This is a genomic window from Streptomyces sp. NPDC057939 (genome assembly GCF_042887545.1).
Lineage (GTDB): Bacteria > Actinomycetota > Actinomycetes > Streptomycetales > Streptomycetaceae > Streptomyces.
This window is the reverse complement of the sequence record NZ_JBHVPG010000033.1, coordinates 1-56,270: the sequence shown is the minus strand read 5'-3', so window position 1 is coordinate 56,270 and position 56,270 is coordinate 1. Positions and strand designations below refer to the sequence as shown.

Genomic DNA, 56,270 nt, shown 5'->3' with positions numbered 1-56,270 from the left:
CGCCCTCGGGGGCGAGGAACGCGGCGAGGACGCGGCGGGCGGCGAGCAGGGCGGCCTCGCCCTCCTGGTCGGCGAGCAGCCGGCGGAAGAGGTCGGCGGGCGGGGCCGCGGCGATGAGGACGGCCTCGGCGGCGCCGGCCGGGGAGGCCTCGAAGGGGCCGGCGGGCAGGGATGTGGTGAGGTCGGGCAGGGGGAAGGCGGGGGCGAAGGAGCTGCGGGCCAGGTCGAGGTCGGGGAAGCCGTCGCCCTCGGGGCCGGCGCCGGATTCCGTACGGGCGGCCCCTGCCCCGATCCCGGTTGCGTCGGTGGCCCCGGTCGCGGTCGTGTCGGTGGTCATGTCGGCGGCGGTCATGTCAGCGGCCCTCCCGTCGGGCGGTGGTGGTGTCGGGGGTGGGGGCGGAGGGCGCGGTGTCGGCGGCCGGGAGCCGGCGCAGCAGGACGCCGATGCGTACGCCGGGGACGCTCGACGCCAGCAGGTAGTGCCCGTGGGGCTTGAGGGCGCCGGCCTCGGCGCGGTCGACGAGGTTGATCAGCGGGTCGGCGGCGAAGCAGTGGCCCACGCGCGGGATGTTGTCGAGGAAGAGCTGTTCGCGGCCGAAGCCGGCCTGGCGCTCCTTGAGGACGACGAGCGGCTTGTAGAGGTTGGGGTGCAGGACCCCGTGGATGTCGCCGATCTTCATTCCGGCGTCGTCCAGGATCCGGTCGTTGACCTCGCGGGCGAGGTCGGAGCTGATCTCGTTGGACCAGTCGAGGCCGGCCGGGTCCTGCGCGCCGGCCCCGGCGACGATCTCGTAGGCGTCCGGGCCGATCGGGGCGGCCGCGACGAGGCAGGAGGCGGCTCCGTCGCTGAACAGGGCGAAGTTGTCCATGCGGACGGATTCGTCGGTGACCCGGTCGGCGGTGACGACGACGACCCGGCGGTACATGCCGGCGGCGACGTACGCCTGGGCGGTGCGGATGCCCGCCAGGAGGTTGGCGCAGCGGCCGAGGGTGAGGCCGATGAAGGCCGCGGCGCCCAGGCCGGTGGCGGCCAGCACGTTCTCCACGAACGCGCCGTGGGTGCGGGGGCCGCCGGGGAAGCGGGTGGAGCACAGGATGAGGCAGTCGACGTCCGACGGGGCGACGCCGGCAGCGTCGAGGGTGGCCCGGACGGTCTCCGCGGCCAGGGTCTCCAGGGACTTGGCGGTGCGGTGGACGCTCCCCCAGCCCCACAGTTCGGCGCGGGGCGGCATGCCGAACCGGCGGGCGCGCTCGGCGAGCCCCTCGATGGAGGTGTGGTCGTCGTGGCGTTCGCCGAGGACGTAGCGGGGCGCGGACAGGTGGACGGCGGGAACGCCGGCGGTCGGGGCCGCGGGCGGCGCGTCGGTGGTGGCGGGTAACGGGTGCGGAAGGCTCACGGTGCCGGTTCGCTCTCTCGGTCGGCGGACGGGGCGGGGTCGGCCAGGAGTTCGTTGGCCTCGGCGTACGGAAGGGCCTGTGCTCCGAAGCCGAAGGTGCCGAGCTCGCTCATCTCGCGGGCGGCCCGGGTGAGGGCGCCGAGGGCGGCCCGCGACAGTGCGGAGCCGGTGCTGACACGGCGTACGCCGAGGGCGCCGAGGTCGGCGACGGACAGCGGCAGGGCGCCGCCCATCAGGACGTTGACGGGCCGGTCGACGGCCGAGCACACGGCGCGGATGGCGTCCGCGTCGGGCAGGGCCGGGGCGTAGAGGACGTCGGCGCCGGCGGCCTCGTAGGCGCGCAGCCGGCGGATGGTGTCGTCGAGGTCGGGGCGGCCCTGGAAGAAGTTCTCGGCGCGGGCGGTGACGGTGAAGGGGAAGTCGAGTCCCTTCGCCGCCTCCACGGCGGCGGCGACGCGTTCGACGGCTTCGTCCAGGGGGCGTACGGGGTCCTCGTCGCGGCCGGTGGAGTCCTCGACGGAGCCGCCGACGAGGCCCGCGGCGGCGGCGAGGCGGATGGTCTCGGCGACGTCCTCGGGGCGTTCGCCGAAGCCGCTCTCCAGGTCGGCGGTGACGGGCAGGTCGGTGGCCTCGATGATCGCGGCGGCGTTGGCGAGGAGTTCGGCGCGGTCGACGCGGTTCGCCCCGTCGGGGCGGCCGAGGCTGTGGGCGAGGCCGGCTCCGGTGGTGGCGAGGGCGGCGAAGCCGAAGGAGGCCAGGATGCGGGCGGATCCCGCGTCCCAGGGGTTGGGGACGACGAAGGGGTGCGGGCCCTCGTGCAGGTCCCGGAAGGCGATGGCGCGCCGCAGTCGGTCGGCGACCGCCGATTCGGAAAGGGGCGCGTCGAAGGAGGCTGAGTGGTTCATGAGGGTCCTCGCTGGTGAGCTGCTGGGGTGCGTCGGCCGGTGTCAGATCAGCTCAACGTACTCATCCCCGGCAGGTGTCGTGGCTGGGGCCGCCGCGCGGGCCAGGGGGCGCAGCACCCGGGTGACGGCGTCCGGACGGCCCTCGAAGTAGAAGTGGCCGCCGTCGGCCCAGTGCCGCTCGGGCGGCGTGGCGCACTCGCGGGCCCAGGCGTCCAGCGCGGCCGCGTCGACGTGCGGGTCGTCGGTTCCGTTGAGCAGGGTGACCGGGACGTCCAGCGGGGCGGCGGGCCGGTAGTGGTAGCCGGCGACGAGCCTGAAGTCGGCCTTCAGGTGCGGGAGGAGCAGTTCCTGGACGGCCTCGTCCTCGACGACCTCGGGCGGCAGTCCGCCGAAGAAGCCGACGGCCTCGGTGAAGGCCCGGCCCTCCAGTCGGGCGGTTTCGACCACGCGGCGGGTCGGCAGCAGGGAGGGGGCGCTGCATCCGGAGACGACGAGGCCGGCGAAGCCGCGTACGCCGTCCAGCCGGCGGGCGACCTCGAAGGCGAGGGCCGCGCCGAAGCTGTGGCCGAAGAGCAGGAAGGGCCGGTCGGCGGTGGCGGCGGCGAGGGCGATTGCGGCGGCCGCTCCGTCGGCGAGGGCGGCGACGGAGGTGAGGGCCGGCTCACGGAAGCGGTGGCCCCGACCGGGCGGGCAGACGGCGAGGATCCGCGCGTCCTCTCCCAGGCCGGCCTGCCAGTCGAGGAAGGTCCGGGGGTTGCCGCCGGCGTGCGGGAAGCAGTAGACGCGGGTGGCGGCCGTGGCCTCGTCGGCGGCAGCGGCGGCGGTCTCGGGGGTCAGGAACCAGGGGGAGGGGGCAACCACGAGGATCAGCCATTCTCTTGCCGGTCGGTCAGTGGCGGGAGGTGACGCAGTGCAGGACGGGGCGGCGGTGGACGGTCAGTTCCAGCCAACGTCGTTGGTGGGGCCGGGAGCCGGGGTCGTGGTGGCCGGCGCCGGGGTGGTTCCGGTGGGCTGCGGGTTGTTCCAGCCGACGTCACCGGCGACCACGTGCGGGTTCGTGTTGTTCCAGCCGACGTCGCCGAGGCGCAGGTGGCTGCCGGAGTCGGTGGTGAGGGCGCCCTGGGCGATCCCGGTGACGACCGTGCCGACTCCGAGGGCGACGCCCGCGGCGGCGAGTCCGACGCGACCGCGGATTCCCGAAACGCGGCCGGTCCGACGAGTCACCATGTGGTTCTTCCCCATTTTGCCCAGTCCCCTCAAGTCGTTTCGTCTTCGGCCATTCCAGGAACGCCAAACCGAGGCGGTTTCCGGCGGTGGTGATCGCCGGGCGCCTTCTGCGTGTTCGTTCCTGCGGTGAGACCAAATCTCCCCTGCCGGGTCACGACGAGGTAGACCTACGATGGCTCCGGTTTACGCATTGCGGGAACCCACGGGGTCCAGACCGCTACAGACAGCTGCATACCGGACAGACAGGGGTGGCACGTGGACGTAGTCAAATACGTCGAAACCGCACAGAGCGGTGCACCTGAAGCGCTGTGTGCGGCGGCGGCGGGGGAACCGCAGGCGTTCTTGCGGGAACTCGCAACGCACCTCGGGCTATTGGCCCAGGAAGCCGCTCAACAGGCCGCGCGACCGGCCGCCGCACCGGCGGTGGAGGCCCACGCGGACGAGGTGGTGGTGGGGCCGGGGGTCCGTTACTTGCATGGTCTGGGCAGTATCTCCACCGCGATCAACGACGCCCTCGGCGCGGTCCGGCGGGACATCCTGACCGCGCAGCCCGACGGGGCGCGGCCGAGCGCGGTGCTGAAGGAGGCGTTGGAATCCGTGCGCCGGCACATCTCGGCGGGGATCGCGATGCGAACGCTCTATCAGCACACCACGCGATTCGACGAGGCGACGAAGGAATATGTCCGCGCGGTTACCGAATACGGAGCGCAGGTTCGCACATTGGAGGAATTCTTCGACCGGTTGATCATTGTCGACGACATCGCCTTCATTTCGGCGAACGAGGACCGTACCACGGCGATCTCCATTACCGAACCGACGATCGTACGATTTCTCCGCGACACGTTCGACAAGGCCTGGGACCGGGCGAAGCCCTTTCCCTTCGTGCCGCTGCACGCCGCGAAGGCGGCGGACGAAGTCGTTCCGGCGATCCGGGAGTCGATCAGCAGGCTGCTCGTGGAGGGCTACGCGGACAAGGCCATCGCCCGCCGCATCGGGATCAGCGAGCGCTCCCTCCAGGCCCACATCGCGGCCATCAAGCAGGAGATGGGCGCACTCAACCGGTTGCAGCTCGGGTACCTGCTGGGGCGCAACGAGGCCACCTACGTCCTGTGACCCGCCCCCGGGGAGGGGCGGGTCACACGGTGGGGGCCGGGCCGGGGCCCGGCCCCGGGGGCCTCAGACCAGGGCGGTGATGACGATCGCCGCGATGGAGGCGCCGAACACGACCACGTGGCGGGCGTTCTGGAGGACCCAGACCCACGCGGGGAAGCCGTCCTCGGCGGCCTTGAGCAGGGCGGCCACATCGACGCGGGCCAGTTCCTCGTCGCCCTTGCGGGCGAAGGCGGCCGTCACGGAGGGCACCGCGGTCAGGTTGCTGTACAGGATCACGCAGTTGACCAGCAGGATCAGCGACTGGAGGACGTAGGTCAGGACCGGGGACCAGGAGACGTCCAGGAGGTTGGCGCCGGCCGCGGCCACCATCATCGCGGCGAACGACACGGGGGCCCAGGTCTCGTGGCCGCCGGCGTCGAAGCGCATCCCGTTCTCGGTGAGGACGCTCGGCCGTACGCCCTGGCGGCGCAGTTCCGCCTCCGCGGCCCCCATGGCGGTCGCCCCGTAGCGGGCCCGGACGACCGGGATGCTCAGGAAGGCGGCGGCGACGAGCAGCTGGAGCGTGGCGACGAGCGCGTTCATGGTGAGTCCCCCTCATGCGGCTCCGGTTGGCGCCGCGTTCGACTTTCACTAAGTTCAAGGAGACTGTAGACCGAGACTTGAACTAAGTGCAAGAGCGGGACTGAACTTTGTGCAAGTGGGGGTCCGCGGCCTATCGTGAGCGCCATGGCACGCGACACGCTCACCCAGGAACACATCGTCCGGACCGCGATCGAACTCCTCGACGAGGAGGGACTGGACGGCCTGAACATGCGCAGCCTGGGCAAGCGCCTGGGCACCGCGGCCACGGCCGTCTACTGGCACGTCAAGAACAAGGACAACCTCGTCCTGCTCGCCGGCGACCACGTGTGGCACGAGATCGAACTGCCGGACCCGGAGGCGATCGGCTGGCACGCCGCGGCCACCTCGATGGCGCTGAGCCTGCACGCGATGCTGAGCCGACACTCGTGGCTGGTCCCGGCCTTCGGCTCGTACCTCTTCTACGGACCCGGCAAGGCCCGGTTCGACGACCTCAGCCTGGCCGTCTACGAATCGGCCGGATTCACCGGCCCGGAGGCGGACCGGGCGGCGGGCACCGTCTTCACGTACGTGCTCGGCAGCGTCCTCGGCACCTCCGCGGAAGCCTCGCTGATCCGGCGGTTGGGACGCGACGGGGGCGACCCCGAGGAGTTGATCCGGGAGACCGTCACCAAGGCGACCGAGGTCGCCCGGCAGTTCCCGCGGCTGCGCACGCGCGTCGACGGCCCGGCGGCGACCGAGTACGCCGCGGCGCCCGAGCGGACCTTCGAGTTCGGCCTGCGGATCCTGCTGGGCGGGCTGGAGGCCGAACTCACCGCCCGCGGCTGAATCCGACCGCCCGACCGCACCCGGCGGGCGCCGGGGCGGGCGCCGGGGCGGGCGGGATCACTTGCCGGCGGTGGCCTCCGCCGCCGCGGGCCGGGGCCGCCGGCGGGAGACCGCGACACCGCCGAGGCAGATCGCCCCGCCGAGCAGGGTCAGCCAACCGGGGACCTCGTCCAGGGCGAACCAGGCGATGACCACCACCACGGCGGGCACCGCGTACGTGGTGGCGCCCATCTTCCCGGCGGTGGTGCGCGAGAGCGCGTACGTCCAGGTGGTGAAGGCGAGGGCGGTCGGGAACAGGCCCAGGTAGACCATGTTGAGGGTGGCCGAGAGCGGGGCCTCGGGGAGCTGGGAGATCAGCTGCCAGGCGAACGGCAGGGTGCACGCCGTCCCGACGAAACAGCCGTACGTCGTCACCTGGAGCGGAGTGGCGTGCCGCAGCGCGGGCTTCTGCGAGACGACCCCGGCCCCGTAGGCGAGGGCGGCGACCAGGCACAGCAGCACGCCGAGGACCGAGGAGGAACCGCCGTTGGAGGTCGACACGCCCACGACGGCCGCGCCGACGAAGGAGACGCCCATGCCCGCCAGCAGCATCGGCGGGAAACCCTCCTTCAGCAGCCAGCCGCTGAGCAGGGCGATGACGATCGGGCCGATGTTGACGACCATCGCCGCGGTCCCGGCGTCGACCTCCTGCTCGCCCCAGTTCAGCGTCACCATGTACAGCCCGAACCAGAGCACGCCGGAAACGAGGATCCCGGGCCAGGCCTGGCGCGGCGGCAGCGGCACCCGCTTGACCAGGAGCACGACGCCCAGCGCGACCGAGGCCGTCAGCAGCCGGCCCAGCGCGAGCGCCCCGGGCCCGAAGTGCTCGGCCGCCGCGCGGATGGATACGAACGCGGAGGCCCACATCACGACCGTGATGGAGGCCGCTACGAGGGCGCGTTGATCGGTTCTGGGATCGCCAGCCGTTTGGTCCATGCGAGCAACGTACCGACGCCCCCCGGCCCTGCCTAGATGATCTCCGACGGGATCCGGCCGGCGCGGCCGGTACCGGTCGCGGCCCCCGCCCGTCAGGCCCCGGCGAAGGCGACGAGGTCCTCGGTGAGCGCCCGGACCACGGCGTCGTGCTGCTCCGCCAGGTAGAAGTGCCCGCCGGGGAACGACCGGAAGGTGAAGGCGGCGCCGGTCAACTGCCGCCAGTCCATGGACCCGGCCACGCTCGCCCGCGGGTCGGACTGCCCGCACAGCACGCTGACGGGGGTGCTCAGCAGCGGTCCCGGCTCGTAGCGGTACGTCTCGATCGCCTTGTAGTCGCTGCGCAGCGACGGCAGGATCAGCTGCCGGAAGTCCGGATCGGCGAGCAACTGCGGGTCCGTTCCGGAGAGTTCGCCGAGCCGGGCGATGAGCGCGTCGTCGCCGTCGATGTGCGTGGTCCCCTCCTCGGGCAGCAGCGGGGAGCGGCGGCCGGAGAGGACGAGGCCCCGCGGGGCCGTGCCCGCGCGCTCCAGGCGGCGGGTCAGTTCGAAGGCGAGGACGGCGCCCATGCTGTGTCCGAAGAGCACCAGGGGCTTGCCCAGCCAGGGCCGCAGCGCCCGCTCGACCTCGTCGACGAGGCCCGTCACCGTCTCGGGGCTCGGCTCGCCGAAGCGGTCCTGCCGGCCGGGGTACTGGATGGTGAGCACTTCGGCGTGCGGGGCGAGGTCGCGGGAGATCGGGAAGTAGAAGGAGGCGTTGCCCCCCGCATGCGGGAGCACGACGAGGACGGGTGCGTCCTGCGGTCGCACCGCGGTGTGGAAGCGGCGGATCCACGGGCTTCCGGTGGTGCGGACGTCCCTGGTGGTCTTGGCGATGGTCATGCGTGGTCCCCGGTGTCGTCCGTCAGCAGGAGCTTCTTCTGCGGTTTGCCCATGGCGTTGCGCGGTACGGCCGCGATGAAGCGGACCTCGCGCGGTCGTTTGTGGACCGACAGGTGCGCGGCGACGAAGTCGGTCAGTTCGCGGCCCGTGACCCCTTCGGCGACGACGAAGGCGACGATCCGCTGCCCGAGGTCGGCGTCGGGAACTCCGACCACGGCCGCCTCGCTCACCCGGGGGTGGTCCAGCAGCGCGTTCTCGATCTCGCCCGCGCCGATCCGGTACCCACCGGACTTGATCATGTCGATGGAGGCCCGGCCGACGATCCGGTGGACCCCGTCCGCCGCGTCGACGGCGGCGATGTCGCCCGTGCGGAACCAACCGTCCTCGGTGTACGCGGAGGCGGTGGCCTCCGGGCGGCCCAGGTAGCCGGAGAACAAGGTCGGTCCGGTCAGCTGGAGTTCGCCGATCTCCGCGCCGGGTTCGGCCGCGATGCGGGTCCGGATGCCGGGCAGCGGGGTGCCGACCGTGCCCGGGCGGACCTCGCCGCCGGCCCGGCCGCTGATGGTGATCAGCGTTTCCGTCATCCCGTACCGCTCCACCGGCCGGTGCCCCGTCAGGCGCTCCAGGTCCCGGAAGACCGGGGCGGGCAGGGCGGCGCTGCCCGAGACGAGGAGCCGGGCCCCGGACAGGGCCGCGGCGGCCTCCGGGTCGGCGGCGATGCGGGACCACACGGTCGGGACCCCGAAGCAGAGGCTGCCGCCCGCCTGCGCGTAGGCCCGCGGGGTCGGCCGGCCGGTGTGCACGAGGCGGCTGCCGGTGCGCAGCGCGCCGAGCACGCCGAGGACCAGGCCGTGCACGTGGAACAGCGGGAGCCCGTGGACGAGGGTGTCCTCGGCGTTCCACTGCCAGGCGTCGGCGAGGGCGTCCAGGTCGGCGGTGATCGCGGCGCCGCTCAGCACGACGCCCTTGGGCGGTCCGGTGGTGCCGGAGGTGTACAGGATGAGCGCCGGGTCGGCGGTGGGCACGGCCGGGAGGGACCGGGCGGGAGCCCGGCGGGCGAAGTCGACGTCGAGTTCGACGGCGCCGGAGTCCCGCAGGATGTGCTCGCGCTCGGCCGGTCCCGCGTCGGGCGGCAGCGGTACGAACGGCACCCCGGCCAACAGCGCGCCGACGGCCGCCGCGACGGTCTCCAACGAGGGCGTCGCCGTCACCGCGAAGGCCGTCGTACCCGCCACGTCGGCGGCGACGGCGCTCGCGGCGCCCAGCAACTCCTCGTACGAGGCGGTCCGTCCGGCGACGCTCAGCGCGTCCTTCCGATCGCCGTACGTCCCGTCAAGCGCGCTCAGCACGGATGGCTCCCTGTCGGTGGTGGAACACCAGGCTACGGCCCCGGCCCGGTACCCGGGCCGGGTGCCCCGGCTTCCGTCGTCAGATCACGCCCTGGGCGAGCATCGCGTCGGCGACGCGCTCGAAGCCGGCGATGTTGGCGCCGGTGACGTAGTCGCCGGGAGCCCCGTACCGCTCGGCCGTCTCGTACGCCACCGCGTGGATGTCGCGCATGATGCCCGCGAGTTCCTCCTCGACGCGGCCGGCGCCCCACGCCGTGCGGCCGGCGTTCTGGGCCATCTCCAGGGCGCTGACCGCGACCCCGCCCGCGTTGGCGGCCTTGCCGGGGCCGAAGGCGACTCCGGCTTCCTGGAACAGGTGGACGGCCTCGGGGGTGGTGGGCATGTTGGCGCCCTCCGAGACCGCCTTGACGCCGGCGGCGATGAGCGCGCGGGCGTCGTCGGCGCCGAGTTCGTTCTGGGTGGCCGACGGGAAGGCCACGTCCGCCGGGACCTCCCAGACCCGGCCGCCGGGCACGTACCGGGCGGAGGAGCCGCGCCGCTGCGCGTACTCGCTGACGCGCCCGCGCTCGACCTCCTTGATCTGCCGCAGCAGCGCCAGGTCGATGCCCTTGTCGTCGATGACGTAGCCCTGGGAGTCCGAGCAGGTCAGCGGGTTGGCGCCGAGCTGCTGGAGCTTCTCGATCGTGTACAGGGCGACGTTGCCGGAGCCGGAGACGACGGCGGTGAGGCCGTCGAGGGACTCGCCGCGGACGGCGAGCATCTCGGCGGCGAACAGGACGCTGCCGTAGCCGGTGGCCTGCGGACGGATCTCGGAGCCGCCCCATCCGGTGCCCTTGCCGGTCAGGACTCCGGCCTCCCAGCGGTTGGTGATCCGCCGGTACTGGCCGAACAGGTAGCCGATCTCGCGGCCGCCGACGCCGATGTCACCGGCCGGGACGTCCGTGTGCTCGCCGATGTGGCGGTACAGCTCGGTCATGAAGGACTGACAGAAGCGCATGACCTCCGCGTCCGACCTGCCGTGCGGGTCGAAGTCGCTGCCGCCCTTGCCGCCGCCGATGCCCAGGCCGGTCAGGGCGTTCTTGAAGATCTGCTCGAAGCCCAGGAACTTCACCACGCCGATGTCCACCGACGGGTGGAAGCGCAGGCCGCCCTTGTACGGGCCGAGCGCGCTGTTGAACTCCACCCGGTAGCCGCGGTTGACGTGGACCCGGCCGCGGTCGTCCGTCCACGGCACCCGGAAGATGATCTGCCGCTCGGGTTCGACCAGCCGCTCCACCAGGCCGGCCTCCGCGTACTCGGGGCGTGCGGCGAACACCGGGGCGAGGGTGTCCAGGACCTCGCGCACGGCTTGGTGGAACTCGGGCTGGGCGGGGTTGCGGCGTTCGATTTCGGCCCGCAATGCGTCCAGCCGGTGCTTCGGTTCGGTCACGGTCTGTTTCCTCTCCAGGCGTCGATGCCGGGCGTGCGGGCCCGCGGAAGCGGAGGGTACCCCGTGCGCCTGTGCGCGCCGAAAGGTGTCCATCGGTTGAAACCGGGTGCTATCAGCTCATCGGATTTGCCGGGACGTCGTGGATTTCCGCCCGTAGGATCGGCCGCGTTCGCAGGCTCGTTGACCGGATTTCGACTACGCACGGGGGAGCTCAACATGGAAACGGCACGGTTCGCGTCACTGATCGCGGCGACGATCACCACGGGCCTGGTCAGCGGTCTCTTCTACGGGTTCTCCGTGGCGGTGATGCCCGGTCTGAGGGCCACCGGGGACCGGACCGTCGTCGAGGTGATGCAGCGCATCAACGTGGCGATCCTCAACGGCTGGTTCATGCTGGGCTACCTCGGGGCGCTCCTGTTCACCGGGCTCGCCGTGGGCCTGCACGTACCGGCCGACGGGCGGGCGGCGCTGGGCCCGCTGATCGGGGCGTTCGTCTGCTACGTGCTGGCGATGGTGGTGACCGGCGTGGTGAACATCCCGCTCAACAACGCCTTGGCGCAGGCCGGTCCGGCCGACGGGCTCGCGGACCCGGCGGCCGTCCGGCGGGCCTTCGAGGGCCCGTGGGTGCGCGCGAACGTGTGGCGCACCCTGCTGTGCACGGCCGCGACCGGCCTGCTGGCCTGGGCGCTGGTCCTGCACGGCGGCGCCTGATCCTCGATCCCCGGGACGGCCCCCGCCGTGCGGTGGCCGTCCCGGCCCGGTCAGCGCGCCGTGGCGCGGCCGTGCAGCAGCAGGGCCCGGACGAGGGCGACGAGCGCCAGCGTGGAGAGCAGGGTGCGCAGGATGTTCGTGGTCACCCAGGTCCCCTTGAACCTGTCCACCACCGGGCCGGCGGACTGGGCCACGCCGACCGCGTCCGCGAGCTCGTCGTTCAGCGGGATGTTCACCGCGAAGGTGATCACGAGGACGGCGAGGTAGGCGACGGCGGCTACGCCCGCCGGAAGCGCGACCGCACGGTGACCCGCGCGCAGGGAGAGCAGCGCCGCGGCGGCGGTGGTGAGCAGGGCCAGGACGAAGACGCTCCCGAAGAGGCCGTTGCCGTCGATGGCCGCGTTGAAGCGGTCCATGGCGGTGACGTACGCGGCGTCGTCGAGCCGGGCGAGCCCCGGCATCACGGAGACGTCGAAGGCGAAGAACAGGCCGGCCATGAGCCCGACGAGCACCGTCGAGAGTCCGAGCAGCACCCCGGCGGCCCGTGCACCGCCCCCGGCGGCCGGGGCCGGTTCCCCCGTCGCCCGGTCGTGTGGATCCTGCCCCGGTACCGCTCCGTCCGGATTCATGACGCGTCCTCACCTGCCGTCGGCGGGCCCCGTACCCGCGCGCGGAGCCGATCGTGACATCCTCGCGGCCCGCCTGTCAGGGCATCGGAGCGTCCCGCCGGACACGACCGGCCCCGTGGCACCGGAAGGGCACGTACCGGCCCCGCGGGTTCCGGCTCGCGGTGGGCACATGGGTGTCGGCCGGCCCGTGTCGAGCGGACCACCAGCGGTGCTGGATCCGGCGGGGGGAGGGTTGGCCGCCATGCCACATGCCTGGCGCGACACCCGGAGAAGCAAGGAAGTGGCACTGATGCCGAGCCGGACATCGGACGCAGACCTGTACACGAGGGCGCAGCGGTTGGCCTCCGTGGCGGTCCGGTACGCGGACCGGGCCGATGCCGAGCGCGTGCTGTCGCCCGCGGTGACCGAGGGCATCGTCGACGCCGGGTTCGCCCGCCTGTTCGTCCCGACCCGCTGGGGCGGTGACGCCGGTTCCGCCGCCGACCTGCTGGGCGCGCTCGACGTGCTGTCCCAGGGGTGTACCTCGACCGCCTGGTGCGCGTCGGTCATCGCGGGCGCCGGTCGGATGGGTGCCTTCCTCCCCGAAGAGGGACAGCGGGAGCTGTGGGCCGCGGGCGCGGACACCCCCGTGGTGGGCGCGCTGATGCCGCGGGGCAGCGCGACCGCCGTCACGGGTGGCTGGCGGGTGACCGGTGAGTGGGACTTCACCAGCGCGGTCGGGTTCTCCGCATGGGCCCTGGTGTGCGCCCGGCTGCCGCAGGCCGGCGGCGGCCAGGTCCCGTGGTTCTTCGCCCTGCCCCGCCGGGACTACCAGGTGGCCGACACCTGGTCCTCGTTCGGGATGCGCGGCACGGCCAGCGACACGTTGCTCGCCGACAACGTCTTCGTGCCCGCGCACCGCGGCTTCGCCCGGCAGGACATGATCGAGGGACGCTGCGTCGGTTCCGACGCCCGCTGCCACACGGCCCCGCTGCGGCTCCTGAGCGGGCTGCTCTTCGGCGCCCCCGCGCTCGGCGCGGCCCGGGCCGCGCTGCGCGTACGGACCGCGGACACGGGGGGCCCGCAGGACGGTGCCGACCGCCGGCTGTGCCTGTCCCTCGCCCGTGCCGTGATCGCCGTCGACGCGGCCGGGCTGCTCTTGGCGCGGGCGGCCCGGGTCGCGGACGCCCCGCGGGCCACGGAGCTGGAGCTGGCGCGCACCCCGGCCGATTGCGCGTACGCGGTGGAGCAGTTGGTCGACGTCGTGGAGGACCTGATGCGCTCCGTCGGCAGCGCGACGCAGCTCGCCGGGCATCCGTTGCAACGCATCTGGCGCGACGTGCACAGCCTGTCCGGGCACGTCGCGCTGGATTTCGATCCGGTCGGCGACGCCTACGGGGCGCTCCTCGCGGACCCCGTCGACGGGCTCTGCTCTCCCTGACCCGTCCCCCGACCGGCCCGCCCCGCGCGGTCGCGGGAAGGAGAAAGCCGGTTACGGGAAGGCGAAAGCGGTCGCGGAAAGACGAAAGCGGTCGCCCCGCCGGACGGATCCGGCGGGGCGACCGCTCCTTCGTACCGCCCCGTTCCTACTCCCCGAGCAGGTAGCGGATGTGCTTCACCAGCTCGCCGATGTCGGGCGTGCGCAACAGGCTGTAGTGGTCGGCGTCGAGGTCGATGACCGTCGGCGGCGTGGCCGAGTACCCGCTGCTGTTCTCGATGAACGAGTAGTCGTCACCCCGGGCCTTGAAGATGGTCACCGGCGCGGTCAGGGTGCGCTCGGCCAGCTCGTGGAACGAGTACTCGAACTCGTACGTCTGGCCCACGACGTCGATGATGCGCTTCGCGAGGTCGACGTCGATGCCCTTGAGCTCGCCGATGAACTCGGCGAAGGACTGCTCGTCCTTGCCGACCTCCAGGCACTTCTCCAGGTCCGGGCCGCTGATGCTGCCGGTGAACACGGAGAACAGGATGGTCGTGTACGCCTTGTTCGCGTACGAGGCTTCACGGCCGTACACGGCGCCGTTCTCGGCGCGCACCGCCGGCGATCCCGGGGCGATCAGGAAGAGGTTCTCGACCGTCTCGCCCGCCTGCTCCAGCTGATAGGCGGTCTCGAAGGCCACCCGGGCGCCGAAGGAGTAGCCCCACAGGGTGTAGGGGCCGCTCGGCTGGAGCTCCTTGATGGCCGCGATGTCGGCCGCGGCCATCTCGCCGATGCTCGCGTAGGGGCTCTCGCCCTCGTTGATGCCGTGCGCCTGGATGCCGTAGAACGAGCGGCCCAGGCCGATCTCGCCCGCCAGGGTGCGCAGGTTCATCGGGTAGCCGCCCAGGCCCGGCCAGCACAGCACCGGCCGGCCCGTGCCCTCCTGGTGCAGCCGCACCAGGCGGGAGGACTCCTGCGCGACCTCGCGCTCCAGGCGCCGGGCGAGCTTCTCGACCGTCGGGGACTCCAGGACGCTCTGGAGCGGCAGGGAGACGCCGAGGCGCGAGTTGAGCTCGCGGATCAGGCCCACGGCGATCAGCGAGTTGCCGCCCGACTCGAAGAAGTCGTCCTGGACCGAGACGCTCTCGCGGCGCAGCGACTTCGCCCAGACCTCCGCGATCTCCTTCTCGGTCTCGGTGCGCGGGGCGACGAACGGCCGCTCCACGAGCTCGGCGTTGACCTGGTCGGACGCGGCCAGCGCCTTCCCGTCGATCTTGCCGTTGGCCGACAGCGGAAGCCGGTCGAAGACCACGACCCGGTTCGGGATCATGTAGTCCGGCAGGAAGCTGACGAGGTCGTCGCGGATCATCTCCGCCGGGCCGCGCATGTGGACGGTGTCCTCGCGCATGCCCTCGTGGCCGAGCTGCTCGTCGCTGACGCGGCCGCCGACGAAGAAGTACGACGGGCCGCTCGGCACGCCGCGCTCCGTCAGGACGGTGTCCATCCGGCGCGCCGCGGGCAGCGGGTTGCCGGTCTTGGAGCTGTAGCCGGAGGACATGAAGCCCAGGCCGAGCCCGTTCATCATCAGGTGCTGGAGCTTCTTGCCGAGGGTGACGTAGTGCATCCACGCCTCGGGCGCCCGGCTGACGACCGTGATGCCGAAGCTCGCGGCCTCGTAGACCGACTGGTTGATCGCGATGACGTGCTTCTTCAGGACGACGTCGTCGGAGAAGCGGGTGAGCGTGCCGTCGGCGTAGCGGTACTGGCCGGCGGGCAGGCCCGCGACCTTGCCGCCGTGCGTCTGGAGGTAGACCTCGGCGTGGTCCTCGCGCTGCCCGGTGTGCGGGACCAGCTCGAAGGTGCCCAGGTAGAAGTCCTCCTCCGGCACGTCGAGGCGCTCGCGGACGGCGGGCTCGTAGCCCAGGTCCCGGATGTCGAGGCCGTACGCGGGCAGCACCTGCTCGAACAGGCCGACGATGTGCCCGGTCTCGATCTCCAGGACTTCCTGGATGTTGTTCTTGTAGACCGGCTCGATGCCGCCCTTCTTGCCCATGAAGTGGACGTGGGCGGTGGGCCGGCCGGTCGGGGTCTTCTCGCTGATGAGCACCAGCTGGTGACGCACCGGCTGGTAGTAGTAGTAACCGGGCTTCAGCCCGGCGACGCCCTCCAGCTCGAAGTACATCTGCGTCGCGTACAGCGCGCCCGGGGAGGCGTAGCCGTACTTGGGGAGCAGCCGCTCCTCGCTGACGTACTGGCCGAACCAGCGCAGGATCTGGCCCAGTTCGGCGGGCGCCAGGTCGGCGGCCTTGCGCGAGTAGGCCGAGGCGACCTTCGCGCCGAGCAGGTCCAGCAGGGACGCCTCGGTGACGGCGCCGCCCTCGAAGAAGCGGTACGTCTTGCGGGCGAACACCCGGCCGCGCTGCTCCGGGGTCGCCTGGGCGCCGGGCAGGTCGTACGTGGCGCGTCCCGCCAGCTCCGAGTCGTCGCGCAGGCCCGGGTTGGACAGCTGCGCCTTGACCTGGAGCTTGCTCTTCTTCGAGGCGTGGTGGGAGCCGTGGTTGCCCTGGTCCATCAGGGCGGCTTCCTTCTCGCTCAGCTCGACGCAGGCGATCAGGTTCTGGAAGCCGGTGCGGCCGTCGTTCTTGACGATGACGGCGGCGTTGCGGACCCAGTCGTGGTTCTCGATCGCCAGGGAGATCTCGTCCAGCTCGACGCGGTAGCCGCGCAGCTTGACCTGGTTGTCGGCGCGGCCGGCGAACTGCACGGTGCCGTCCGGGTTCCACTGGCCCAGGTCGCCCGTCTTGTACAGGCGGACGGGCGGGGCGCCCTCGGTGAGTTCGACCTCCAGGAAGCGCTCGGCGGTCAGGTCGGGGCGGTGCAGGTAGCCGCGCGCCAGCTGGACGCCGGATATGTACAGCTCGCCGATCTCGCCGACGCCGATGGGCGACAGGTCCTTGTCGAGGATGTGGTACTCGGTGCCGTTGACGGGGCTGCCGATGGAGATGGACTGCGGTCCCTCGTCCAGGGCGGCCGGGTCGACGGTGTACGAGGACGAGTTGATGGTGCACTCGGTCGGCCCGTACAGGTTGATCAGGGCGCGGCCCGGCATCTCCTGCGTGGCCTGGGTCGCCAGGATGCGCGAGAGGGCTTCGCCGCCGCTGAAGATCTGCTGCAGCGAGGTGCAGGTGGGGAACTTCTCGGTGTCGATGAGGCCCTGGAGCAGCGTCGGGACGCACTGGAGGGAGGTCACGCCGTGCTTGACGATGGTCTCGATGAGGCCCTCGGGGTCGGCGTAGACGCCGGGGGCGCCCATGACGACGGTGGTGCCGTTGGCCGGGGAGAGGATCTCCCACTGCGCGGCGTCGAAGCTCATCGGGGTCTTCTGCAGGACGACCTTGGAGCGGTCGATGCCGTGTGCCTCGCGGAGCCAGCCGAGCTGGCTGACGATCGAGTCGTGCTCGATCATCACACCCTTGGGCTTGCCGGTGCTGCCGGAGGTGTAGATGACGTAGGCCAGGCTGTCCGGGCGCGCGCCCGTCGCCTCGGCCGTCGGGAGCCCGTCGGGGACGACGAACGCCTCGGACTCGCGCAGCGTGATGACGGTGACGTCCTTCGGGGCCAGCTCGCGCAGCCGGGACACCAGGCGCTGCTGGACCAGGATGATCTTCGCCTGGCTGTTCTCGATCATGTAGCGCAGCCGGTCCTCCGGGTACTCCGGGGACAGCGGCAGGTAGGCGCCGCCGGCGGACAGGATGCCCCAGGCGCCGATCATCAGGTCGAGCGAGGGCTCGACGAAGAGACCGACGCAGTCGTCCGCCGAGACGCCGAGGTGTCTGAGGTAGTCGGCCAGTCCTGAGCTCCTGGCGGCCAGTTCCCGGTAGGTGAGCTTGTCGTCACGGTAGATGACGGCGGTCGCGTCCGGGTGCTCGGCGACCCGCTCTGCGAGCAGGCCCGGCAACGTCTTGGTCCCGCGAAGGGTGGGCTCGAGCACGCTGGTCTCCTGAAGAGTCATTTCCCGCTTCCTTACTTTCCGTTGTGGAACAGCGGGCGTGCTCGGACGCCCGCGCCCACCGGGCTCCGGCGTTGCGGCGGGCCCGGTGGTGCGACGGCTCACCGTTCGTGGGGGGACCTCCGCGCGAGGCGGACGCCGCGGTGCGGTGGGCCGTCAGAAGCCGAGGTGGCGACTCGGCGAGAAGAACCGAAGAGCGCGGGCGCCGGGCCGTGGCCGCGGCGCCCGGTGGGAGCGGATCGACAGGCCGGGTGAGCCTGTTTTCCCCGTACGGACGGACGGGCCCCCGTCGGCCCGTCCGTCCGGGCGGTCACCGGCCTTGCAGCAGCCGGGTCACCGATCCGTTCTCGAACACCTCACGGGACGCGCTCGCGATGAGCGGGGCGATCGACAGGACGGTGACCTTGTCCAGTCCGAGGGCCCCGGGCACCGGGAGGGTGTCCGTGAAGACGAACTCGCTGACGCGCGAGTTCTTCAGGCGGTCCGCGGCGGGCCCGGAGAGCACGCCGTGGGTGGCCGCCACGATGACGTCCCGCGCGCCCTGGGCGAACAGGGCGTCGGCCGCGGCACAGATCGTGCCACCGGTGTCGATCATGTCGTCGACCAGGACGCAGACCCGGTCGCGGACGTCACCGACGACCTCGTGGGCCGTGACCTGGTGGGCCACGTCCTTGTCGCGCCGCTTGTGGACGATGGCCAGCGGCGCCCCCAGCCGGTCGCACCAGCCGTCCGCCACGCGTACGCGGCCGGCGTCGGGCGAGACCACCGTGAGGGACTCGCGGTCCACCTTGGCGCCTATGTAGTCCGCGAGGACCGGCATGGCGAAGAGGTGGTCGACGGGGCCGTCGAAGAAGCCCTGGATCTGGTCCGCGTGCAGGTCGACCGTGAGGATCCGGTCCGCGCCGGCGGTCTTGAGCAGGTCCGCCACCAGGCGGGCCGAGATGGGTTCCCGGCCGCTGTGCTTGCGGTCCTGTCGGGCATATCCGTAGAACGGCAGGATCACCGTGATGCTCCGCGCCGAGGCCCGCTTCAGCGCGTCGATCATGATGAGCTGTTCCATGATCGACTTGTTGATCGGGGCCGTGTGGCTCTGGACCACGAAGCAGTCGGCGCCGCGCACGGAGGCGTGGTAGCGGATGTAGATCTCGCCGTTGGCGAAGTCGATCGCCTTCGTCGGGACGAGCGTCGTGCCGAGCTCGGCCGAGATGGCCTCGGCGAGCCCGGGGTGCGCCCGCCCCGAGAAGAGCAGCATCTGCCCGGAGTCGCTCACGCCGCGCCGGCCGCGGCGTGCGTCGGGTAGTCGGTGTAGCCGGTGTGGTCGCCGCCGTACCACTTGGTCGTGTCGTCCTGGGCCAGCGGGGCGTCGGTGCGCAGGCGCTCGACGAGGTCCGGGTTGGCGATGAAGGCCGAGCCGAAGGCGATGGCGCAGCCGACGCCGGTCTCCAGCGCCTCGGTGGCGATGGCCTTGGAGACCGCGACGCCGTTCTCCGGGTGCGGGCACAGGATGATCGTGCCGGTCCACTGGGCGCGCAGGGCCGCGGTGTGGTCGCGGTCGCCGCCCTCCAGGAGGTGGATGAAGGCGATGGGCGGCAGGGCCGCGACGAGCGCCTCGTAGATGGCGCGGGTGTCGCCCTCGACGATGTCGTTGTACGGGTTGGCCGGCGAGATGCGCACGCCGACGCGGTCGGCGCCGATGCGCTCGGAGACCGCCTCGATCACCTCGATCGCGAAGCGGATGCGGTTCTCGATCGGGCCGCCGTACTGGTCGGTGCGCCGGTTCGAGTTCTCCGCCAGGAACTGGTGGAGCAGGAAGCCGTTGCCCGCGTGGACCTCGACCCCGTCGAAGCCGGCCTCGATCGCGTTCTGCGCGGCGTCGGCGAACTCCTTGACGACCTCGGCGATCTCCTCGACCGTCAGCTCCCGCGGCTGCGGGTAGTCCAGCGGGCCCGCGGGACCGTAGGCCTGGCCGGCCGCGGTGACGGCGGAGGGGGCGACGGACTGGTGGCCGCTCGGGTAGAGGTCGGGGTGGCCGATGCGGCCCGCGTGCATGAGCTGCGCGACGATCTTGCCGCCGGCCGCGTGCACCGCCTCGGTGACGGGCTTCCAGGACTCGACCTGGGCCTCGGAGTGCAGGCCCGGGCTGTTGCCGAAGCCCTGGCCGACGACGCTGGGCTGGACGCCCTCACTGATGATGAGGCCGGCGCCGGCCCGCTGGCCGTAGTAGGTGGCCATCAGATCGGTGGCCAGGCCTTCGGCGGTGGCGCGGTTGCGGGACATGGGTGCCATGACCACTCGGTTGCTCAGGGCCAGCTTCCCCAGAGTGACCGGCTCGAACAGCTTCTCGGACATGTGACTCTCCAGATTCGGGTCAACGCGTGGTACGGAGTGGAGCGGGAACGCCGGAAGGGCGCGGCGGATCAGCCGCCCGCGCGCTCGGCGAGGTGGCGGGAGTGCGCGACGGCGAGGCGGCCCGCCGCTTCGGCACAGGTGGCGAGGACGGCCATGTTGGCGCGGGCGGAACGGCCGTCGGTGGCGGCGTCGACGGCGCGCATCAGGTACTTGGTGATGCCCTGGCCGGAGACCCCGTCGCGGGTGGCCTCGGCGACGGCGGCCCGGATGGCCGTGTCGACCTCGACCGAGTCGATGGCGTCCTCCTCACGGACCGGGGTCGTGATGAGGAAGGAGCTGTTGTTGCCGAGCGCCCAGTGGGCCTCGATGGCGCGGGCGATCTGGTCCTCGTCGTCCAGGCGGTGGGGCGCCCGGTGGCCGCTCGTACGGCAGTAGAAGGCGGGGAAGTCGTCCGAGCGGTAGGCGACGACGGGGACGCACTGCGTCTCCAGGTACTCCAGCGTCAGGCCGAGGTCGAGAATCATCTTCGCGCCCGCGCAGACGACGGCGACCTTGGAGCGGGTGAACTGGATGAGGTCCGATGAGACGTCCCAGGTCTCCTGGGCGCCCCGGTGCACACCGCCGATGCCGGCGGACGAGAAGAAGGGGATCCCCGCGAGCTCGGCCGCCACGACGGAGGTCGCCACCGTGGTGGCGCCCAGGCCGCCCTGCGCGAGGACGACGGGCATGTCCCGGCTGGACACCTTGGGGATGCCCGGCAGGGAGGCGAACCGCTCGACGTCGGACTCCGACATGCCGACCCGGATCTCGCCGGCCTCGATGCAGATCGTCGCCGGCACGGCGCCACCGGCCCGTACGGCGTCCTCCACCTTGCGGGCGGTGGCCGCGTTGTCCGGGTAGGGCAGGCCGTGCGTGATGACGTTGCTCTCCAGGGCGACGACGGCCCGGCCTTCGTGGAGGGCCTCGCGGACCTCCTCGGTGTAGACGACGGGGATGCCGCTGCTTGCGCTCATCGGGGCTCTCTCAACTCTCGTTCCAGTAGCCGGGCGCCTTGAGGAGCAGATCCCGGCGGGCCGCTATCTCGTCGAGGACCTGGATGTCCCAGTCCTCCGGTGTGACCGGCTCCAGGGAGATCGAGACGGTGTCCTCGCCGGTGGCGAAGGTGCGCGTCACGGCGGCGGTGACCGCCTCGTCGATCTCCCTGAGCTGCTCGGCCGTGAAGTTCCTCGGGTAGTGCCTGACGTGGATGTGGGGCACGGACTCGGTCCTCTCACGGGTCGTCGTGGGGTGGGAGGCACACCGCGGACGGGGGAGGCCGCGGTGTGCCGACCACCACTCCGCGTCCGACCCGGGGGGCAGGCCGGCGTGGAGCTCGGGGGCGGGAAAGCAGGCCGGTCAGGCCTGTACGGATTCCCGCGGGTTGGTCGGGGTGGGCTCGGTGTCCGGCTCGGACTTCGGCTCCGGCTTCTTCCCGCCGCCCCGGGGTTGGGCCAGGATGACGGCCGCGACCACGGTCAGGGCGCCGGCGATCTGGAGCGGCGACAGCGCCTGGTCGAGGACGAAGTAGCCGAGCAGGGTGGCCGCCAGGGGCGAGGCGAAGCTCAGGAACGAGACGGCCAGCGCCGGGAGGCGCTGCACGCCGCGGAACCAGATCGCGTAGGCGAACAGGGCCCCGATGATGCCGAGGTAGGCGAAGCCCCAGAGGTTCTCGGCGGTGATCTCGTCGGGCAGTCCCTCACCGATCAGGGCGATCGGGAGCAGGACCAGACCGCCGACGGTCAGCTGCCAGCCCGTGAAGGGGAGCAGGCCGACGCCCTCGGGGCGACCCCAGCGCTTGGTGAGCACGATGCCGGAGGCCATGCTGACGGCGCCCAGCAGGCCCGCCACGACACCCGTCGTGTTGAGTCCGGCGTTCGGCTGGAGGACGAGCAGGGCCACGCCGGCCGCGCCGAGCGCACAGGCGGCCACGTGGACCGGCTTGATCTTGTCCTTCAGCAGGAGCGCGCCCAGCAGCAGCACCAGCATCGGCTGGATGGACATCACCAGGGCCGCGACGCCGCCGGGCAGGTTGTAGGCCGCCAGGAACAGGAGGTAGAAGAAGGCGCCGATGTTCAGGACGCCCAGGACCAGGGCGCGCCACCACCAGATGCCGCGCGGCAGGGTCCGTCCGATCAGCACCAGGATCAGGCCCGCGGGCAGGGCCCGCAGCAGCGACGCCAGCAGCGGCCGGTCGGGCGGCAGGAACTCGGTGGTGACCAGGTAGGTCGAACCCCAGATTGCCGGCGCCAGCGCGGTGAGCGCGGAGTCCGTCAGCGTGCGGCTGCTCCTCATCGGACCACGGCCGAGTCGGTCGTGCCGAAGTAGCGGTCGCCGAAGTCGCCGATGCCCGGGATCATGAACGCGTTCTCGTTCAGGCGCTGTTCGACCGAGGAGGTGACGATCTTGACGGCCGGGTGCACGCGGTGCACGGCCTCGATCCCCTCGGGCGCGGCGATGAAGTTGACGAAGACGATGTTCTCCTCGCGCACGCCCGCCTCCAGCAGCACCTCGATGGCCGCGTTGGCGCTGCCGCCGGTGGCGAGCATCGGCTCCAGGAGCAGGATGTGCCGGTCGGCGATGTCGTCCGGGAGGTTCTTGTAGAAGAGGTGCGGGAGCTTGGTGGTCTTGTCCCGCTGGATGAGGATCTTGCCGACGCGGACGTCGGGCACGACGGTGCGCAGTTCGTCCAGCATGGAGTCGCCGGCCCGGATCACGGGCACCGCGCACAGCTTCGCGGCGAACTTCAGTCCGTCGTAGGTCTCGCCGACCGGCGTGGTGGCCTCGTGCTTGTCGAACGGCAGCTGGTCGAGCGCCGATTCCAGGAGGAGGCGGATGATGCGCCGGGAGTAGAACACGAAGTCCGCGCGGGACGCACCGCGGTCGCGGATGATCGTGTGCATGGCCCGCAGCTGGTTGGTCTGCGGCAGCGGGTGGACGTTGTGGTGGCCGGTCGCCATGAGAACCTGCTTCTCGTCGGTCGGTGGAGACGGGCTGCGGCCCGGCCCGGGGGCCCCGCGAAGGGCCCCCCGGGCCGCCACAGCCACGTGGTGGGGAGGTGCCGCCGGGATCAGGAAGCGATCTCGGCGAAGGCGCGGCGCGACTCGGCCACGAACTTCGCGACCTTCGCCCGGTCCTTGCGGCCGTCGGGGCCCTCCAGGAGGCTGTGGGCGTCGACCGCGGCGGGCTTGACGAAGCGGATCGCGTCGGCGACGTTCTCCGGGCTCAGACCGCCGGCCATCATCAGCGGCTTGGGCGAGCGGCGGACGAGCTCCGCGCTGACGTTCCAGTCGTGGGTGAGGCCGGTGGCGCCCTTGGCACCCGTGGCCGGGTTGAAGGTGTCGGTGATGAACATGTCCACCCACTCGGCGACGTCGTCGACGAGCTGGAGCAGCTCCTCGGCGTTGTCCTCCTTCACGACCAGGCTCTTGAGCACGTACAGGTCGGGGCGGTTGGCCTTGAGCTTGCGCAGCTGCTCCGGCTCCACGTCACCGTGGAGCTGGACGGCCTTGACACCGAGCTGGGTGGTGAACGCGCTGATCTCGTCCGCGTCCGTCAGGTAGCTGATGAGGACGCCCTCCTGAGGGGCGACCAGACCGGCGATGATCTCCGTGGCCGCGGCCTCGGATATGTCGTCCTTGCCCGACGGGAGGCGGAGCGGGAAACCGAACCAGTCGACGCCCTCCTCGGCCAGCAGCTTGGCCTCTTCGGCGTCGATGATTCCGGCGACCTGCACCAGGTCCTTCACGTCACTCATGTGTGTTCCTTTTCGGGATGAATCATTCTGAATCAAGCGGGTACCGGCAGAACGAGTGGACGTGTCCCTGTGATGACGGATTTCGTTACACGTCACGGGATGCTCACGAAAAGCCTCTTAGGTACTGATCCACGGGTCAACGGGCTTTATGTCAGATCCACGTCAACCTTTTTCAGGTCCGGGTCAGGGCCCGTCAGAACCGGGGCGCGGACGACGTTCCGGGCCAACAGGCGCTCTTCCAGGAAGGACAGGACACGCAGGTGGTAGGCGCGGGCCGCCCAGCCCAGGCTGATGTTGTGGCCGGCGTCGGGCTGACGGACCACCTCAGTGGACGCCATCGACAGCGGAGCGAGTAATTCCTCCACCGCGTCCGGATCGTGTCTCCACCATTGCTCCTGCTCGGCGAAGGTGAAGCGGACGGGAACCCGGATCCGGGCCGCGACGGCGGGGTACGCGGCGGGCCACTCCAGGATCTCCCGGGCCTCCACCGCCGGTACGGGCCGCAGCAGTTCCTGCCCGAGCCGGAACGCGTCGGGCGGGTAGAACCGCAGCGCCCCCCAGTGCCGGCGCCACTGGACCCGACCGGCGGAGCCGGGCAGTGCCCCGGGTTCCACGGCCAGGCGCCGGGCGATCCCGGAGACGTCCACGCCGAGCAGCGGGCCGACAGCCGCGCCCGGTCCGCCCGCGCCGAGCGCGGCGGCGGTGGACAGGGCGAGGCGGCCGCCATTGGAGTGGGCGACGAGGAGCAGACCCGCGCCGGTGTCGTGCGCGCGGGCGAAGCCCTCCAGTGCGGCGAGCAGGGTCGTGGTCTGCCCCGCCAGGTCCTGCCCCTCGGGCAGGACCGCGGCCGAGGCCCCGTACCCGGGCCGGTCCACGGCCAGGACGGCGTACCCGAGCGAGGCGCCGAGTTCCAGCAGGGAGAGCCCGGGCCGGGCCCGGCTGTCGAAGTACCCCGCGCTCATCCCGGCGCCGTGCAGGGCGACCACCAGGGCCCGGGGCGCGCCGCCCGGGGGCAGCGCGAGCAGCCCGGACAGCGGGATGCCGCCCCCGTCGAGGGTGACGGCCCGGACGGCGGGCGCACCGGAATGCGGTGAGGGGGGCATGGCGAAGACCTCCTGGCGGGGCGAACGGGCGGAACGGGAGCGGGTCAGGGGCCGCGGCGCACGGACCGTCCGCGGGCCACGGCGAGTCCCCAGGCGGCCCGGCGGCGCAGGAGCGTGGTCATGGGCGGGGCGCACGGCCGCGCCGCCGGATTGGTTTCGCGTACGGGCTCCCGGGCGGGAACCCAGTAGCCGGCGATCTGCACGGCGTTCACCGGGTTCTCACAGCCGGGCTCCGGCGAACTCGGGCAGGCGGTCGCCGGAGTCCCACACGACGTGGTAGGCGATGCGGTTGAGCCGCCAGCCGGAGTCGGTCCGTACGGCGGCGGCCACGCAGTGGCCCCCGACGTCGAACCGCCGCGCGGAGCGGTCCCCGTCGTGGTGGACGTGGAAGGTGAGCTGTTGCGCGCGCAGGGTGGCCCGGTCACCGTCGAGGCCGATGGAGTGGTTGGAGGCGAGGTGGTGCGAGCGCGCCCAGCGCGCCCCCGCCTCCCGTTGGAAGGCGGTGAAGCCCTCGATCCCCTCGGACGTGCCGATCGGGAAGGCGAAGGTGACGTCCTCGGTGAACAGTTCGGCGAACCGGTCCCCGGCCGGCTCGGCCTCCCCGTACGTGTCGAGGGAGCTGACGTAGCGGTCGAACAGTGCGCGCAGGTCGGCGCGGTCGCGCAGGATCCGCACCTGCTCGCGCAGGTCCGCGATCTCGTCGTGGGTCGAAGGCATGGCCTCTCCGGTTGGGTTGGAGATCATGGGTCGGGGGCGCGGCGGACCGTGATCCGCCGCACCCCCGCTGGATGCGCGCCTCATACGACGCGCGCGCTCCGTTTGATGGCGTCGAGCAGTTCCGCCTGGCGCAGGAGGACCGGTTCCGGGCGGGCCCCGACGCGGATGTCCGTGACGAAGGCGGCGACGGAACGGAGCACCTGGTCGTCCGGGGCGAGGCCGATCTCCTCGACGCCGGTGGGGCGTTCGAGGCGGATCGTGGGCGGGTGCGCGGCGGGCGGGGTGAAGGCCCGCTCGACGGTCAGACGTCCCCGGCTGCCGGTGATCTCGTAGGCACTGCGGTAGCCGTGGTCGAGTCCGAACGACAGCTGCGCGGTGACCCCTTCGGGGGTACGGAGCAGGGCCGTGCCGGCCGTGTCGACGGACCGGCTGGGCACGCCGGCGACCAGGACGGCGCCCTCCGCCTCCAGCCGGTCCCCGAGGAAGTGCAGGGCCGCCCGGACCGGGTAGACCCCGGTGTCCCACAGGGCGCCGCCGCCGAGGGCGGCGTCGTAGCGGATGTCGGTGTCCGGGAGCCGGGGGATCGTGAACTCCGCCCGGAACGCGCGCAGTTCACCGATGGCTCCGCCGTGGACGAGGGACCGGACAGCAGCGTGCTGGGAGTGGTGGACGAACATCACGTTCTCCCGCAGCACCAGCGCGGCGGACCCGGCCAGGTCCAGCAGCCGGCGGGTCTCCGCGAGGTCGGTGGTGAGCGGCTTCTCCGCGAGGACGTGCTTGCCCGCGCGCAGCGCCGCCTCCACCCACTCGGCGTGCAGGGCCGCCGGAAGGGGGACGTACACGGCGTCGATGTCCGGGCGCGCCAGCAGCGCCCCGTACCCGGTGACGGCCTCGCAGCCCGCCTCATCGGCCGTCTCGCGGGCCCTGGCCGCGTCGCGGGCCGCGACCGCGACGAGTTCGATGCCGGACGCCGCCCGCAGGGCGGGCAGCATCCGGCGGCGTGCGATGTCGGCGCAGCCGATCACGCCGATGCGGACGGGGTCCATCAGAGCGTTACCGCCCCCGAGGTCAGGCAGGAGAGCAGGGTGCGCGCCTGCACGTTGACGTAGTGGTTGTGCCGCAGCAGCCCGGCGAGCTGCCCCGGGGTGACCCACAGGTAGCCCGGCGGGGCCTGGAGCGGGGCCTGGTCCTCGTCGGTGTCGAGGAAGAGGTAGCGGCTCTCCGCGTTCAGGAACCGGCCGCCCTCCTCGGAGTGCAGGGCCTCGTAGCGGATCCGCGCGGGGTCGGCGCCGAGGACCAGGTCGAGGAACGGCGGGCGCTCCTCCTTCGGCAGGTGCGCGTGGTTCGGCGGGGTGTACTGCACCGTCGGGCCGAGTTCCACCGTGTCGGCGAACCCGCCCTCGACGCGGGCGTGGACCAGTACGTGGGGCACGCCGTCGATCCGCCGGGTCAGGAAGGCGGTGACGCCCACCCCCGTCGGTTCGAACAGGGGCTGCGTCCAGCCCGAGACCTCGCGGCTGCCGGCCTGGACGCCGACCGCGACGACGCTGAAATAGCGCCCCTCCTCGTGGTCGATGGAGTCCTCGCCGCGCTTCCAACCGGGGATGTCCGCGAGCGGTACCGGCCGGGCGCTCACGTCGTGGCGGGAGCGTTCGGTGGTGAACCAGGACAGCAGCTCGGTGTCCGAGTGCAGGGCGAGGGCTTCGGTGTCCGGGAGCGGCGCGCAGGCCAGCACGGTGCGCGCGTCCATGTTGACCACGTTGTCCTGGCGCAGCAGCTCGCCGATCTCGCCGAGGGTCAGCCAGCGGAAGTCGTCGTGCTCGGGGACGTCGCCGACCGCCTCGACCAGCATGTTGCGGTTGCTCTTGCGGTAGAACCAGGAGCCGTGTTCGGACTGGAGGACGTCGGCGAGGACCCGGCCGCGGCCGGGTTGGGTGAAGTACTCGATGTAGCGGACGTCGGCGCCCTTGTGGGCCTTGGTGTAGTTGCTGCGGGTGGCCTGCACGGTGGGCGACAGCTGGAGCAGGTTGCGGTTGCCGGGCTCCATCTTGGCCTGCATCAGGAAGTGCGGGACGCCGTCGAACTCCTTGACCAGGATGCCGAGGATGCCGACCTCGGGCTGGCGGATGATCGGCTGGTGCCACGTGCGCTCGCGGCCGTCGGAGCCCGCGGTGACCCGCAGGCCCTCGACGGTGAAGAACTTCCCGCTGCGGTGGCCGAGGTTGCCGGTGTCCGGGTCGAAGGACCAGCCGTCCAGGTCGGCGAAGGCGATCCGGTCCACCCGGAAGCGGTGCGCCCGACGGCGCTCCTCGAGCCAGGCGTGGACGTCCGCGGCGTGCCGGACGGCGCCCCGCGCGGCGCCCGCCGAGCGGGCCAGCCGCAGCGGCAGCTCCTCGTCCACGCGGGCGACCAGCGCCGGGGCGGCGGTGGCCGCGGTGGTGGTGGGGCCGCTCACGCGTGGCCTCCCACGAACTCCTTGACGGAGGCGATGACGTAGTCGAGCATCTCGTCCGTCAGCGCCGGGTACACGCCGATCCAGAACGTCTGGTCGGTGATGATGTCGCTGTTGGTGAGGTCGCCGACGATGCGGTGCGGCTGGCCGATGTAGGCGGGGTGGCGGGTCAGGTTGCCCGCGAACAGGCGCCGCGTGCCGATCTTGCGGTCCTCCAGGAAGTCGACCAGGGCGGCCCGGCTGTAGGGCGCCTCGGGGTCAACCGTGATCGCGAACCCGAACCAGCTCGGGTCGCTGCGCGGGGTGGCCTCGGGGAGGATCAGGTGCGGTACGCCGTCGAGGCCGTCCCGCAGCCGGCGCCAGTTGCGGCGGCGGGCGTCGCAGAAGTCGTCGAGCTTGTCGAGCTGGGTCAGGCCGAGGGCCGCCTGGATGTCGGTGGCCTTCAGGTTGTAGCCGACGTGGGAGAAGATGTACTTGTGGTCGTAGCCCTCGGGGAGGGTGCCCATCTGGTACTTGAAGCGCTTGAGGCACTTGTTGGTCTCGCCCGGCTCGCACCAGCAGTCCCGGCCCCAGTCGCGCAGCGATTCGACGATCCGCGCGAGCGCCAGGTTCGAGGTCAGGACGCAGCCGCCCTCGCCCATCGTCAGGTGGTGGGCCGGGTAGAAGCTCACCGTCGTCATGTCGCCGAAGGTGCCGGTCAGCTTGCCGTCGTAGGTGGATCCGACGGCGTCGCAGTTGTCCTCGATCAGGAACAGGTCGTGGTCCTGGGCCAGCTGCGCGATCTCCGCGACCTCGAAGGGGTTGCCGAGCGCGTGCGCGATCATGATGGCGCGGGTCTTGGGGCCGATGGCCTGCGCGACCCGCTCGGCGGTCGTGTTGTAGGTGCCGAGCTCGACGTCGATGAAGACGGGGACGAGCCCGTTCTGGATGATCGGGTTCACGGTGGTCGGGAAGCCGGCGGCGACCGTGATGACCTCGTCGCCCCGCTTGAGGGCGCGGTCCTCCAGCAGGTGCGAGGTGAAGGCCGTCATGGCCAGCAGGTTCGCGGAGGAGCCGGAGTTGGCCAGGTGCGCCTTGCGGTGCCCCATCTTCCGGGCGAAGCGCGACTCGAACCGGCGGGAGCTGGGTCCGGCGGCGATCCGCATCTCCAGGGCCGCCTCGACCAGGGCCGCGCGGTCGCGCTCGTCCAGGACCGCGCCGGCGGGCCAGATCTCGGTGGTGCCGGGGACGAAGGGCCCCTGGTCCTGCGCGTCCTGATGGAACTTCGCGGTCTCGTCGAGGATGAGTCCCTTGTGGACGTTCATGACGTGGTTCCTTCCCGGCTCTGTCGGCCGAAGTCGTCGCTCTGGTGTTTCACGGCCTTCCACCAGCCGGGGTTGTCGCGGTACCACGCGACGGTGTCGGCCAGTCCCTGCTCGAACGAGACGCGCGGCGCGTACCCGAGCTCCTCGCGGATCTTCGTCTCGTCGAGGGCGTAGCGCAGGTCGTGCCCCTTGCGGTCGGCCACCCGGCGGACCGCGGAGGCGTCCGCGCCGCACAGGGCGAGGAGGCGTTCGGTGATGTGCAGGTTGGTCTGCTCGTTGCCCCCGCCGATGTTGTAGACCTCGCCGGCGCGACCCTTGTCGAGGACGAGGGCGATGGCCCGGCAGTGGTCGTCGACGTGCAGCCACTCGCGGATGTTGCGGCCGTCGCCGTACAGCGGGACCTGGAGGCCTTCGAGCAGGTTGGTGACGAACAGCGGGATCAGCTTCTCGGGATGCTGGTGGGGCCCGTAGTTGTTCGAGCACCGGGTGATCGACACGTCGAGGCCGTGCGTCTTCCAGTACGAGCGCGCGATCAGGTCGGAGGAGGCCTTCGACGCGGCGTACGGGGAGTTGGGCAGCAGCGGCCACTCCTCCGTCCAGGCTCCCTCGGCTATCGAGCCGTAGACCTCGTCGGTGGAAACGTGCACGACGCGCCGCACGCCGGTGGCCAGCGCCGCGTCGAGCAGGGTCTGCGTACCGCCGACGTTGGTGCGGACGAACTCGGCCGCGGAGTGCACCGACCGGTCGACGTGCGACTCGGCCGCGAAGTGGACGATCGCGTCGTGGCCGGGCAGCAGTTCGCGCAGCAGCGCCTCGTCGCAGATGTCGCCGCGGACGAAGTCCAGCCGGGGGTGCGCGGCCGGCAGGTTGTCCCGGTTGCCGGCGTAGGTGAGCTTGTCGAGGACGGTGATCCGGGTGTCGCCGTGGCCCTCGTATCCGCCGTCGAGCAGGGTCCGGACGAAGTGCGAGCCGATGAACCCGGCTCCGCCGGTGACCAGGAGCCTCATTCCGCCACCTCGATACGCGTCCGTCCGAGGGCCTCGAGGACGAGGTGTGCCATGTTCTTGTCTCCTTGCGGGGGAAGAAGGGGGGAAGGGCCGTGCCGTCAGGCGGAACGCGCCTCGCTCGAGTTGTCGCGCCAGGTGCGCGGGCCGAGGAAACCGCGCACCCGGTCGGGCCGGCGCCAGACGGCCAGGGCCGGGCCACTGCCGGCCGTTCCACCGTGTTGGCCCTCGGAGGCGGCCGCCCGGGCGAGGACGACCGCGGTCAGCGCCGCCAGTTCCTCGGCGTCGGGGTGCCCCTTCACCACGCGGATCAGGTGTCCCGGCTGCTGCGTGTCCATGGGGTTCTCCTCGTCCTGTGCCGGACCGCCGGCACTCACTGGGGCGGGTTCCCGTGCTTGCGCGCGGGCAGGTCGGCGTGCTTGGCGCGCAGCATGGCCAGCGAACGGATCAGCACCGACCGGGTGTCGCGCGGGTCGATGACGTCGTCGATGAGGCCGCGCTCCGCCGCGTAGTACGGGTGCATCAGCTGGTCCTTGTACTCCGCGATGCGCTGCGCGCGGGCGGCGTCGGGGTCGTCCGCCGCGGCGATCTCACGGCGGAAGACCACGTTCGCGGCGCCCTCGGCGCCCATCACGGCGATCTCGTTGGTCGGCCAGGCCAGCGCCAGGTCGGCGCCGATGGAGCGGGAGTCCATGACGATGTACGCGCCGCCGTACGCCTTGCGCAGGACCAGGGAGATCCGCGGGACGGTGGCGTTGCAGTACGCGTACAGCAGCTTGGCGCCGCGTCGGATGATGCCGTTGTGCTCCTGGTCGACGCCCGGCAGGAAGCCGGGCACGTCCACGAGGGTGACGAGCGGGATGTTGAAGGCGTCGCAGAACTGGACGAACCGCGCGCCCTTCTCGGAGGCCTCGATGTCGAGGACGCCGGCCATCGCGGCGGGGTTGTTGGCGACGATGCCGACGACGTGTCCGTCGAGCCGGGCCAGCGAGCAGACGAGGTTCGGTGCCCAGGCCGGATGGACCTCGAAGTGGTCGCCGTCGTCGACGACCTCCTCGATGACCTTGCGAATGTCGTAGGCCTGCCCGGACTGCGTGGGAACCAGGTCCAACAGGGCCTCGTTGAGCCGGTCGGCCGGGTCGCCGGAGTGCTCGACGGGGGCCAGCTCACGGTTGTTGGAGGGCAGCAGCGCCAGGAGGTAGCGGACCTCGGCGATGCAGGTCTCCTCGTCGTCGTACGCGAAGTGCGCGACGCCCGAGGTGCCGGCGTGGACGTCGGCGCCGCCCAGCCCGTTCTGGGTGATCTCCTCACCGGTGACGGCCTTGACGACGTCCGGGCCGGTGATGAACATCTGCGAGGTCTCGCGGACCATGAACACGAAGTCCGTGAGCGCCGGCGAGTAGGCGGCGCCGCCGGCGCAGGGACCGAGCATCACGCTGATCTGCGGGATGACGCCCGAGGCCCGGGTGTTGCGCTTGAAGATGCCGCCGTACCCGGCCAGCGCCGAGACGCCCTCCTGGATGCGGGCGCCGGCGCCGTCGTTCAGCGAGACCAGCGGGGCACCGGCCTTCTCGGCCATGTCCATGATCTTGTGGATCTTCTCGGCGTGGGCCTCGCCCAGCGCCCCGCCGAAGATCCGGAAGTCGTGGGCGTAGACGAAGACCGTACGGCCGTCGACCGTGCCCCAGCCGGTGACGACGCCGTCGCTGTACGGCTTCTTCGCCTCCAGCCCGAAACCGGTCGCCCGGTGCCGGCGCAGCGGCTCCACCGCGGTGAACGAGCCCTTGTCCAGGAGGAGTGCTATGCGCTCGTGGGCCGTCAGCTTGCCCTTGGCGTGCTGGTGCTCGGTCGCGCTCTCATCGCCGCTCCGCGCGGACTCCTTGATCCCGTTGAGCTCGTCGATCCGGGACCGGATCGTGTCGTCCGTTCTGGACATGGTTCTCCCACCCTCTCTGCGGGTCGTTGGTCGGACTGTGCCGGTGCTGAGCACGTCCACGGTCCGGGAGTCGGGCGGACACGTGGGCCGGGTACCCACCGGACGTCCGGCCACCGGTGGGCCGGTCCTGCCGCCGCGGCGGCGTGGAGGCCTCGGCGGGTAGTCGACTCAACCCTGTCCCATGCCGCTTGAGGTCCGCTGCCTTGCGCGTCCAGGTCCGCCGGAGGGACGGGGTGTGCGACGGACCCGCGAACCCTCGACGGCGCACACGAGGAAGCCCCGGCACCGTACGGCCACGGCCGGGGGCCGGGTCCGTGCGTTGCCGGGGCGGGTACCGCTCGCCTACTCAGCCGGCCGAGCGCGCGTGTACCACTCGGTAGGTGTTGTACTCGGCCGACAGCGTCAGGCCGCGTGCCCGATCCCGGGACTCGCGGACGTGCAGCGGCCACTGCTCCTCGGGCACGTCGTGGAATCCCCAGTAGGTCTCCTCGCTCTCCCACTGGGCGTAGTTGACGACGAAGGTGCCGTCCAGCCCTCGTACGACGCTGTGGGACACGTACCCCGGCAGCAGGTCGACCCACTCGTCCCGCGGACGGGTCAGCTCGTCGATGAGAGCCTGCTGATTCTCCGGGGACACTCTCAGAATGGCGATCGAGGTCCAGTCCTGCCTGTCCGGCGAAACCTCGATCCGCTCGTCCACCAGCGGGTGGTGCTGGGACGAGACGACCTCCCCCTTCCACAGTTGGTCGCCCTCGTGGCCGGCGGCTGCGAAGTGCGCCTCCAGCTCCTCGGCGCTGCGCCACTGCGTGTAGTCGGCTGCGCCCGGCTTCGTGACGCCGGAGTGCAGGGTGGAGGAGACCCACCCCTGGTGGGCCGCGGTGTCGATGCTCCGGCGCTTGGTGTCGAGAACGCGTTCCTGGCTGTCGCGGTCTTCTAGTGCGAACACCTCGATGGCCGTGAAGTAGCCGAACTTGGGATTGATGAATGGCATGGTTTGCCTTTCGTACGGACGCTGAGGCGTCAACGGTGTGCAAGTTGGGGTTCGGGACGGATCCGTACGTCGTTCAGGCAGCGCAGGCGGGAAGGCCGCCGTGGAAGTCGACCATTTCGGAGAACAGCTCACCGATGTCGAGGTGGTGCCCCGGCGCCGCGCCCCTGGCTTCGGCGTAAGCACGATGGAGGTTCGGTACGAGGCGCTCGCTGTCGAGGAGCTCGGCGAAGGGGCCGAGGTCGGCCTCGCGGGCCGTTTCCAGCGGGGTGAGTCCGGCTGCCAGCCCTTCGCGCGCCAGGCTCTGCACATGACGCAGGTAGTCGGCGGTGGTGTCGAGGATTTCGACGCCGCCTACGGGACCGTGACCGGAAACGACGGTGCGGGGGTCGAGCGCCCGCAGCTTTTCGATCACTGCGAGGGAGCCGGAGAGGGAGCCCGTCAGACAGAACGGCGTCGCGCCGGACATGGCGATGTCTCCTGTGAACAGGACGCGCTGATCCTCCAGCCAGACCACCGTGTCGTTCGTGGTGTGCGCGGTCCCCAGGTGCATCAGCTGGGCCCGAATGTCTCCCAGGTGCAGGGTGAGCGTCTCGCGGAAGGTCAGGCTCGGCAGTTCGACTGCGAGGTCACCCCAGCACACGTCCGGCCACAACCCTGTCAGGTGCAGTCCGGCGAGGTCCATCTCCGCGCGCGTGGCCTCGTGGGCGATGATCACCGCATCCTCGGCGAACAGCCGGTTCCCGAAGGTGTGGTCGCCGTGGGGATGGGTGTTGACGACGAAGTGAGGGGCATGCGGAGTGACCTGCCTGAGCGCGCTCTTCAACGCGACAGCGCGCGACTCGGTGGCCGCCGTGTCGATCAACAGGGGACGGCCACCAGCCGTGATGAGTCCGGCGTTGTTGAGGCACCAGCCGCCGTCGGGCTGAACGTAGGCGAAGACCTCCTCGGCGACCTCGACCAGTCGAGCGGCGGACGGGAAGCTTGCGGTCACTGTTGTCTCCTGGATCGGAGTTGGCGGCCCGGAACGGACCTTCACGAAGGGGACGAGGCCATGGCCATGCCTGCGGCCGGCCGGGTGAAGCTCCGGTTGTGGTAGACGAGCGGCGCGCCGCCGGTCACGGAGACCGCCTCGACCCGGCCGACGAGGATGCTGTGATCGCCCCCGTCCAGCACGTCGTGGAGGGTGCAGGCGATACGGGCCGTCGCGTCGGGGAGGCCCGGGAGGCCCAGCTCGCAGGGCTCCATGCCGCTGTCGGCGAACTTGTCGTGGCCCGAGCGGGCGAAATTGCTCGCGACGTCGGCGTGCTGCGCCGCAAGAACGTTCACCAAGAAGCGGTCACCGGAGACGAAGGCCTGGTGGCAGGAGGCCGTCTTGGCCGGACAGACCAGCACCAGCGGCGGGTCGAGCGAGAGCGAGGTGAAGGAGCCGGCGGTGAAACCCCAGCGCCGGCCGGTCGCGTCGACGGTGGTCACGACAGTGACCGGGGTGGGCACCTGGGCCATGGTGCTGACGTAGTCGGTGGTCTCTAGAGTGGGCAACGGTCCTCCTGGCTCTGGAAGTAGGGGTGGGGCGGCCCGGTGCCGGAGCGGGCGGCCGGTCCGCCAGGTCGCGATGTCGAGGCCCCCACCGGTCGAGGAGCGGCCGATGGCGCTTCGACGTCACGTCCTAGGCGGCGCGGACGACCATCGCGGCGTTGAAGCCGCCCCGTCCCCGCGCCAGGACCAGGGCCGTGCGCAGCCGGTCCGGCCGGCGTACCTCGGTGACCAGGTCGATCGGGCAGTCGGCGGCGGGCGGGCCCACGTTCACGGTCGGGGGGAGCACCTGGTCGCGCAACGCGAGCAGGGCGGCGGCCAGGTCGAGCGAGGCCCCTCCGGCGGCAAGCCGGCCCGTCATCGTCTTGGGCGCGGTCACGGGGACGCCGTAGTCCCCGAAGAGTGCGGCGATGGCGCGCGCTTCGTCGCGGTCGGCCGACCGGCGTCCTGCGGCATCGGCGAAGACCACATCGACGTCCGCGGGAGTCAGCCCGGCCTCGCGCAGGGCGAGTTCGGCGGCGGCCTGGAGGCGCGGGGTGCCTCCGGAGCCGGGTGCGGGGTCGAAGGTGGAGGCGTAGCCCGCGACCGATCCGTAGACCGTCGCACCCCGCTCACGGGCGGAGTCCGCGGTTTCCAGGACGAGCAGCGCGCCGCCTTCGCCCGCCACGTGGCCGGCCGCGTCGGCGGAGAACGGCAGGTACGCCCGGTCCGGGTCCTCTTCGGCGGTCAGTTCACCACCGGCGAGGTGCGCCGCCCAGCCCCACGGGCAGATGGAGGAGTCCACACCGCCGGTGACCAGCAGCCTGACGCCCCTGCGGAGCTGTCGGCGGGCTTGGGCCACAGCGTCGAGACCGCCGGCCTGCTCCGTGACGAGGACGCCACTGGGCCCGCGCAACCCGTTCTTGATCGAGATCTGACCGGTGTTGACCGCGTAGAACCAGGCGAACGACTGGTAGGCGCTGACGTACTGACCGCCCTTGCTCCAGAGCGCCTGAAGTTCCTTCTGACCGAACTCGAAACCGCCGGCGGAACTGGCCGTGATGACGCCGGCCGAGAAGTCGGGCAGTGCGGCGACGTCGACGCCCGCGTCGGCGAGAGCTTCGTCGGCGGCGGTCAGCGCGAGCCTCGTCATGTGGTCGGTCTGCGGCAGGAGCCGGCCGGGAATGTGCTCGGCGGCGTCGAAACCGGGAACCTCCCCGGCGAGTTTGGCCGGGTACTGGGCGGTGTCGAAGCGGCTGACCGGACGAATGCCGCTCTCGCCGCGCAGGACCGCACTCCACCACGCTTCGGTGCCCAGGCCGTTCGGCGCGGTAACGCCTATGCCTGTGACGACCGGGTCGGCCGCACGGACGCCGCGATCCGCGGTCGCAGTGGTAGTGGTCGTGGTGGTGTCGGCGGTCATGCTGCATCTCCCAGGCGCGGGCGGGTCAGAATCATGGCGCTCTGGAAGCCGCCGAATCCGCTGCCGACGCTGAGCACGGTGTCGGTGCGCTGCTCACGCGCGACGAGCGGGGTGTAGTCCAGGTCGCAGGTGGGGTCGGGCGTGTGGAGGTTCGCGGTGGGCGGCACTGTGTTGTGCTCGATGGCCAGAGCGCTGGCTGCGATCTCCAGGGAACCGATGGCGCCGAGCGAGTGACCGATCATCGATTTGATGGAGCTGACCGGGACCTCGTAGGCGCGCTGCCCGAGGCTCCGCTTGAAGGCGGCCGTCTCGTGGCGATCGTTCTGCTTGGTGCCCGAACCGTGGGCGTTGATGTAGTCGATGGCCGTGGCGTCGAGGCGAGCCTCGTCGAGGGCGACGGTGATCGCCTCCGCCATCTCCGCGCCGTCGGCCCGCAGGCCCGTCATGTGGTAGGCGTTGCAGCGGCTGGCGAAGCCCGCGATCTCCGCATACACATGGGCGCCTCGGCGCCGAGCGCTCTCCAGCTCCTCCAGCACCAGAACGGCGGACCCCTCACCGAGCACGAACCCGTTCCGGGTGGCGTCGAACGGCCGCGAGGCGGTCTCCGGGTCGTCGTTGCGCGGCGAAGTCGCCTTGATCGCGTCGAAACAGGCGACGGTGATCGGGGAGATGGGCGCCTCCGTCGCACCCGTGATCATCACGTCGGCACTGCCCTCGCGGATCAGCTCGACGGCGTGCCCGATGGAGTCGAGGCCGGAGGTGCAGCCTGTGGATACCACCGATACGGGGCCCTGCGCGTTGACGCGCCAGGCCACCTCGGCCGCCAGCGAGCTCGGTACGAAGTAGTCGAAGAGGTGCGGGACGGCCAGGGTGTGGTCCACCTGCCAAGTGCTGCCGCCTCGGCTCACCGCGTTGTACTCGGTGTCCAGGCCCATGGTGCAGCCGACCGCGCTGCCGAGGGTCACACCGGTGCGCGTGGGGTCCAGCTCCGCACCGGCCAGTCCGCTGTCGCGCAGGGCCTCGCCGGCGCTGACGATCGCGAACTGCGCCGCTCGGTCGAGGCGCAGGGCCTCTTCGGCGGTGAATCCGTGGTCGAGGGGGTCGAAATCTGCCTCGGCTGCGATGCGGGATCGGAACGGGGAGGCGTCGAACAGGCTGATGGCACGGGTCGCGGTCCTGCCGGAGGTGAGCAGGGACCAGTACTCCTTGGTGCCCACCCCCCCGGGCGCGACCACGCCGATTCCGGTGATGACGACGCGTCGGGTCATTGGGTGTCCTTCACGGGTGAGTCCTTCTGCTGTGCTGTCGGTGCGGCGCGGTCGCCGGGCGTATCCGGTGGGCGGCGCCGCCGGCGAGCCGGTCACCCCCTGTCATTCCGTGTCTGGTGGACGAGCCTGGGCAGCTCCGCTCGACGTCAGGTCGAGGGTTGCTGGTGACGTGGCGGGGAAGGGCCGGTCCGGCGGGAGGTCCCGTACTGCCGAACGGGTTCCAGCCCGTCTCTAGCGGGCTCTGCGAGCCTGGCCCCCTGGTACGCGAACTGACGGGGGAAGTTCATGTCGGATCGGGACGAAGTCCCGGCGCGCCTTCGTGCTGTCGGAAGTCCGGCGGGCTCGATGCGCGGCTCGTTGGACGTCGCCGTACCGGGCGACACGGTACGAACGGCTGCGCGGAGCAGCGGGCGGGCACCTCGGACGCAGCCTGGGGGCCCGGCTCCTCTGCGTCCCGCCGCGCTCGGACTGTTCGCCTTCGCGGCGACGGCCGCCATCGCCTGGGTGACGCACGACCGCGCGAAGCCCCCCGCACCGCAGCCGGGCGACCATGCGTGGTGGCACGGCGGGCCGGACCCGGCCGGCGCACCGATTCCGTCGGAGGTGGCCGGAATGGGATCGGTACTTGCCCTCGCCGCAGCGGCGCTGTACCTCGTGCTGCCCCTCATGGCGCTGGCCGCGTACTTGTTGCGCCGCTTCGAGAGCCGCCTGCGGACACCCGGCACGGGAACGTTCTCCGTGCAGCTCTCGTTCGTCGCCGCCGCCTCGGTGGCGAGCGGGGTGGTGACCGTTCCGGTGACGGCCCTCGCCATGGCCATCTCGCCGGTCAAAGCCGCGGCCCTTTGGCCCGCCATCGCCGACAACACCGTCTCGGTGGTGCGGCTGTGTGTCCTGGCGGGCCTGCTGCTCGTGTTCACCACGGGCTTGCCCTGGGAGCTGCGGCGCACCGAAAAGACACTCCTACGAAATGAGCCTGGTCCATGCTGAATCGTCGGAACCTGTTGAAGGCGGGTGCCGTAACCGGAGCCGCTGCCGTATTCCCGTGGGACCGGGTGACCGGTGGTGGCTCCGCCTCCGCCACGAGCTCGGCGGTCGAGGTGGCTGCCGCCGTACCGTTCGACCATGCGATGCCCGTGCCTCCGGTCCTGTCGCGCACCTCGGCGACGGCCACCTCCGACCTGTACGAGATACGGATGCGGGAAGCCGAGGTGGAGATCGTCAAGGGGCTGAAGTCGAAGGTCCGCACCTACAACGGAACCTTCCCCGGACCCACCATCCAGGCCCAATCCGGCCGCGAGGTGGTGGTGCGCCAGATCAACGAACTGTCCGTGAACACCGCGGTGCACCTGCACGGTGGGCACGTCCGGTCGGAGCACGACGGTCTGCCCATGGACGTCATCGCACCGGGAGCAGAGCGCACGTACCGCTACCCCAACAAGCAGCGGGCGTCGTCCCTCTGGTACCACGACCACGCGCACCACCTTGAGGACACCAACGTCTACATGGGGATGGCGGGGCTGTACCTGTTGAGCGACCGCGAGGACCAGTACCTCCCGCTGCCCAAGGGTTCGTACGACGTTCCGCTGGTGATCCGCGAAGCCCTGGTCGAGGCCAACGGCAACCTGTTGTACACCCGCCCGTCGGACTGCTCGAACGTGCTGGTCAACGGGAAGGAGCGGCCGTACTTCCAGGTCGCCGCCCGCAAGTACCGGCTGCGCATCTACAACGCCAGTGTCAACCGCTACATCAAGCTGCGCTTCGCGGATGGGTCACCCTTCACACAGATCGCCAGCGACGGCGGTCTGCTGGAGGCCCCAGTCGAACAGACGGAACTGGTCATGCTGGGCGGCGAACGCGTCGAGGTCGTCGTGGACTTCTCCCGGTACGGCGTCGGCAAGTCCATCGTCCTGGAGAACACCGGCGCCCGCCCCAACGAGCGGCCCGAGGTCATGCGCTTCGACGTGGTCCGCAGAGCGATCGATTTCAGCTGGGTCCCGGGGCGCCTCTCGTACATCCCGCCGTTGCCGAAGGCGACCGTCGAACGGGACTTCGAGCTGCGCACCTTCCCGGCCATGACCATCAACAACAAGGCCTACGACCCCAACCGGGTCGACGTGCAGACCAAGCTCGGCACGACCGAGATCTGGAACGTCAAGAACATGGAGGCGCCTGCCGCGCCGGGAGCACACGACTTCCACCTGTGGCACAGTTTCCACACCCACTTGACGTTCTTCCGCGTGTTGGAGCGCAACGGCCAGCCGGCCGGCGTCCGTGACTCCGGATTGAAGGACACGGTCACGCTGGGGCCGAACGAGAACGTGAAGATCGCCATGACCTGGGGTCCCTACGCGGGCCAGTACCTCTTCCACTGCCACCAGCTCGGTCACTCCTCCGGCGGCCAGATGGGCCGTATCGACGTGGTCGAGTAGCAACTGCCGCGGCCCCGGCCGCTGGTACCGCACGTGGAACAGCCCCCTCGCCGTGCTGCGAGGGGGCTGTTCCACGTGCGGGTCAGGATCAGTAGCGATAGTGGTCGGGCTTGTACGGGCCGTCGACCTTGACGCCGATGTAGGCGGCCTGCTCGGGACGCAGGGTGGTGAGGCGGACGCCGAGGGCGTCCAGGTGGAGACGGGCGACCTTCTCGTCCAGGTGCTTGGGCAGCACGTGGACGTCGGTCGGGTACTCCGACGGCTTGGTGAAGAGCTCGATCTGGGCCAGGGTCTGGTCCGCGAACGAGTTCGACATCACGAACGACGGGTGGCCGGTCGCGTTGCCCAGGTTCAGCAGACGGCCCTCGGACAGCACGATGAGGACCTTGCCGTCGGGGAACGTCCAGGTGTGGACCTGGGGCTTGACCTCGTCCTTGACGATCCCGTCGATCTTGGCGAGGCCGGCCATGTCGATCTCGTTGTCGAAGTGGCCGATGTTCCCGACGATGGCCTGGTGCTTCATCTTGGCCATGTCGGCGGCCATGATGATGTCCTTGTTGCCGGTCGTGGTGATGAAGATGTCGGCGGTCTCGACGACGTCGTCGAGGGTCGCGACCTGGTAGCCGTCCATCGCGGCCTGGAGCGCGCAGATCGGGTCGATCTCGGTGATGATCACGCGGGCGCCCTGGCCGCGCAGGGACTCCGCCGAGCCCTTGCCGACGTCGCCGTAGCCGAAGACCACGGCGACCTTCCCGCCGATCAGGACGTCGGTGGCGCGGTTGATGCCGTCGATCAGGGAGTGGCGGCAGCCGTACTTGTTGTCGAACTTCGACTTGGTGACGGCGTCGTTCACGTTGATCGCCGGGAACAGCAACGCACCCGCCTGGTGCATCTCGTACAGGCGGTGGACACCGGTGGTGGTCTCCTCGGTGACACCGCGGACCTCGGAGGCGAGCTGCGTCCAGTCGATGTCGGTGCGGCCCAGCAACCTCAGGATGTGACCGTACTCCTCGTTGTCGGCCGTCGACGGGTCCGGGACGGCGCCCGCCTTTTGGAACTCGACACCCTTGTGGACCAGGAGGGTGGCGTCACCACCGTCATCGAGGATCATGTTCGGGCCCGTGTGACCGGGCCAGGTCAGCGCCTGCTCGGTGCACCACCAGTACTCCTCCAGCGTCTCGCCCTTCCACGCGAACACCGGGATCCCCGCGGCCGCGATCGCCGCCGCCGCGTGGTCCTGCGTGGAGTAGATGTTGCACGACACCCACCGCACCTGCGCCCCCAACGCGACCAGCGTCTCGATGAGCACCGCGGTCTGCACCGTCATGTGCAGGGAACCGGTGATCCGCGCACCGGCCAGCGGCCGCGCGGCGGCGTACTCGCGGCGGATCGACATCAGACCCGGCATCTCGTGCTCGGCCAGGGTGATCTCCTTGCGGCCGAACGCGGCGAGGGAAAGGTCGGCGACCTTGAAGTCGGTGAAGTCCACCGACCCCGGCGCCTGCGTGGTCTCCTGGATGTCAGTGGTGGGCTGCGAGGACATGCGGTGCGCTCCTTGATTCGAGTACGTTGCGGTGGATCTCAAGCGTCGCGGTGGAGCGGTTGAGAGTGATGTAGTGCAGTCCGGGTGCCCCTTCGGCGAGCAGCCGCTCGGCCATGGTGGTGGCGTACTCCACGCCGACGCGGTGGCCGGCGGCGGGATCGTCGCGCACGGCGTCGAGACGGTGGGCCAGGTCTTTTGGGAAGGTGGCGTTGCTCAGCTCGGCGAAGCGTCGGATCTGGCGTACGTCGGTGGCCGGCATGATCTCCGGGATGACGGGGGTGTCGCAGCCCGCCGCCGCGACCCGGTCCCGCAGCCTCAGGTAGTCCTCGACGTCGAAGAACATCTGCGTGATGGCGTAGTGGGCGCCGGCCCGGCACTTGGCCACGAAGTGCCCGATGTCGCTCTCCCAGTCCGGTGAACGCGGGTGGCGCTCGGGAAACGCCGCGACCCCGACGCTGAACGCCCCCGAGGCCCGTACCAGCGACACCAGCTCGTGGGCGTGCCCGAAGCCGTCGGGGTGCGGGATCCACGGGGCGTTCGGATCGCCTGGCGGATCCCCGCGCAGTGCCAGCACATCGCGTACGCCCGCGTCGGCGTACTGGCCGATGATGTGGCGCAGTTCGGCCACCGAGTGACCCACGGCCGTCAGGTGGGCGACCGGTCGCAGGGTGGTTTCGGCGGCGATCCGCTTGGTGACCTCGACCGTACGCTCACGGGAGGAGCCGCCGGCCCCGTAGGTGACCGAGACGAAGGACGGTGCGAGCGGCTCGATGCGGCGGATCGCGTCCCACAGCACCCGCTCCCCGGCATCGGTCCTCGGCGGGAAGAACTCGAAGGAGAACGACGGCGCCCCGCTCTCCAGAACATCGCGCAGTGCGCTCATGTGCGGCCTCCGGCATTGAAGTAGCCGGCGTCGGGATGGTGCAGGACGAGGGCATCGGTGGACTGCTCGGGGTGGAGCTGGAACTCCTCCGAGAGGTGCACGCCGATCCGCTCGGGTTGGAGGAGGTCGGCGATCTTGGCGCGGTCCTCCAGATCGGGGCAGGCCGGATAGCCCAGGGAGTAGCGGCAGCCCTGGTACTCCGTACGGAACATCCCGTCGACGGAGGACGGATCGGCGGCCGAAATCCCCAGGTCGGCGCGGACACGGGCATGCCAGTACTCGGCCAGCGCCTCCGCCAACTGCACGGAGAGGCCGTGCAACTCCATGTACTCACGGTAGGCGTTCGCCTCGAACAGCTTGGCCGTCGCCTCGCCGATGCGGGAGCCGACGGTGACGACCTGGAGGGCGACGACGTCGGTCTGGCCCGACTCCTCGGGGCGGAAGAAGTCCGCCAGGCACAGGTACCGGCCGCGGCTCTGACGCGGGAAGGTGAACCGGGTCCGCTCCGAACCGTTCTCGTCGAGGATGATCAGATCGTCCCCCTTGGAGACGCACGGGAAGTAGCCGTGCACGACCGCCGCCTCCAGGAGGCTCTCGGTGTGCAGCCTCTCCAGGAGGCCACGCAGGCGGGGCCGGCCCTCGCCCTCCAGGAGCTCCTCGTACGAAGGCCCGCCGCGCGCCGCCTTCAGCCCCCACTGGCCCTTGAACAGGGCGGCCTCATCCAGCCAGGAGGCGTAGTCCTTGAGCGGGATGCCCTTGACCACCCGGGTACCCCAAAACGGCGGGGTGGGGACGGGATTGTCGACGGCCACGTCGGACCGACTCACGCGCCGCCCCTCGCCGCCCTGCGACTCGGTCACGACCGCGGCCCCCACCCTGACCCGCCGCTGCTTGAGCTCGGGCAGCGTGGCACCGGGAACACCACGCTTGACACCCATGAGGGCGTCCATCAGGCGCAGCCCTTCGAAGGCGTCGCGGGCATAGCGGACCTCACCCTCGTAGATCTCGTGGAGGTCCTGCTCCACGTACGCGCGGGTGAGGGCGGCGCCACCGAGGATGACGGGGAAGCGGCCCGCGAGACCTCGGGTGTTCAGCTCCTGGAGGTTCTCCTTCATGATCACGGTGGACTTGACCAGGAGTCCGGACATCCCGATGACGTCCGCGCGGTGTTCCTCGGCGGCTTCGAGGATCGCCGAGACGGGCTGCTTGATGCCGATGTTGACGACGTTGTAGCCGTTGTTGGTCAGGATGATGTCGACCAGGTTCTTACCGATGTCATGGACGTCACCGCGGACCGTGGCCAACACGATGGTGCCCTTGCCGTCCGCGTCGGTCTTCTCCATGTGCGGTTCGAGGAAGGCGACGGCCGTCTTCATGACCTCCGCCGACTGGAGGACGAACGGCAACTGCATCTGCCCGGAACCGAACAGCTCACCGACGACCTTCATGCCCTCCAGGAGCGTGTCGTTGACGATGTCCAGCGCGGGCCGGGTCTCCAGGGCCTCGTCGAGGTCCCGCTCCAGGCCGTTCTTCTCGCCGTCGATGATCCGCCGCTGGAGCCGCTCGTCGAGCGGCAGCGCGAGGAGTTCCTCCGCCCGGCCGGCCTTCAACGACTTCGTGTTGACACCCTCGAACAGGGCCATCAGCTTCTGGAGGGGGTCGTAACCCTCCGCACGCCGATCGTGGATCAGATCCAGGGCCGTGCCGACCTGCTCGTCGTCGAACCGGGCGATCGGCAGGATCTTCGACGCGTGAACGATCGCCGAATCCAGACCCGCCTTCACGCACTCGTCGAGGAACACCGAGTTCAGCAGGACGCGCGCGGCCGGATTCAAACCGAAGGAGATGTTCGACAGGCCGAGCGTCGTCTGAACATCCGGGTGCCGACGCTTCAGCTCACGGATCGACTCGATCGTGGCGATGCCGTCCTTGCGGGACTCCTCCTGACCCGTACAGATCGTGAACGTCAACGTGTCGATGAGGATGTCCGACTCAAGGATCCCCCACCTCCCCGTCAGATCCTCGATCAACCGCTCCGCGATCGCCACCTTGTGCTCGACGGTGCGGGCCTGCCCCTCCTCGTCGATGGTCAGCGCGATCAACGCGGCGCCGTGCTCCCGCGCCAACGCGCTCACCTGCGCGAAGCGCGACTCCGGACCGTCCCCGTCCTCGAAGTTGACCGAGTTGAGGACCGCCCGCCCACCCAACTTCTCCAAACCCGCCCGAAGGACCGGGACCTCGGTGGAGTCCAGCACGATCGGCAACGTCGAGGCCGTCGCGAACCGACCCGCCAGCTCCCGCATGTCCGCCACACCATCACGCCCGACGTAGTCCACACACAGGTCCAGCATGTGCGCGCCCTCACGGATCTGATCCCGCGCCATCTCCACACAGTCGTCCCAACGGGCCTCCAGCATCGCCTCGCGGAACTTCTTCGACCCGTTCGCGTTCGTCCGCTCACCGATCGCCATGTACGAGGTGTCCTGCCGGAACGGCACCGTCTGGTACAGCGACGCCGCACCCGCCTCCGGCCGCGGACTGCGCTCGGTCACCGCCGTCCCCCGCACCCGCTCCACGACCTGCCGCAGGTGCTCGGGCGTCGTACCGCAGCAGCCACCGACCAACGACAACCCGTACTCCCGTACGAACGTCTCCTGCGCGTCCGCGAGCTCGGGGGCCGACAGCGGATAGTGCGCGCCCTGCTTGGTCAGGACGGGGAGGCCGGCGTTCGGCATGCACGACAGAGGAATCCGGGCGTTGCGCGCGAGGTAGCGCAGATGCTCGCTCATCTCGGCCGGACCCGTCGCGCAGTTCAGGCCGATCATGTCGATGCCCAGCGGCTCCAACGCCGTCAACGCCGCACCGATCTCCGAACCCAGCAGCATGGTGCCCGTGGTCTCGACGGTGACGGAGCAGATCAGCGGGACGGAGATGCCGAGCGCCTCCATGGCGCGGCGGGCGCCGATGATGGAGGACTTCGTCTGGAGGAGGTCCTGGGTGGTCTCGACGAGGAGCGCGTCGGCGCCGCCGGTGATCAGGCCCTCGGCGTTGATCTGGTAGGCGTCGCGGATCTGGGCGTAGGTGATGTGGCCCAGGGTGGGCAGCTTGGTGCCGGGGCCCATGGAGCCGAGGACCCAGCGCTGCTGTCCGGTGGAGGCGGTGTACTCGTCGGCGACCTCGCGGGCGATGCGGGCGCCGGACTCCGACAGTTCGAAGTTGCGTTCGGGGATGTCGTACTCGGCGAGGGCGGCGAAGTTCGCGCCGAAGGTGTTCGTCTCGACGCAGTCGACGCCGACGGAGAAGTAGGCCTCGTGGACCGAGCGGACGATGTCCGGGCGGGTGACGTTCAGGACCTCGTTGCAGCCTTCCAGCTGCTGGAAGTCCTCCATCGTCGGGTCCTGCTCCTGGAGCATCGTTCCCATGGCTCCGTCGGCGACGACCACGCGGGTGGCGAGCGCCTCTCGGAGGGCGTCCGCCCGGCGGGCCTGCTCGCCGCTCATGAGACGGCCACCAGCCAGGACTCCAGCTCGGCGGCCGCGGCGTTGCCGTAGACCCGGTCGACGCGGCCGATCAGGTCGGACGGGAGAAGCTTGTACTCCTGGGTGCCGATGGATTCCAGCACCACCGTGGCGAGCGCGCAGCCGAGTTGCGCCGCGTTCTCGTACGGCAGGTTCCACGCGAGGCCCGCGAGGAAGCCGGCGCGCAGGGCGTCGCCCACGCCGGTCGGGTCGGCGGCGATGTCCGTGGGTACGGCGGGGATGTCCTCGCGGCCGCCGTCGGCGGTCAGGATCGAGACCCCGTCGGCGGCGCGCGTCACGATCCAGGTGCCTACCCGCTCCAGGACTTGCTCCTCGCTCCACCCGGTGCGCTCGCGCAGCAGGGCGCTCTCGTACTCGTTGGTGAAGAGGAGGTGTGCGCCGTCCACGAGGCTCCGCGTCTGCTCGGCGTCCAGGCGGGCCAGCTGTTGGGACGGGTCCGCCGCCACCCGGATGCCGAGCGCGTGGGCGGTCGCGGTATGGCGCAGCATCGCCGCGGGGTCGTCAGCGCCGACGAGGACCAGGTCGGGGCGTCCGCAGCGGGTGACGACCTCCCGCAGGTCGATCTCGCGGGCTTCTGCCATGGCGCCCGTGTAGAAGCTCGCGATCTGGTTCTGGTCGCGGTCCGTCGTGCACACGAAGCGGGCGGTGTGCAGGGTCTCGCTGACCCGGACCGACGTCGTGTCCACCCCGGCTTCGACGAGCCGTCGGCCGTGGTCGGCGAAATCGACGCCGGCGGCGCCCACAAGCAGAGGCCGCAGGCCTAGCCGGCCGAGGCCGAAGGTGATGTTGGCCCCCACGCCGCCCTGGCGAACCTCCAGTTGGTCGACGAGGAACGACAGGGACACCGTGTCGACCTTGTCAGTGATCAGCTGCTCCGCAAAGCTTCCGGGGAACACCATGAGGTGGTCGGTCGCGATGGAGCCGGTCACAGCGATTCGCACAACTCTTCTCCTAGCAACTGTGGGCAGGGCGGCGCGGGCGTGCGCTCACACCAGGCCGGCGGCCTTGCGCAGCGCGTCGACGCGGTCGGTGCGCTCCCAGGTGAAGTCGGGGAGCTCGCGGCCGAAGTGGCCGTACGCGGCGGTCTGCGCGTAGATCGGGCGCAGCAGGTCCAGGTCGCGGATGATGGCGGCCGGGCGCAGGTCGAAGACCTGACCGATGGCGTCCTCGATCTTCTGGCTGTCGACCTTGGCGGTGCCGAAGGTCTCCACGAACAGGCCGACGGGCTCGGCCTTGCCGATCGCGTACGCGACCTGGACCTCGCAGCGCGAGGCCAGACCGGCGGCGACCACGTTCTTCGCGACCCAGCGCATCGCGTACGCCGCCGAGCGGTCGACCTTGGACGGGTCCTTGCCGGAGAAGGCGCCGCCGCCGTGGCGGGCCATGCCGCCGTAGGTGTCGATGATGATCTTGCGGCCGGTCAGGCCGGCGTCACCCATCGGGCCGCCGATCTCGAAACGGCCGGTCGGGTTCACCAGCAGCCGGTAGCCCTCGGTGTCCAGCTTGATGCCGTCCTCGGCGAGCTGCGCCAGCACGTGTTCCACCACGAACGTGCGCACGTCCGGTGTCAACAGGGCGTCCAGGTCGATGTCCGCGGCGTGCTGCGAGGACACCACCACGGTGTCGAGGCGGACCGCCTTGTCACCGTCGTACTCGATCGTCACCTGCGTCTTGCCGTCGGGACGCAGGTAGGGAACGATCCCCTCCTTGCGAACCTCCGTCAGCCGCCGCGAGAGCCGGTGCGCGATGTGGATCGGCAACGGCATCAGCTCGGGCGTCTCGTCGCAGGCGTAGCCGAACATCAGGCCCTGATCGCCGGCGCCCTGCTTGTCGAGCTCGTCCCCCTCCTCACCCGCGGCGGCACCCTCGACCCGCTTCTCGTAGGCGGTGTCGACGCCCTGCGCGATGTCCGGGGACTGCGCGCCGATGGACACCGAGACGCCGCAGGAAGCGCCGTCGAAGCCCTTCTTCGAGGAGTCGTAGCCGATCTCCAGGATCTTCGCCCGGACGAGTTGCGCGATCGGCGCGTACGCCTTCGTCGTCACCTCGCCCGCGATGTGCACGAGACCGGTGGTGATGAGCGTCTCCACGGCCACGCGCGAGGTGGGGTCCTCGGTGAGGAGCGCGTCGAGGATCGTGTCGCTGATCTGGTCAGCGATCTTGTCGGGGTGACCCTCGGTCACGGACTCCGAGGTGAACAAACGACGGGACACGAGCGACTTCCTCCTGTTGGGGTGGGCAGGGGCGGCGAGAATGACGGTCGTCGACCACTCTGGAGAGCGGCTCGAACGGGAAACGCGTCCTCGTCCGGAAGTCGCGGAAGGTCGAGGATCGTTCGAGCCAGGGACGAACCGTCTCGCCGACGATCGCGTGCATGAAGATTCTCTTTGTGGCAGGCGGTAGCTCGGGAGTCGTCTTTTCCCTGATCCCCCTGGCCCAGTCGGCGAAGAACGCGGGCCATGAGGTCGTGATGGCCGCACCCGAGGACTGCATCCGGATCATCAACGGTGCCGGAGTGCCGGGCTTCGCCGTCACCTCGAAAGTGATGAAGGACTTCCTGTACGACCGAAGGGGGGTACTGCAGGAGATACCGGAAGACCTGCACGAGCGGTACCTGTTCAACGGCCGCTGCTTCGGCCGGTACGCCGCTGCGTGCGTTGACGGGCTGACCTCGCTGATCGACCGCTGGCAGCCGGATCTCGTCGTCGGCGGGGTACTGGCCTTCGCCGCCCCGCTGGTCGCCGCGTACGCGGGGGTGCCCTACGTGAAGCACGCCGTGGACATGGGCGAACCCCGCACGATCGACCTCGCGGCGGCCGCCGAGCTCGGGCCGGAGCTGGAGGCCTTCGGGTTGTACGAAATGCCCTCCGCCGATCTGTTCGTCGACACCTGCCCGCCCTCACTCCGCACCGCCGACGCCCCGGCGGCGCAGTTGATGCGGTACGTGCCCTACACCTCGCAGCGGCCACTCGCGCCGTGGATGTTCGACAAGGGGGACCGGCCGCGCGTCCTGGTCAGCGCCGGCAGCCGGGTCACGAAGGACTCCGACTTCGAGATCCTGTCCGGATTGGTCACGAAGGTGGCCTCGCTCGATGTCGAACTGCTGGTGGCGGCTCCGGACACGGTCGTGGACGAGCTGGGTACGCTGCCCGACAACGTGCGGGCCGGCTGGATCCCGCTCGACGTGGTGGCACGCACGTGTGACCTGGTCGTGAGTCATGCCGGGGGGAACACGGTGCTCGGCAGCATGGCGGCCGGTGTCCCCCAGATCCTCATCCCGTACCTGCCGTACGTCGTTGGGTACACCGAACGGCTCAGTGCCTACGGTGCGTCCAGGATGGTCCGCCCGGAGGATGACTCCCCCGAGAACATCGCCGACGCCTGCCAGGAGGTCCTTGCGACCCCCGAATACCGGGAGCGCGCCCGGGCCATCTCCGCGGAGATGGCCGAGCTGCCCCTACCGGCTGACGTCGTGGGTGTTCTCGAGGGACTGGTGGCCTGATACCTGGCCCCGTGCTCAGTCGCCTATGCCCAGGCGGCGCGCCGCCTCGGTGAACGTTCCTGCCGTCTCCGGCAGGGCGTTCACCGCGTCGCGGTATACGGCCCGCTCGGCAGCCAACCGATCCCGTTCCACCGGGTCGTAGAGGAGCCGTTCGAGGCCGTCGACCAGGCCGTCCTCGTCCAGGAGCTCGGCGCGCAGCAGGGTTTCGGTGAACGGGTTGGCCTGGAGCAACGGGCGCAACACCTCGTTCCACCTGAGCGGCCACATGTGGAAGTCGGGCAGCGCTCCCGGGTAGGAGGTCAGCCAGTCCCGTACCTCCCGCCCGAGGCCGCCGAGTTCCGCGTCGAGCCGCGCGATGGCCGGCTCGCCGTCCACGGCATGGTTGTTCACCGCGAGGAGGCCCGGTACGTCGGCGAGGACCGCGCGCTCCAGCGCGTAGCTGGGCAGGTGGAACGAGAACACCCCGTCTGCGGCGCCGAGCAGACGGTGGTAGTCCCCCGCCGTGTATTCGGGGCGGTGGTGCACCCGGTCCCCGAGTCCTGCGAAGCCTTCGAAGAGCGGGCCGGTCATCAGGAAGTGGGTGTCCTGCGGGAGCCTTCCGAGGTAGTGCCCCAGCAAGCGCGGCAGCCGGCCGGCCAGTTCACGCGTGGGTTCGGCCGCATGGACCTGCATGAGCTGCTGCCAGGGCAGGGTCGGCACCATCAGCAAGCGCTGTCCGCCGGTCAGTCCGAGGGAGCGGCGCACCTCGTCCCGGACGGCCCCTGTGAGTGGTTCGATCGTACGGTTCGCCCGGTACGGCAGTCCTCGGCCCGAGTCGGTGATCCGCGGGCGGTTCATCGGCACCGGCAACAGCTGCACGGGCATGTGCAGGAGGTTGTCGTCCACCTCCATCGTCGTACCGAGGATCTCGACGCGGCGGCTCGTGCTCTCCAGGTCGTAGAGGTCGATGGGGATGACGGGCAGCCCGAGGTCCTCGACGAACCACGGATCGGTGCGGTATCCGACGCGGAAGGTCATCCAGTGGGCCAGGTAGTCGACGAGGATGACGGCGTCGGGCCGGAATTCCTTGGCCACCCGGTGCACGACGTCGCGGACGCCTTCGCCGAGCTCGGGTTCGACCAGGGTGTACGGCGTCTTCGCCGCGCGCAGCTGGTCCTCGTTGTAGGGGTTCACCACGAAGTGGCTCTCGATGCCCGCGTCGGCCAGTTGCTCGGCGAGGTCGAGGCCGATGGTCACCTCGTGGAGCGTCTTGGCGAGCGCGGCGAGGAAGAGGAGTCGCATCACGGGTTCCTATCGCTTGGCGTCGACGGCCTTGCGCAGGGCGGCCGCGACCGTGCGCACGTCGTCGTCGGAGAGACCCGGGTGCAGCGGCAGGCACAGCGTGCGACCGGAAGCCGTGTCGGAGGCGGGTAGGACCTGTCCCTCCGAGCGGTAGGCGGCAACCTTGTGCAGGGGCGCGTAACGGAAGGTCGTGTAGATGTCGGCAGCCAGCAGGTCGCCGGCCACCTCGTCGCGTATGTCCGCGTCCAGCTGTACCCAGTAGAAGTAGTACGTGGACTGGTGCCCGTCCGGCAGCGCCGGCGGCAGCTCGATCCCCTCGGCTCCGGCGAGTTCCCGGTCGTAGAGCTCTACGATCTCCTTGCGGCGCGCCACGAATTCCGGCAGTCGGCGGAGCTGGACCCGGCCGATGGCCGCGGTCATGTCGTTGCCGATGACACGGCGGCCGGGCTCGGGGATGTCCAACTCCCACCAGCGGTGCGAAACCTTGGCGTGACCGAATCCACTGGGCTGGGCGAGGCCGTGGTAGGCCAGGCGGCGGGCCCGGGAGGCCAGCTCGGGGTCGCGGACGTAGAGCATGCCGCCGTCTCCGGTGACCAGGACCTTCATCGCGTCGAAGCTCCACATGGCCAGGTCGCCGAAGGTACCCACGGCCTGGCCGTCCACTCGGGAGCCGGCAGAGCAGGCGGCGTCCTCGATGAGGGTCACGCCACGGTCCGCACACAGCTCCGCGATGGCCTTCACGTCGCCGGGGTAGCCACCGTAGTGCAGCACGATGACGGCCTTGGTTCGCTCGGTGAGGGCGTTCTCGATGTGCGTCGCGTCCGGGTTCAGGGTGCGCGGGTCCACATCACAGAACACGGGCCGGGCACCGACGGCCAGCACGGCGTTGGCGGCGGCGAGGAAGCTGAGGGAGGGCAGTACGACCTCGTCGCCCTCCTTGAGATCCAGGCACTCCAGCGCCAGGAAAAGGCCGGCGGTGCCCGAGTTCAGGAAGACGACCTTCTCCGCTTCCACGCCCAGGTGGGCGGCGAACTCGGCCTCGAACGCCTTGGTGCGCGGACCGTGGCCGAGCCACTTGTCGGCGAACACTTCGGCCACGGCGGCGAGTTCCTCGTCTCCGGTCTGCGGCTGGAAGAGATGTATCACGATGGTCCCCTCTGATCCGGACAAGTGTCCGCGATCGTCATCAGAGGGGCTCGACGGGGGTTCGAGAGCTGCTGGAACAGCAGGATCTCGCGCCGGTCCCACTCGGCCGTGCGGGCTGTGCAGTGCGTCTCCAGCGACTTTCGAGACGTGGCGCTCATCGTGTCCGGCATCGGACTTTCCCTTGAGCGAGGTGCCTGGGCATGACCACGTACGAAGCGAAGACGGCCGACGAAGTGGGCGAGTACTTCGACGACCGCAGCTGGCTGTTCGGACTGAGCGGCTTCAACCTGCACATTGGCTACTTCGACGACAAGTCCCCGGGCACCGATCCGAAGGAGCGGCACACCGAGGTGATGATCGAGGCGTCCGAGCTGCGTGCCGGCGACCGCCTCCTCGATGTCGGCTGCGGCTTCGGTCGCCCGGCGATCCAAGCCGCCAAGGTGAGCGGCGCGAACGTCGTGGGCGTCAACGTCAGCCTGGAACAGGTCCGACAGGGCGAGAAGCTCGCCCTGGAGGCCGGTGTCACCGAGCAGGTGACCTTCGAGCAGGCCGACGGCATGGCGCTGCCCTACCCGGACAACTCCTTCCACGCGGTGTGGGCGTCCGAAGCCATCATGTACATGTCCGACCGGCCGAAGGCACTCCAGGAGATCGAACGCGTCCTGGTGCCCGGCGGGCGGTTCGTGCTGTCGGACTACGCGGAGCGCACCGACCTCTCCCCCGAGCAGCGCGTGGCGCTGCGCGAAGGGTTCACCGTCGAGGCCCTGCCGACGCTGGAGGGGTACCGGCAGCTGCTCCTGGACGCCGGCTTCGAGATCACCCGGTTCGAGGACGCGACGCCGCACCTGCACCGGTCCGCGGCTCGTATCCCCGATGTACTGGACGAGAAGTACGCGTACATCGCCGAGCGCGGCGGCAAGGAGTTCGCCGACGAGTTCAAGGCGATGCTCTCCAAGGTCGGCGTCCTGGAGGGCGAAGTGCTCGGCTACGTCATCGCGGTGGGCCGCAAGGCGGGGGCACACGAGTGACGACGTCCAGAACCGGCGGGCCGTCGGCGGTCTCCGCCGACGGATCCCGGCTCCCGTCCCTGACCGGCATGCGCTTCATCGCGTCCCTCATGGTGTTCGTGTGTCATGCGGCCGTGTACGGGATCTTCAACGACAAGGACCTCGGGGCCGCCCTCGTCACCTACGTGTCGAAGCTTGGCTTCGTGGGCGTCGGCTTCTTCTTCATCCTCAGTGGGTTCGTCCTGACGTGGTCCGCCAGGGATACGGACCGGCCCCTGACGTTCTGGCGTCGCCGACTGGCGAAGATCTTCCCCAACCACCTGGTGACCTGGGCCGCGGGTCTGCTGCTCATGACCTGGATCGGCGGCTACGCGGCAACGGTGAGCAACACCGTGCCGTCGTTCTTCCTGATCCAGGCGTGGTTCCCGGTGGAAGACGTCTTCTTCGGTACGAACGGACCGAGTTGGTCGCTGGCCGCCGAACTGCTGTTCTACCTCTCCTTCCCCTGGCTGGTGCGGTGGGTGCGTGCGATTCCCGCCCAGCGCCTGTGGACCTGGGCGGGAATCCTGTTCGCCGGTGTGGTCCTCGTCGCGTTGGCGTCCCAGTTGCTCCCCAGCGACCCCGAGATGCCGTACTACCCGATCTCCTGGTACCAGTACTGGTTCGTCTACTGCTTGCCGCTGACCCGATTGCTCGAATTCGCCCTCGGCATTGTCATGGCGCGGATCGTTCAGACGGGCCGCTGGATTCCGCTGAGCCTCGGCGGTGCGCTGCTGACGCTCATTCCGGGCTACGCGCTGACGGTCTGGCTGCCCGACGCGTACGGCATTGTCGCACCGACGGTCATCCCGCTGGCCCTGGTCGTGGCGGCCGGAGCGGCCGCCGATGTGAAGGGGACCAGCTCGCCCTTCCGCGGGCGCACGATGGTGCGTCTGGGTGAGCTCTCGTTCGCCTTCTACATGGTCCACATGCTGGTGATGTGGTACGGACCGATGGGCCGGGTGCCGGGACGTACCTGGGACACCCTGCCCGCCCTGGGGATGATCGCCCTGACGTTCGCGTTGACGACCGCCGCCGCGTGGCTCCTGTACCGCTTCGTGGAGGTGCCGGCCGTACGACGCTTCAGCAACACGCGCAAACGGCCGCAACCCGCCCCGGCCGCCCCGGACCGTTCCCTGACCGACGTGGCGGGGTGACGGGATGGACCTGGGACTCACCGGCCGCACGGTAATCGTCACGGGCGCCTCCGGTGGTATGGGACGGGAAGTGGCCCGTACCTTCGCCGCCGAGGGAGCCGATGTCGTCGTCGGCTACGCATCGAATGCCGCCGACGCCGAGGTCACGGCCAAGGAGGTGGAGCGGGCGGGAGGCCGCGCGCTCATCGCGCCCTACGGGCTCGGCGAACCGGCGTCGGCACGTGCCCTGACGGATGCGGCACTCCAGTGGACCGGCCGGATCGACGTTCTCGTCAACAACGCGCTGCGGCCGTTCGGCTTCCGGCCTCCCGGCGACCGCTTCGAGGAGGTCGGCGACGACTGGCGGTCCAAGCTGCACGACAACATCGACGGCCCCGTCGAACTCACCCGCCTGGTCGCTCCGGTGATGCGCGGGCAGGGCTGGGGCCGCATCGTGCACATCTCGTCGAGCCTGGTCACCGAAGGCGTGCTGGAAACCGACCAGGGCCGCATCGGCGCGGAGTTCTACGCCGCGGCGAAGGCGGCGCTGCACGGCTTCTCGCGCAGTACGGCCTTCAGTTTGGGCCGGGACGGGGACATCCTCTCCAACGTGGTGGTCCCCGGACTGACGCGAACCTTCCGCAACGAGGAGCGCATGGCCAACAGCATGGGTGTCGCGGAGCGGTACTCCGCCCGGGCACCGCTCGGCCGGCTGCTCGACGCGACCGAGATCGCACGAGTGGTCGTCTTCCTCGGCTCGGCCGCCAACACCGGCATCACCGGGCAGAGCGTCTCCGTGACCGCGGGGGCCTGATCCACCGAAACAAGCGGGACGGCCCTCTTTCGAGGGCCGTCCCGCAGTCGTTCCACCAGACGTCAGGACACGAGCGGCGTCACCATGCCAGACCTCCGTTGATTTCGAGCACGTGCCCGTTGACGTAGGACCCGCTGTCTCCCGCGAGATACACGGCAGCGTCGGCGACCTCCTCGCCGGTACCCATGCGGCCCAGCGAAACCTTGGGCCCGTACTTGCTCCAGACCGCCTCGTTCGCCTTCAGCAGCTTGCCCATGCCCTCATCGATGAAGCCGGGGGACAGGCAGTTGACCGTGATCCCCTTGGGAGCCAGCTCCAGGGCGACCACTTTGCTGAACATCTCCACGGCCGCCTTGGTCGCGCAATACGACGATGCGCCCGGCGTGGGGCGGCTGCCGAGCGCGGAGGACAGCGTGATGATGCGGCCGGCATCGCTCCGCTCCAGGTGCGGCACTGCCGCCTGGACGCAGTGGAAGAGACCGTTGACGTTGGTATCGACGACATCGGCCCAGTCCGAGGCCGACAGGCCCGCAACGGGTCCGGACCGGCTCAGCCCCGCGTTCGCCACCAGGATGTCGACCGCGCCGAACCGCTGTGCCGCGGCTTCCATCAACGCGCGCACGGACTCCGGATCGCGAACGTCCGCCTGATGGAAGACCGCGTCGTCCCCGAACGGTTCCAGCGCCTCCCGTGCGCCTTCCTCGCCCCGTGCGGCCGCGACGACCCGCGCCCCCTCGGCGACGAATGCCTCAGTGATCTTGAGCCCCAGGCCCTTCGTTCCGCCGGTGACCACGGCGACCTTGCCCTTGAGTTTCACCATTCAACCCCGCTCAACGTCGGACAGCTTTCATCGCCAGGCTCTCCGGATCCCGTCTCGAATCGCTGGAGAACCATTGGAAGAGTGGAATTCGAGCCAACTTCCAGAGGCCGGTTTTAGCGTCCATCCGCTGTCAGTCAGCAGCACCGACTCTGGAGGAGACCCCTTGACCCGCAAGACCACCGCGCGCCGGGCCGCCGCCGCGACTTCCCTCGTCGTGGCGGGCGTGATGGCTGCCTCGGGCACCGCGATCGCCGTCCCCGCCACCGTGCCGTACCTGTGCCGCGTTCCGGAGAACGGCCAGTGGAGCGAGTACTCCAGCAACCGCGCCTTCGACGTCACCGCCCCGGCCACGGTGCACCCGTTCCAGGTGTTCACCATCAAGTACACGCCGGGTCCCTTCCCCCTCAACGCCGCGTACCAGAAGGAGGTCCGGAACGTCGCCCTCAAGGTCTCCATACCGGCGGGCGCCGTGCTGATCAGCCAGAAGCTGACCGGCGGTAGCAACCTCGGCGGCTCCACCCAGTCACTGGAGGTCGTCGGCAACCAGCTCGTGGTGAAGGCCACCGGCCCGTTCTACGGCGGATCCACCTTCGAACTTCCCTCGATCGAAGCGAAGTTCACGTCGTTCCAGAAGGGCACGCTGGTCACCTCGGCCGGCGGCTCCAGCTTCGACAACCCGGGCCTGTCGATGAAGCGCCTCGACACCACGATCAACGACTTCACCCCGGTTCAGTGCTACCCGAATCCGGCCACCCCGGTTCAGCTGTCCAGCACGACCGTTCAGTAACAACGCACTCGACGCCGGTCGGAGGGTCCGCCTCCGACCGGCGGCGTGTGGGTTTGGAGCAGGA

The 56,270-nt window shown here is 70.5% G+C and carries 52 protein-coding genes (1 of these 52 running past the window's edge); 11 read left to right on the top strand and 41 right to left on the bottom strand.

Features of this window, described 5'->3' with window-relative positions; genetic code table 11:
- The 5 genes from ACFVS6_RS28965 to ACFVS6_RS28945 all read right to left on the bottom strand — a co-directional run.
- Positions 1-352, bottom strand: the 5' portion of a protein-coding gene (locus ACFVS6_RS28965; protein ID WP_389708364.1) for an iron-containing redox enzyme family protein. 2,033 nt of this gene lie to the left of the window's left edge; the window shows 352 of its 2,385 coding nt (coding positions 1-352); its start codon is at positions 350-352; its stop codon lies off the left edge, out of view.
- Position 353: 1 nt separating this feature from the next.
- The gene (locus ACFVS6_RS28960; RefSeq protein ID WP_389708362.1) at positions 354-1,397 is read right to left on the bottom strand and encodes a 3-oxoacyl-ACP synthase; all 1,044 of its coding nucleotides are present in this window, start codon (positions 1,395-1,397) and stop codon (positions 354-356) included.
- Positions 1,394-2,302 carry an isocitrate lyase/phosphoenolpyruvate mutase family protein gene (locus ACFVS6_RS28955; RefSeq protein ID WP_389708361.1) on the bottom strand — a complete coding sequence of 303 codons (909 nt, stop codon included), beginning with the start codon at positions 2,300-2,302 and terminating at the stop codon, positions 1,394-1,396. Before ACFVS6_RS28955 ends, ACFVS6_RS28960 begins: the two co-directional genes overlap by 4 nt.
- A 42-nt stretch (positions 2,303-2,344) precedes the next feature.
- On the bottom strand, positions 2,345-3,163 hold the full coding sequence (locus ACFVS6_RS28950; RefSeq protein ID WP_389708359.1) for a thioesterase II family protein: 819 nt from the start codon (positions 3,161-3,163) through the stop codon (positions 2,345-2,347).
- A gap of 75 nt (positions 3,164-3,238) precedes the next feature.
- A complete protein-coding gene (locus tag ACFVS6_RS28945; RefSeq protein ID WP_389708358.1) occupies positions 3,239-3,529 on the bottom strand; it encodes a hypothetical protein in 291 nt (96 codons plus the stop codon).
- A 255-nt stretch (positions 3,530-3,784) separates the two neighbouring features.
- On the opposite strand from ACFVS6_RS28945, the gene ACFVS6_RS28940 reads away from it, so the two are divergent.
- Positions 3,785-4,642 (top strand): LuxR C-terminal-related transcriptional regulator, encoded by an 858-nt coding sequence (locus ACFVS6_RS28940; protein ID WP_389708356.1) that lies wholly within the window; start codon positions 3,785-3,787, stop codon positions 4,640-4,642.
- Between the two features lie 63 nt (positions 4,643-4,705).
- On the opposite strand, the gene ACFVS6_RS28935 is transcribed toward ACFVS6_RS28940, so the two are convergent.
- Positions 4,706-5,224, bottom strand: coding sequence for a hypothetical protein (locus ACFVS6_RS28935; RefSeq protein WP_389708354.1), 519 nt, complete (start codon positions 5,222-5,224; stop codon positions 4,706-4,708).
- Between the two features lie 144 nt (positions 5,225-5,368).
- On the opposite strand from ACFVS6_RS28935, the gene ACFVS6_RS28930 reads away from it, so the two are divergent.
- The gene (locus ACFVS6_RS28930) at positions 5,369-6,049 is read left to right on the top strand and encodes a TetR/AcrR family transcriptional regulator C-terminal domain-containing protein (RefSeq protein WP_389708352.1); all 681 of its coding nucleotides are present in this window, start codon (positions 5,369-5,371) and stop codon (positions 6,047-6,049) included.
- A gap of 57 nt (positions 6,050-6,106) precedes the next feature.
- Here the strand turns inward: ACFVS6_RS28930 and ACFVS6_RS28925 are convergent, their stop codons facing one another.
- The 4 genes from ACFVS6_RS28925 to gdhA form a co-directional block, all read right to left on the bottom strand.
- Positions 6,107-7,024 (bottom strand): DMT family transporter, encoded by a 918-nt coding sequence (locus ACFVS6_RS28925; protein WP_389708350.1) that lies wholly within the window; start codon positions 7,022-7,024, stop codon positions 6,107-6,109.
- A 92-nt stretch (positions 7,025-7,116) separates the two neighbouring features.
- Entirely contained in the window at positions 7,117-7,902 is a 786-nt protein-coding gene (locus ACFVS6_RS28920; protein ID WP_389708348.1) for a thioesterase II family protein, read from the bottom strand.
- Positions 7,899-9,251, bottom strand: coding sequence for an AMP-binding protein (locus tag ACFVS6_RS28915; RefSeq protein WP_389708347.1), 1,353 nt, complete (start codon positions 9,249-9,251; stop codon positions 7,899-7,901). The genes ACFVS6_RS28920 and ACFVS6_RS28915 overlap by 4 nt, the downstream gene beginning before the upstream one ends.
- A 79-nt stretch (positions 9,252-9,330) precedes the next feature.
- Entirely contained in the window at positions 9,331-10,680 is a 1,350-nt protein-coding gene (gdhA, locus tag ACFVS6_RS28910; RefSeq protein ID WP_389708345.1) for an NADP-specific glutamate dehydrogenase, read from the bottom strand.
- Positions 10,681-10,896: 216 nt separating this feature from the next.
- On the opposite strand from gdhA, the gene ACFVS6_RS28905 reads away from it, so the two are divergent.
- Positions 10,897-11,391 (top strand): DUF1772 domain-containing protein, encoded by a 495-nt coding sequence (locus ACFVS6_RS28905; RefSeq protein ID WP_389708343.1) that lies wholly within the window; start codon positions 10,897-10,899, stop codon positions 11,389-11,391.
- Between the two features lie 50 nt (positions 11,392-11,441).
- Here ACFVS6_RS28905 and ACFVS6_RS28900 read toward each other — a convergent pair whose 3' ends face one another.
- Positions 11,442-12,020, bottom strand: coding sequence for a DUF1772 domain-containing protein (locus ACFVS6_RS28900; RefSeq protein WP_389708341.1), 579 nt, complete (start codon positions 12,018-12,020; stop codon positions 11,442-11,444).
- A 289-nt stretch (positions 12,021-12,309) separates the two neighbouring features.
- Here ACFVS6_RS28900 and ACFVS6_RS28895 point away from each other — a divergent pair, with 289 nt between their 5' ends.
- Entirely contained in the window at positions 12,310-13,440 is a 1,131-nt protein-coding gene (locus ACFVS6_RS28895) for an acyl-CoA dehydrogenase family protein (RefSeq protein ID WP_389708339.1), read from the top strand.
- Between the two features lie 145 nt (positions 13,441-13,585).
- Here the strand turns inward: ACFVS6_RS28895 and ACFVS6_RS28890 are convergent, their stop codons facing one another.
- The 22 genes from ACFVS6_RS28890 to ACFVS6_RS28785 form a co-directional block, all read right to left on the bottom strand.
- Positions 13,586-17,431 (bottom strand): amino acid adenylation domain-containing protein, encoded by a 3,846-nt coding sequence (locus tag ACFVS6_RS28890; protein ID WP_389708337.1) that lies wholly within the window; start codon positions 17,429-17,431, stop codon positions 13,586-13,588.
- A gap of 307 nt (positions 17,432-17,738) precedes the next feature.
- Positions 17,739-18,680, bottom strand: a complete 942-nt coding sequence (locus tag ACFVS6_RS28885; RefSeq protein ID WP_281210119.1) for a ribose-phosphate diphosphokinase — start codon at positions 18,678-18,680, stop codon at positions 17,739-17,741.
- Positions 18,681-18,694: 14 nt separating this feature from the next.
- Entirely contained in the window at positions 18,695-19,777 is a 1,083-nt protein-coding gene (locus ACFVS6_RS28880; protein ID WP_389708335.1) for an alkene reductase, read from the bottom strand.
- A gap of 68 nt (positions 19,778-19,845) precedes the next feature.
- The gene (locus ACFVS6_RS28875) at positions 19,846-20,790 is read right to left on the bottom strand and encodes a pseudouridine-5'-phosphate glycosidase (protein ID WP_389708333.1); all 945 of its coding nucleotides are present in this window, start codon (positions 20,788-20,790) and stop codon (positions 19,846-19,848) included.
- A gap of 10 nt (positions 20,791-20,800) precedes the next feature.
- On the bottom strand, positions 20,801-21,034 hold the full coding sequence (locus ACFVS6_RS28870) for a tautomerase family protein (protein ID WP_389708331.1): 234 nt from the start codon (positions 21,032-21,034) through the stop codon (positions 20,801-20,803).
- Positions 21,035-21,172: 138 nt separating this feature from the next.
- Complete coding sequence (locus ACFVS6_RS28865) at positions 21,173-22,108, bottom strand: EamA family transporter (protein ID WP_389708329.1); 936 nt, start codon at positions 22,106-22,108, stop codon at positions 21,173-21,175.
- Positions 22,105-22,773, bottom strand: coding sequence for a uracil phosphoribosyltransferase (upp, locus tag ACFVS6_RS28860; protein ID WP_389708327.1), 669 nt, complete (start codon positions 22,771-22,773; stop codon positions 22,105-22,107). The genes ACFVS6_RS28865 and upp overlap by 4 nt, the downstream gene beginning before the upstream one ends.
- Positions 22,774-22,883: 110 nt before the next feature.
- A complete protein-coding gene (locus ACFVS6_RS28855; protein ID WP_389708325.1) occupies positions 22,884-23,570 on the bottom strand; it encodes a phosphoribosylanthranilate isomerase in 687 nt (228 codons plus the stop codon).
- A gap of 146 nt (positions 23,571-23,716) precedes the next feature.
- Complete coding sequence (locus tag ACFVS6_RS28850; protein ID WP_389708323.1) at positions 23,717-24,673, bottom strand: alpha/beta hydrolase; 957 nt, start codon at positions 24,671-24,673, stop codon at positions 23,717-23,719.
- A 44-nt stretch (positions 24,674-24,717) separates the two neighbouring features.
- Positions 24,718-24,885: a hypothetical protein gene (locus ACFVS6_RS28845; protein WP_389708321.1), complete on the bottom strand. Its 168-nt coding sequence runs from the start codon at positions 24,883-24,885 to the stop codon at positions 24,718-24,720.
- Positions 24,886-24,892: 7 nt separating this feature from the next.
- Positions 24,893-25,390: a nuclear transport factor 2 family protein gene (locus tag ACFVS6_RS28840; RefSeq protein ID WP_389708319.1), complete on the bottom strand. Its 498-nt coding sequence runs from the start codon at positions 25,388-25,390 to the stop codon at positions 24,893-24,895.
- A gap of 80 nt (positions 25,391-25,470) precedes the next feature.
- Entirely contained in the window at positions 25,471-26,436 is a 966-nt protein-coding gene (locus ACFVS6_RS28835) for a Gfo/Idh/MocA family protein (protein WP_389708317.1), read from the bottom strand.
- Positions 26,436-27,845, bottom strand: a complete 1,410-nt coding sequence (locus ACFVS6_RS28830; RefSeq protein WP_389708315.1) for an NDP-hexose 2,3-dehydratase family protein — start codon at positions 27,843-27,845, stop codon at positions 26,436-26,438. The genes ACFVS6_RS28835 and ACFVS6_RS28830 overlap by 1 nt, the downstream gene beginning before the upstream one ends.
- Positions 27,842-29,146 (bottom strand): lipopolysaccharide biosynthesis protein RfbH, encoded by a 1,305-nt coding sequence (gene rfbH, locus ACFVS6_RS28825; protein WP_388904102.1) that lies wholly within the window; start codon positions 29,144-29,146, stop codon positions 27,842-27,844. The genes ACFVS6_RS28830 and rfbH overlap by 4 nt, the downstream gene beginning before the upstream one ends.
- Positions 29,143-30,153 (bottom strand): dTDP-glucose 4,6-dehydratase, encoded by a 1,011-nt coding sequence (gene rfbB / locus ACFVS6_RS28820; RefSeq protein ID WP_389708313.1) that lies wholly within the window; start codon positions 30,151-30,153, stop codon positions 29,143-29,145. The genes rfbH and rfbB overlap by 4 nt, the downstream gene beginning before the upstream one ends.
- Before the next feature lie 98 nt (positions 30,154-30,251).
- The gene (locus ACFVS6_RS28815) at positions 30,252-30,488 is read right to left on the bottom strand and encodes an acyl-CoA carboxylase subunit epsilon (RefSeq protein ID WP_389708311.1); all 237 of its coding nucleotides are present in this window, start codon (positions 30,486-30,488) and stop codon (positions 30,252-30,254) included.
- Positions 30,489-30,523: 35 nt separating this feature from the next.
- Positions 30,524-32,086 carry an acyl-CoA carboxylase subunit beta gene (locus ACFVS6_RS28810; RefSeq protein ID WP_389708309.1) on the bottom strand — a complete coding sequence of 521 codons (1,563 nt, stop codon included), beginning with the start codon at positions 32,084-32,086 and terminating at the stop codon, positions 30,524-30,526.
- A gap of 346 nt (positions 32,087-32,432) precedes the next feature.
- Positions 32,433-33,077: an antibiotic biosynthesis monooxygenase family protein gene (locus ACFVS6_RS28805; protein ID WP_389708307.1), complete on the bottom strand. Its 645-nt coding sequence runs from the start codon at positions 33,075-33,077 to the stop codon at positions 32,433-32,435.
- A 73-nt stretch (positions 33,078-33,150) separates the two neighbouring features.
- On the bottom strand, positions 33,151-34,068 hold the full coding sequence (locus ACFVS6_RS28800; RefSeq protein WP_389708305.1) for an MBL fold metallo-hydrolase: 918 nt from the start codon (positions 34,066-34,068) through the stop codon (positions 33,151-33,153).
- A gap of 41 nt (positions 34,069-34,109) precedes the next feature.
- Positions 34,110-34,616, bottom strand: coding sequence for a flavin reductase family protein (locus ACFVS6_RS28795; protein WP_389708303.1), 507 nt, complete (start codon positions 34,614-34,616; stop codon positions 34,110-34,112).
- Between the two features lie 127 nt (positions 34,617-34,743).
- Entirely contained in the window at positions 34,744-36,012 is a 1,269-nt protein-coding gene (locus ACFVS6_RS28790) for a ketosynthase chain-length factor (protein WP_389708301.1), read from the bottom strand.
- On the bottom strand, positions 36,009-37,280 hold the full coding sequence (locus tag ACFVS6_RS28785; RefSeq protein ID WP_389708299.1) for a beta-ketoacyl-[acyl-carrier-protein] synthase family protein: 1,272 nt from the start codon (positions 37,278-37,280) through the stop codon (positions 36,009-36,011). The genes ACFVS6_RS28790 and ACFVS6_RS28785 overlap by 4 nt, the downstream gene beginning before the upstream one ends.
- Before the next feature lie 612 nt (positions 37,281-37,892).
- Here ACFVS6_RS28785 and ACFVS6_RS28780 point away from each other — a divergent pair.
- Both ACFVS6_RS28780 and ACFVS6_RS28775 read left to right on the top strand, forming a co-directional pair.
- On the top strand, positions 37,893-38,267 hold the full coding sequence (locus tag ACFVS6_RS28780) for a hypothetical protein (RefSeq protein ID WP_389708297.1): 375 nt from the start codon (positions 37,893-37,895) through the stop codon (positions 38,265-38,267).
- Positions 38,261-39,709, top strand: coding sequence for a multicopper oxidase family protein (locus ACFVS6_RS28775; protein WP_389708295.1), 1,449 nt, complete (start codon positions 38,261-38,263; stop codon positions 39,707-39,709). Before ACFVS6_RS28780 ends, ACFVS6_RS28775 begins: the two co-directional genes overlap by 7 nt.
- Before the next feature lie 88 nt (positions 39,710-39,797).
- Here the strand turns inward: ACFVS6_RS28775 and ahcY are convergent, their stop codons facing one another.
- From ahcY to metK, 5 genes are read right to left on the bottom strand one after another with little or no spacing between them, the layout of a single operon-like run.
- On the bottom strand, positions 39,798-41,252 hold the full coding sequence (ahcY, locus tag ACFVS6_RS28770) for an adenosylhomocysteinase (RefSeq protein ID WP_389708293.1): 1,455 nt from the start codon (positions 41,250-41,252) through the stop codon (positions 39,798-39,800).
- Complete coding sequence (gene metF, locus ACFVS6_RS28765; RefSeq protein ID WP_389708291.1) at positions 41,230-42,135, bottom strand: methylenetetrahydrofolate reductase [NAD(P)H]; 906 nt, start codon at positions 42,133-42,135, stop codon at positions 41,230-41,232. Before metF ends, ahcY begins: the two co-directional genes overlap by 23 nt.
- The gene (gene metH, locus ACFVS6_RS28760; protein WP_389708289.1) at positions 42,132-45,635 is read right to left on the bottom strand and encodes a methionine synthase; all 3,504 of its coding nucleotides are present in this window, start codon (positions 45,633-45,635) and stop codon (positions 42,132-42,134) included. The genes metF and metH overlap by 4 nt, the downstream gene beginning before the upstream one ends.
- Positions 45,632-46,615, bottom strand: a complete 984-nt coding sequence (locus ACFVS6_RS28755) for a PfkB family carbohydrate kinase (protein ID WP_389708287.1) — start codon at positions 46,613-46,615, stop codon at positions 45,632-45,634. The genes metH and ACFVS6_RS28755 overlap by 4 nt, the downstream gene beginning before the upstream one ends.
- Before the next feature lie 45 nt (positions 46,616-46,660).
- The gene (metK, locus tag ACFVS6_RS28750; RefSeq protein WP_389708285.1) at positions 46,661-47,887 is read right to left on the bottom strand and encodes a methionine adenosyltransferase; all 1,227 of its coding nucleotides are present in this window, start codon (positions 47,885-47,887) and stop codon (positions 46,661-46,663) included.
- A gap of 161 nt (positions 47,888-48,048) precedes the next feature.
- Here metK and ACFVS6_RS28745 point away from each other — a divergent pair, with 161 nt between their 5' ends.
- Positions 48,049-49,176, top strand: a complete 1,128-nt coding sequence (locus ACFVS6_RS28745; RefSeq protein ID WP_389708283.1) for a glycosyltransferase — start codon at positions 48,049-48,051, stop codon at positions 49,174-49,176.
- Between the two features lie 15 nt (positions 49,177-49,191).
- Here ACFVS6_RS28745 and ACFVS6_RS28740 read toward each other — a convergent pair whose 3' ends face one another.
- Positions 49,192-50,457, bottom strand: a complete 1,266-nt coding sequence (locus tag ACFVS6_RS28740) for a DUF6365 family protein (RefSeq protein ID WP_389708281.1) — start codon at positions 50,455-50,457, stop codon at positions 49,192-49,194.
- A 9-nt stretch (positions 50,458-50,466) separates the two neighbouring features.
- Complete coding sequence (locus tag ACFVS6_RS28735; protein ID WP_389708279.1) at positions 50,467-51,603, bottom strand: DegT/DnrJ/EryC1/StrS family aminotransferase; 1,137 nt, start codon at positions 51,601-51,603, stop codon at positions 50,467-50,469.
- A gap of 200 nt (positions 51,604-51,803) precedes the next feature.
- Between ACFVS6_RS28735 and ACFVS6_RS28730 the strand changes: the two genes are divergently transcribed.
- The 3 genes from ACFVS6_RS28730 to ACFVS6_RS28720 are packed head-to-tail and all read left to right on the top strand — an operon-like array spanning position 51,804 to position 54,599.
- Entirely contained in the window at positions 51,804-52,631 is an 828-nt protein-coding gene (locus ACFVS6_RS28730; protein WP_389708277.1) for a class I SAM-dependent methyltransferase, read from the top strand.
- Entirely contained in the window at positions 52,628-53,806 is a 1,179-nt protein-coding gene (locus tag ACFVS6_RS28725) for an acyltransferase family protein (RefSeq protein WP_389708275.1), read from the top strand. Before ACFVS6_RS28730 ends, ACFVS6_RS28725 begins: the two co-directional genes overlap by 4 nt.
- A 4-nt stretch (positions 53,807-53,810) precedes the next feature.
- On the top strand, positions 53,811-54,599 hold the full coding sequence (locus ACFVS6_RS28720; RefSeq protein ID WP_389708273.1) for an SDR family NAD(P)-dependent oxidoreductase: 789 nt from the start codon (positions 53,811-53,813) through the stop codon (positions 54,597-54,599).
- Between the two features lie 79 nt (positions 54,600-54,678).
- Here ACFVS6_RS28720 and ACFVS6_RS28715 read toward each other — a convergent pair whose 3' ends face one another.
- Positions 54,679-55,419 carry an SDR family NAD(P)-dependent oxidoreductase gene (locus ACFVS6_RS28715; protein WP_389708271.1) on the bottom strand — a complete coding sequence of 247 codons (741 nt, stop codon included), beginning with the start codon at positions 55,417-55,419 and terminating at the stop codon, positions 54,679-54,681.
- A 163-nt stretch (positions 55,420-55,582) separates the two neighbouring features.
- On the opposite strand from ACFVS6_RS28715, the gene ACFVS6_RS28710 reads away from it, so the two are divergent.
- The gene (locus ACFVS6_RS28710; RefSeq protein WP_389708269.1) at positions 55,583-56,206 is read left to right on the top strand and encodes a hypothetical protein; all 624 of its coding nucleotides are present in this window, start codon (positions 55,583-55,585) and stop codon (positions 56,204-56,206) included.
- Positions 56,207-56,270: the final 64 nt, after the last annotated feature.

Excerpts from the sequence above, each read along its gene's own strand:
- ACFVS6_RS28955 (WP_389708361.1), bottom strand. The coding sequence starts at position 2,302 with ATGAACCACTCAGCCTCCTTCGACGCGCCCCTTTCCGAATCGGCGGTC.
- ACFVS6_RS28945 (WP_389708358.1), bottom strand. The coding sequence starts at position 3,529 with ATGGTGACTCGTCGGACCGGCCGCGTTTCGGGAATCCGCGGTCGCGTC.
- ACFVS6_RS28935 (WP_389708354.1), bottom strand. The coding sequence starts at position 5,224 with ATGAACGCGCTCGTCGCCACGCTCCAGCTGCTCGTCGCCGCCGCCTTC.
- ACFVS6_RS28930 (WP_389708352.1), top strand. The coding sequence starts at position 5,369 with ATGGCACGCGACACGCTCACCCAGGAACACATCGTCCGGACCGCGATC.
- ACFVS6_RS28925 (WP_389708350.1), bottom strand. The coding sequence starts at position 7,024 with ATGGACCAAACGGCTGGCGATCCCAGAACCGATCAACGCGCCCTCGTA.
- ACFVS6_RS28920 (WP_389708348.1), bottom strand. The coding sequence starts at position 7,902 with ATGACCATCGCCAAGACCACCAGGGACGTCCGCACCACCGGAAGCCCG.
- ACFVS6_RS28905 (WP_389708343.1), top strand. The coding sequence starts at position 10,897 with ATGGAAACGGCACGGTTCGCGTCACTGATCGCGGCGACGATCACCACG.
- ACFVS6_RS28900 (WP_389708341.1), bottom strand. The coding sequence starts at position 12,020 with ATGAATCCGGACGGAGCGGTACCGGGGCAGGATCCACACGACCGGGCG.
- ACFVS6_RS28895 (WP_389708339.1), top strand. The coding sequence starts at position 12,310 with ATGCCGAGCCGGACATCGGACGCAGACCTGTACACGAGGGCGCAGCGG.
- ACFVS6_RS28890 (WP_389708337.1), bottom strand. The coding sequence starts at position 17,431 with ATGACTCTTCAGGAGACCAGCGTGCTCGAGCCCACCCTTCGCGGGACC.
- ACFVS6_RS28885 (WP_281210119.1), bottom strand. The coding sequence starts at position 18,680 with ATGCTGCTCTTCTCGGGGCGGGCGCACCCCGGGCTCGCCGAGGCCATC.
- ACFVS6_RS28880 (WP_389708335.1), bottom strand. The coding sequence starts at position 19,777 with ATGTCCGAGAAGCTGTTCGAGCCGGTCACTCTGGGGAAGCTGGCCCTG.
- ACFVS6_RS28875 (WP_389708333.1), bottom strand. The coding sequence starts at position 20,790 with ATGAGCGCAAGCAGCGGCATCCCCGTCGTCTACACCGAGGAGGTCCGC.
- ACFVS6_RS28865 (WP_389708329.1), bottom strand. The coding sequence starts at position 22,108 with ATGAGGAGCAGCCGCACGCTGACGGACTCCGCGCTCACCGCGCTGGCG.
- upp (WP_389708327.1), bottom strand. The coding sequence starts at position 22,773 with ATGGCGACCGGCCACCACAACGTCCACCCGCTGCCGCAGACCAACCAG.
- ACFVS6_RS28855 (WP_389708325.1), bottom strand. The coding sequence starts at position 23,570 with ATGAGTGACGTGAAGGACCTGGTGCAGGTCGCCGGAATCATCGACGCC.
- ACFVS6_RS28850 (WP_389708323.1), bottom strand. The coding sequence starts at position 24,673 with ATGCCCCCCTCACCGCATTCCGGTGCGCCCGCCGTCCGGGCCGTCACC.
- ACFVS6_RS28840 (WP_389708319.1), bottom strand. The coding sequence starts at position 25,390 with ATGCCTTCGACCCACGACGAGATCGCGGACCTGCGCGAGCAGGTGCGG.
- ACFVS6_RS28835 (WP_389708317.1), bottom strand. The coding sequence starts at position 26,436 with ATGGACCCCGTCCGCATCGGCGTGATCGGCTGCGCCGACATCGCACGC.
- rfbH (WP_388904102.1), bottom strand. The coding sequence starts at position 29,146 with ATGAACGTCCACAAGGGACTCATCCTCGACGAGACCGCGAAGTTCCAT.
- rfbB (WP_389708313.1), bottom strand. The coding sequence starts at position 30,153 with ATGAGGCTCCTGGTCACCGGCGGAGCCGGGTTCATCGGCTCGCACTTC.
- ACFVS6_RS28815 (WP_389708311.1), bottom strand. The coding sequence starts at position 30,488 with ATGGACACGCAGCAGCCGGGACACCTGATCCGCGTGGTGAAGGGGCAC.
- ACFVS6_RS28810 (WP_389708309.1), bottom strand. The coding sequence starts at position 32,086 with ATGTCCAGAACGGACGACACGATCCGGTCCCGGATCGACGAGCTCAAC.
- ACFVS6_RS28805 (WP_389708307.1), bottom strand. The coding sequence starts at position 33,077 with ATGCCATTCATCAATCCCAAGTTCGGCTACTTCACGGCCATCGAGGTG.
- ACFVS6_RS28790 (WP_389708301.1), bottom strand. The coding sequence starts at position 36,012 with ATGACCGCCGACACCACCACGACCACTACCACTGCGACCGCGGATCGC.
- ACFVS6_RS28785 (WP_389708299.1), bottom strand. The coding sequence starts at position 37,280 with ATGACCCGACGCGTCGTCATCACCGGAATCGGCGTGGTCGCGCCCGGG.
- ACFVS6_RS28780 (WP_389708297.1), top strand. The coding sequence starts at position 37,893 with ATGGGATCGGTACTTGCCCTCGCCGCAGCGGCGCTGTACCTCGTGCTG.
- ACFVS6_RS28775 (WP_389708295.1), top strand. The coding sequence starts at position 38,261 with ATGCTGAATCGTCGGAACCTGTTGAAGGCGGGTGCCGTAACCGGAGCC.
- ahcY (WP_389708293.1), bottom strand. The coding sequence starts at position 41,252 with ATGTCCTCGCAGCCCACCACTGACATCCAGGAGACCACGCAGGCGCCG.
- metF (WP_389708291.1), bottom strand. The coding sequence starts at position 42,135 with ATGAGCGCACTGCGCGATGTTCTGGAGAGCGGGGCGCCGTCGTTCTCC.
- metH (WP_389708289.1), bottom strand. The coding sequence starts at position 45,635 with ATGAGCGGCGAGCAGGCCCGCCGGGCGGACGCCCTCCGAGAGGCGCTC.
- ACFVS6_RS28745 (WP_389708283.1), top strand. The coding sequence starts at position 48,049 with ATGAAGATTCTCTTTGTGGCAGGCGGTAGCTCGGGAGTCGTCTTTTCC.
- ACFVS6_RS28740 (WP_389708281.1), bottom strand. The coding sequence starts at position 50,457 with ATGCGACTCCTCTTCCTCGCCGCGCTCGCCAAGACGCTCCACGAGGTG.
- ACFVS6_RS28730 (WP_389708277.1), top strand. The coding sequence starts at position 51,804 with ATGACCACGTACGAAGCGAAGACGGCCGACGAAGTGGGCGAGTACTTC.
- ACFVS6_RS28720 (WP_389708273.1), top strand. The coding sequence starts at position 53,811 with ATGGACCTGGGACTCACCGGCCGCACGGTAATCGTCACGGGCGCCTCC.
- ACFVS6_RS28715 (WP_389708271.1), bottom strand. The coding sequence starts at position 55,419 with ATGGTGAAACTCAAGGGCAAGGTCGCCGTGGTCACCGGCGGAACGAAG.